Annotated in this window: 51 protein-coding genes, 1 tRNA gene, 1 pseudogene and 2 riboswitches; of the genes and pseudogenes, 7 read left to right on the forward strand and 46 right to left on the reverse strand. The window is 53.5% G+C overall.

Translation table 11 applies throughout. From position 1 onward, the window contains the following. From ACO5Z0_RS07045 to ACO5Z0_RS07055, 3 genes are all read right to left on the reverse strand, one after another. Positions 1–7,129: hypothetical protein (locus ACO5Z0_RS07045; protein WP_485649707.1), on the reverse strand; the 7,129-nt coding region annotated here is incomplete at its 3' end. A gap of 275 nt (positions 7,130–7,404) precedes the next feature. Beyond that, a riboswitch (cobalamin riboswitch) is annotated at positions 7,405–7,569 on the reverse strand. Positions 7,570–7,719: 150 nt separating this feature from the next. Continuing rightward, positions 7,720–9,654, reverse strand: a complete 1,935-nt coding sequence (locus tag ACO5Z0_RS07050; protein ID WP_485649708.1) for a TonB-dependent receptor plug domain-containing protein — start codon at positions 9,652–9,654, stop codon at positions 7,720–7,722. A gap of 228 nt (positions 9,655–9,882) precedes the next feature. Continuing rightward, positions 9,883–10,084, reverse strand: a riboswitch (cobalamin riboswitch). 119 nt (positions 10,085–10,203) lie between these two features. Continuing rightward, positions 10,204–11,178 carry a TIM barrel protein gene (locus tag ACO5Z0_RS07055; RefSeq protein WP_485649709.1) on the reverse strand — a complete coding sequence of 325 codons (975 nt, stop codon included), beginning with the start codon at positions 11,176–11,178 and terminating at the stop codon, positions 10,204–10,206. Between the two features lie 201 nt (positions 11,179–11,379). Here ACO5Z0_RS07055 and ACO5Z0_RS07060 point away from each other — a divergent pair, with 201 nt between their 5' ends. The 3 genes from ACO5Z0_RS07060 to ACO5Z0_RS07070 all read left to right on the forward strand — a co-directional run bounded on the left by ACO5Z0_RS07060 (position 11,380) and on the right by ACO5Z0_RS07070 (position 12,827). After that, entirely contained in the window at positions 11,380–11,652 is a 273-nt protein-coding gene (locus tag ACO5Z0_RS07060) for a hypothetical protein (protein WP_485649710.1), read from the forward strand. Positions 11,653–11,656: 4 nt separating this feature from the next. Then, positions 11,657–12,697, forward strand: a complete 1,041-nt coding sequence (locus ACO5Z0_RS07065) for an RpnC/YadD family protein (protein WP_485649711.1) — start codon at positions 11,657–11,659, stop codon at positions 12,695–12,697. A gap of 41 nt (positions 12,698–12,738) precedes the next feature. Then, a tRNA-Ser gene (locus ACO5Z0_RS07070) sits at positions 12,739–12,827 on the forward strand. Positions 12,828–12,905: 78 nt separating this feature from the next. Here ACO5Z0_RS07070 and ACO5Z0_RS07075 read toward each other — a convergent pair. From ACO5Z0_RS07075 to ACO5Z0_RS07135, 13 genes are all read right to left on the reverse strand, one after another. Continuing rightward, positions 12,906–13,340 (reverse strand): F0F1 ATP synthase subunit epsilon, encoded by a 435-nt coding sequence (locus tag ACO5Z0_RS07075; protein ID WP_485649712.1) that lies wholly within the window; start codon positions 13,338–13,340, stop codon positions 12,906–12,908. A gap of 3 nt (positions 13,341–13,343) precedes the next feature. After that, a complete protein-coding gene (atpD, locus tag ACO5Z0_RS07080) occupies positions 13,344–14,756 on the reverse strand; it encodes a F0F1 ATP synthase subunit beta (RefSeq protein WP_442672817.1) in 1,413 nt (470 codons plus the stop codon). Between the two features lie 12 nt (positions 14,757–14,768). Further along, a complete protein-coding gene (gene atpG, locus ACO5Z0_RS07085; RefSeq protein ID WP_485649713.1) occupies positions 14,769–15,620 on the reverse strand; it encodes an ATP synthase F1 subunit gamma in 852 nt (283 codons plus the stop codon). Positions 15,621–15,637: 17 nt separating this feature from the next. Continuing rightward, the gene (gene atpA, locus ACO5Z0_RS07090; protein WP_314762671.1) at positions 15,638–17,158 is read right to left on the reverse strand and encodes a F0F1 ATP synthase subunit alpha; all 1,521 of its coding nucleotides are present in this window, start codon (positions 17,156–17,158) and stop codon (positions 15,638–15,640) included. 22 nt (positions 17,159–17,180) lie between these two features. Continuing rightward, the gene (gene atpH, locus ACO5Z0_RS07095; protein WP_485649714.1) at positions 17,181–17,723 is read right to left on the reverse strand and encodes an ATP synthase F1 subunit delta; all 543 of its coding nucleotides are present in this window, start codon (positions 17,721–17,723) and stop codon (positions 17,181–17,183) included. Continuing rightward, complete coding sequence (gene atpF, locus ACO5Z0_RS07100) at positions 17,717–18,220, reverse strand: F0F1 ATP synthase subunit B (RefSeq protein WP_442672814.1); 504 nt, start codon at positions 18,218–18,220, stop codon at positions 17,717–17,719. Before atpF ends, atpH begins: the two co-directional genes overlap by 7 nt. Positions 18,221–18,265: 45 nt before the next feature. Further along, positions 18,266–18,520, reverse strand: a complete 255-nt coding sequence (gene atpE / locus ACO5Z0_RS07105) for a F0F1 ATP synthase subunit C (RefSeq protein ID WP_006191010.1) — start codon at positions 18,518–18,520, stop codon at positions 18,266–18,268. Positions 18,521–18,578: 58 nt separating this feature from the next. Then, entirely contained in the window at positions 18,579–19,337 is a 759-nt protein-coding gene (gene atpB / locus ACO5Z0_RS07110) for a F0F1 ATP synthase subunit A (RefSeq protein ID WP_485649715.1), read from the reverse strand. A gap of 69 nt (positions 19,338–19,406) precedes the next feature. Then, entirely contained in the window at positions 19,407–19,799 is a 393-nt protein-coding gene (locus tag ACO5Z0_RS07115) for an ATP synthase subunit I (protein ID WP_485649716.1), read from the reverse strand. Between the two features lie 319 nt (positions 19,800–20,118). Continuing rightward, positions 20,119–20,355, reverse strand: a complete 237-nt coding sequence (locus tag ACO5Z0_RS07120) for an AtpZ/AtpI family protein (protein WP_485649717.1) — start codon at positions 20,353–20,355, stop codon at positions 20,119–20,121. Next, positions 20,355–21,512 (reverse strand): non-hydrolyzing UDP-N-acetylglucosamine 2-epimerase, encoded by a 1,158-nt coding sequence (gene wecB / locus ACO5Z0_RS07125; RefSeq protein WP_485649718.1) that lies wholly within the window; start codon positions 21,510–21,512, stop codon positions 20,355–20,357. Before wecB ends, ACO5Z0_RS07120 begins: the two co-directional genes overlap by 1 nt. Positions 21,513–21,577: 65 nt before the next feature. After that, positions 21,578–22,627, reverse strand: coding sequence for an MraY family glycosyltransferase (locus tag ACO5Z0_RS07130; protein WP_442676687.1), 1,050 nt, complete (start codon positions 22,625–22,627; stop codon positions 21,578–21,580). Between the two features lie 186 nt (positions 22,628–22,813). Beyond that, complete coding sequence (locus ACO5Z0_RS07135) at positions 22,814–23,053, reverse strand: hypothetical protein (protein WP_442672808.1); 240 nt, start codon at positions 23,051–23,053, stop codon at positions 22,814–22,816. A gap of 237 nt (positions 23,054–23,290) precedes the next feature. Here ACO5Z0_RS07135 and ACO5Z0_RS07140 point away from each other — a divergent pair, with 237 nt between their 5' ends. Further along, positions 23,291–24,622 carry a diguanylate cyclase domain-containing protein gene (locus ACO5Z0_RS07140; protein WP_485649719.1) on the forward strand — a complete coding sequence of 444 codons (1,332 nt, stop codon included), beginning with the start codon at positions 23,291–23,293 and terminating at the stop codon, positions 24,620–24,622. Between the two features lie 38 nt (positions 24,623–24,660). On the opposite strand, the gene lysS is transcribed toward ACO5Z0_RS07140, so the two are convergent. The 25 genes and pseudogenes from lysS to ACO5Z0_RS07265 all read right to left on the reverse strand — a co-directional run bounded on the left by lysS (position 24,661) and on the right by ACO5Z0_RS07265 (position 47,274). After that, positions 24,661–26,142: a lysine--tRNA ligase gene (lysS, locus tag ACO5Z0_RS07145; RefSeq protein ID WP_485649763.1), complete on the reverse strand. Its 1,482-nt coding sequence runs from the start codon at positions 26,140–26,142 to the stop codon at positions 24,661–24,663. 73 nt (positions 26,143–26,215) lie between these two features. After that, complete coding sequence (gene greA, locus ACO5Z0_RS07150) at positions 26,216–26,686, reverse strand: transcription elongation factor GreA (protein ID WP_442672806.1); 471 nt, start codon at positions 26,684–26,686, stop codon at positions 26,216–26,218. 193 nt (positions 26,687–26,879) lie between these two features. Further along, on the reverse strand, positions 26,880–27,158 hold the full coding sequence (locus ACO5Z0_RS07155) for a GIY-YIG nuclease family protein (RefSeq protein ID WP_485649720.1): 279 nt from the start codon (positions 27,156–27,158) through the stop codon (positions 26,880–26,882). After that, positions 27,142–27,720 carry a peptidylprolyl isomerase gene (locus tag ACO5Z0_RS07160; protein WP_485649721.1) on the reverse strand — a complete coding sequence of 193 codons (579 nt, stop codon included), beginning with the start codon at positions 27,718–27,720 and terminating at the stop codon, positions 27,142–27,144. The genes ACO5Z0_RS07155 and ACO5Z0_RS07160 overlap by 17 nt, the downstream gene beginning before the upstream one ends. Then, entirely contained in the window at positions 27,717–28,439 is a 723-nt protein-coding gene (locus ACO5Z0_RS07165; RefSeq protein ID WP_485649722.1) for an MBL fold metallo-hydrolase, read from the reverse strand. The genes ACO5Z0_RS07160 and ACO5Z0_RS07165 overlap by 4 nt, the downstream gene beginning before the upstream one ends. 308 nt (positions 28,440–28,747) lie before the next feature. Then, positions 28,748–30,223 (reverse strand): DUF2828 family protein, encoded by a 1,476-nt coding sequence (locus tag ACO5Z0_RS07170; RefSeq protein ID WP_485649723.1) that lies wholly within the window; start codon positions 30,221–30,223, stop codon positions 28,748–28,750. Between the two features lie 515 nt (positions 30,224–30,738). Continuing rightward, complete coding sequence (locus ACO5Z0_RS07175) at positions 30,739–31,491, reverse strand: hypothetical protein (RefSeq protein WP_485649724.1); 753 nt, start codon at positions 31,489–31,491, stop codon at positions 30,739–30,741. Positions 31,492–31,534: 43 nt separating this feature from the next. Further along, positions 31,535–32,296: a hypothetical protein gene (locus ACO5Z0_RS07180; RefSeq protein WP_485649725.1), complete on the reverse strand. Its 762-nt coding sequence runs from the start codon at positions 32,294–32,296 to the stop codon at positions 31,535–31,537. 200 nt (positions 32,297–32,496) lie between these two features. Continuing rightward, the gene (locus tag ACO5Z0_RS07185) at positions 32,497–32,841 is read right to left on the reverse strand and encodes a hypothetical protein (protein WP_485649726.1); all 345 of its coding nucleotides are present in this window, start codon (positions 32,839–32,841) and stop codon (positions 32,497–32,499) included. A gap of 189 nt (positions 32,842–33,030) precedes the next feature. Then, positions 33,031–33,288, reverse strand: coding sequence for a GIY-YIG nuclease family protein (locus ACO5Z0_RS07190; protein WP_485649764.1), 258 nt, complete (start codon positions 33,286–33,288; stop codon positions 33,031–33,033). Between the two features lie 22 nt (positions 33,289–33,310). Then, a pseudogene (locus tag ACO5Z0_RS07195) lies at positions 33,311–33,376 on the reverse strand (peptidylprolyl isomerase); the annotation flags it as partial. A 114-nt stretch (positions 33,377–33,490) separates the two neighbouring features. After that, positions 33,491–33,970 carry a hypothetical protein gene (locus ACO5Z0_RS07200; protein ID WP_485649727.1) on the reverse strand — a complete coding sequence of 160 codons (480 nt, stop codon included), beginning with the start codon at positions 33,968–33,970 and terminating at the stop codon, positions 33,491–33,493. A gap of 7 nt (positions 33,971–33,977) precedes the next feature. Beyond that, positions 33,978–34,868 (reverse strand): hypothetical protein, encoded by an 891-nt coding sequence (locus ACO5Z0_RS07205; protein WP_485649728.1) that lies wholly within the window; start codon positions 34,866–34,868, stop codon positions 33,978–33,980. Positions 34,869–34,885: 17 nt separating this feature from the next. Continuing rightward, on the reverse strand, positions 34,886–35,230 hold the full coding sequence (locus tag ACO5Z0_RS07210; RefSeq protein ID WP_485649729.1) for a hypothetical protein: 345 nt from the start codon (positions 35,228–35,230) through the stop codon (positions 34,886–34,888). 11 nt (positions 35,231–35,241) lie between these two features. Continuing rightward, positions 35,242–36,018: a DNA methyltransferase gene (locus ACO5Z0_RS07215; RefSeq protein WP_485649730.1), complete on the reverse strand. Its 777-nt coding sequence runs from the start codon at positions 36,016–36,018 to the stop codon at positions 35,242–35,244. Beyond that, positions 36,008–37,399, reverse strand: coding sequence for an HsdM family class I SAM-dependent methyltransferase (locus tag ACO5Z0_RS07220; RefSeq protein WP_485649731.1), 1,392 nt, complete (start codon positions 37,397–37,399; stop codon positions 36,008–36,010). Before ACO5Z0_RS07220 ends, ACO5Z0_RS07215 begins: the two co-directional genes overlap by 11 nt. 277 nt (positions 37,400–37,676) lie before the next feature. Then, positions 37,677–39,230 (reverse strand): glutamine-hydrolyzing GMP synthase, encoded by a 1,554-nt coding sequence (gene guaA, locus ACO5Z0_RS07225; protein ID WP_485649732.1) that lies wholly within the window; start codon positions 39,228–39,230, stop codon positions 37,677–37,679. A 13-nt stretch (positions 39,231–39,243) separates the two neighbouring features. Beyond that, on the reverse strand, positions 39,244–39,747 hold the full coding sequence (locus ACO5Z0_RS07230) for a regulatory protein RecX (protein ID WP_442672391.1): 504 nt from the start codon (positions 39,745–39,747) through the stop codon (positions 39,244–39,246). Then, complete coding sequence (recA, locus tag ACO5Z0_RS07235; RefSeq protein WP_442672390.1) at positions 39,677–40,762, reverse strand: recombinase RecA; 1,086 nt, start codon at positions 40,760–40,762, stop codon at positions 39,677–39,679. The genes ACO5Z0_RS07230 and recA overlap by 71 nt, the downstream gene beginning before the upstream one ends. Before the next feature lie 187 nt (positions 40,763–40,949). Further along, the gene (locus ACO5Z0_RS07240) at positions 40,950–41,897 is read right to left on the reverse strand and encodes an ABC transporter ATP-binding protein (protein WP_485649733.1); all 948 of its coding nucleotides are present in this window, start codon (positions 41,895–41,897) and stop codon (positions 40,950–40,952) included. Next, a complete protein-coding gene (locus ACO5Z0_RS07245) occupies positions 41,884–42,858 on the reverse strand; it encodes an ABC transporter ATP-binding protein (RefSeq protein ID WP_485649734.1) in 975 nt (324 codons plus the stop codon). The genes ACO5Z0_RS07240 and ACO5Z0_RS07245 overlap by 14 nt, the downstream gene beginning before the upstream one ends. Before the next feature lie 26 nt (positions 42,859–42,884). Further along, entirely contained in the window at positions 42,885–43,736 is an 852-nt protein-coding gene (locus ACO5Z0_RS07250) for an ABC transporter permease (protein ID WP_315409690.1), read from the reverse strand. Between the two features lie 5 nt (positions 43,737–43,741). Continuing rightward, positions 43,742–44,674, reverse strand: coding sequence for a nickel ABC transporter permease (nikB, locus tag ACO5Z0_RS07255; RefSeq protein ID WP_485649735.1), 933 nt, complete (start codon positions 44,672–44,674; stop codon positions 43,742–43,744). A 105-nt stretch (positions 44,675–44,779) separates the two neighbouring features. Next, positions 44,780–46,357: an ABC transporter substrate-binding protein gene (locus tag ACO5Z0_RS07260; protein ID WP_485649736.1), complete on the reverse strand. Its 1,578-nt coding sequence runs from the start codon at positions 46,355–46,357 to the stop codon at positions 44,780–44,782. Positions 46,358–46,401: 44 nt separating this feature from the next. Continuing rightward, a complete protein-coding gene (locus ACO5Z0_RS07265; protein WP_485649737.1) occupies positions 46,402–47,274 on the reverse strand; it encodes a DMT family transporter in 873 nt (290 codons plus the stop codon). An 81-nt stretch (positions 47,275–47,355) separates the two neighbouring features. Between ACO5Z0_RS07265 and ACO5Z0_RS07270 the strand changes: the two genes are divergently transcribed. Beyond that, positions 47,356–48,024: a hypothetical protein gene (locus tag ACO5Z0_RS07270; protein ID WP_485649738.1), complete on the forward strand. Its 669-nt coding sequence runs from the start codon at positions 47,356–47,358 to the stop codon at positions 48,022–48,024. Between the two features lie 83 nt (positions 48,025–48,107). Continuing rightward, complete coding sequence (locus tag ACO5Z0_RS07275) at positions 48,108–48,986, forward strand: MerR family transcriptional regulator (protein ID WP_485649739.1); 879 nt, start codon at positions 48,108–48,110, stop codon at positions 48,984–48,986. A gap of 27 nt (positions 48,987–49,013) precedes the next feature. Here ACO5Z0_RS07275 and uvrC read toward each other — a convergent pair whose 3' ends face one another. Continuing rightward, positions 49,014–50,837, reverse strand: a complete 1,824-nt coding sequence (gene uvrC / locus ACO5Z0_RS07280) for an excinuclease ABC subunit UvrC (RefSeq protein WP_485649740.1) — start codon at positions 50,835–50,837, stop codon at positions 49,014–49,016. Between the two features lie 361 nt (positions 50,838–51,198). Here uvrC and ACO5Z0_RS07285 point away from each other — a divergent pair, with 361 nt between their 5' ends. After that, positions 51,199–52,605 (forward strand): acetyl-CoA carboxylase biotin carboxylase subunit, encoded by a 1,407-nt coding sequence (locus ACO5Z0_RS07285; protein ID WP_442676178.1) that lies wholly within the window; start codon positions 51,199–51,201, stop codon positions 52,603–52,605. 57 nt (positions 52,606–52,662) lie between these two features. On the opposite strand, the gene ACO5Z0_RS07290 is transcribed toward ACO5Z0_RS07285, so the two are convergent. The 4 genes from ACO5Z0_RS07290 to ACO5Z0_RS07305 form a co-directional block, all read right to left on the reverse strand. Continuing rightward, entirely contained in the window at positions 52,663–53,367 is a 705-nt protein-coding gene (locus tag ACO5Z0_RS07290; protein WP_485649741.1) for a M48 family metallopeptidase, read from the reverse strand. A 1-nt stretch (position 53,368) separates the two neighbouring features. After that, positions 53,369–55,798 carry a DNA gyrase subunit A gene (gene gyrA, locus ACO5Z0_RS07295; RefSeq protein WP_485649742.1) on the reverse strand — a complete coding sequence of 810 codons (2,430 nt, stop codon included), beginning with the start codon at positions 55,796–55,798 and terminating at the stop codon, positions 53,369–53,371. Between the two features lie 150 nt (positions 55,799–55,948). After that, entirely contained in the window at positions 55,949–56,719 is a 771-nt protein-coding gene (locus ACO5Z0_RS07300) for a hypothetical protein (protein WP_485649743.1), read from the reverse strand. A 102-nt stretch (positions 56,720–56,821) separates the two neighbouring features. Continuing rightward, positions 56,822–57,466 (reverse strand): flavodoxin, encoded by a 645-nt coding sequence (locus tag ACO5Z0_RS07305; protein WP_485649744.1) that lies wholly within the window; start codon positions 57,464–57,466, stop codon positions 56,822–56,824. Between the last annotated feature and the right edge of the window lie 205 nt (positions 57,467–57,671).

The following is a 57,671-nucleotide window of genomic DNA, read 5'->3' on the forward strand; positions in this document are numbered from 1 at the left end:
CCGGCTTCTGCGGGTCGGTTCCCGGCTTCTGCGGGTCGGTTCCCGGCTTCTGCGGATCGGTGCCCGGCTTCTGCGGATCGGTGCCCGGCTTCGGCTCAGGAGCCTTTACCGAACCTTGACCGCTTGCTTCCGACCAGTCCATATTTGCCTTTTTCAGCGTCTTGGATGAGGTGACCAGACCTTCAGAGATCATCGCCTCGCCTTTGAGATTCCTCTCCCCCGTCTTATATCCGTCGTAGTAGAGCTTTCCTGCAAGTGCATTGAGCGTCTTGTAGACTTGCGTCTCGTCCGTCAGCGTAAGACCGTTGCTGTCCGTCACCATCGTGACCGAAGAGTTCTCCGCCGCTTTCTTGATATGCACGTCGCCCGCCTTATAGTGCTCGGCTTTCGTGCCGTCGCCTTCATGCTGATAGACGAGCTGCATATTGCCGGAGTAGTTGTCGATCGTGATCTTATGCGGATCGTTCTGCTTCAAGATACCCTTGTCTGCCTGCAGTCGCGTGACGTGACTGTCCATAGCGATGCCTTTTCCTCTGGCGCCTGTCTCCTTCTTGTGATGATAGCCGGTGCCGACCTGCTTATGCTCCCATATCGCGCCGTTGGCGAGCAGCATGGAAACATTGCCTGGAATATAGCTATAAGGCTTCTGATTCGCTTTATCCACGCCCCAGATATCGGTTGATACAAGCCCCTTGAAGAAGGATTCCTTGTTGTTCAGTCCCAAGACGACGTGTCCGTTGCTCTCCGAGCTGATGTCGCCCGTGATCCGCACGGGGCGCGTCTTCGAGGTCGCGACCACATTGCCGTTCCCATCCAGCTTGGAATTGACGAACACCGTGCCGTTGTCATAGGCTGCGATGGATGCCACATCACTGCCCGTGATCGTACCGCCGCCGATGGAGATCTTCGCGCCATGCGACTCGACGGCACGCCACATCTTCGAGTCGATGTCTACAAGTCCCTTGATATCGACCTCCGCGCTGCCCATATTCTTGCGTGCCTCGATCGCGCCGAAGTCTTCACCGTTTTTATGATTCACGCGAATTCTGACGGCATGTGCCGGATCGTCGTCGTTTTCGATCACGAGCTTCGCATGTCCATGACCGCTATTGTGTCCCGGACCGCCCGGATAACCCATGACGAAGATGCCGCGTCCGTAGAGGCTGCCCTTCGGATCGGACTCGATATTCATGCCCTTGACATTCTTGATCGTGAGCGTGCCGCTGTAGACGGTGATGGCATTCGGCGTGCGCTCCCAACCGGACTGCGGACCTTGGTTCGGGAAAAGACCATGTCCACCGGGACCTGCCTTGATATCGAGACGATGTCCCGTCATATCGATCGAGCCTTTGACGTCGCCGTTCCAATAGATCGTACCGAACTTATTGTCCTTCACCGAGATGACAGGCTTGTCCGCCGCCTTTACTTCGAGCTTGATGTCATGATGGAACGTATAGTTGCCGTTGCCATCGTAGACGCCTTTTTTCTTCCAGAATTCCTGCACATCTTCCACATCGTCGTAGTTTCCTTCAGCGATTTGCTTCTTGATCGTGCCGGCAGCCGTGGAAGGTGTATCGTTCGATTTTACACGAGCGCGTCCGTCGGACTCTCGATAGTCGAGATCCAGCTGCTGCGAGGCAGCAGAGCCGGTCAGACCTTCGGCAATCATCGCTTTGCCCTTGAGGTTGCGCTCCCCCGTCTTATAGCCGTCGTAGTAGAGCTTTCCGGCAAGCGCATTGAGCGTCTTGCGCACGGCATTCTCATTGCCCAGGTCGACGCCGTTGCTGTCCGTCACCATCGTGACCGAGGAGTTCTCCGCCGCCTGCTTGATATGCGTATCGCCGTAGCGCTGGTTGGGATCTACATACGTCGGATCGCTGCCATAGTCCTCCGTCCGCGTGCCGTCATTGCCGTGCTTATAATGGAGAGTCAGGCTGCCGGAAAGGCGTTCGATCGTAAGCGGTTTCGTGTCATTTTGGAAGATCTTGCCGTTTTTCGCTTTCAGATGTGTGATATAGCTGCCTTCAAAGTCCGTAGGCGTGCTGCCTTTCGACACATTGTCCCAGTGTGCGCCATTGGCAAGATAAAGTTGCGTGCTGCCGCTCGCAATAGTCCTGCCGATGCGCCCCTTGATATACGAATCCTTCGTCATCAGCGCTGCGCCAAAGGTGCCGCCATAGAAGTCGTCAAGCATGACGTCGCCTTCCATCTTCACATCGCGGCTATCGGACACAGCATTTACACCGTCGCCATCTGCCTGCGCGTTGATGTAGACCTTACCCCCATTTTTGATTTTCACGGCACGGGCGTTATCACCTTTGGCGATGAATCTGCCGCCGCCAATGCTTATCTCGCCGCCGTCGGCATGGAGGAGTTCGGCGCCTTCCTGCTCGATGTCCGCAAGACCTTGGATTGTGACGCTTCCATGATTTGCGCCTGTTTTCTTCGCCGTGACAGCAGCCGCCTTGTCACCCTTCGCCGTATTACGGATCTTGACGGCATTTTCCTGCCCCTCGCCATTTTTGATATGGAGTTTCGCGGCTTTACTGCTGCTGCCTGCGGCATAAATGGCGCTCGCGCCCTTCTTGTCGCCGCTGATGCTGATGTCTACCGCACCGGCATTTTTGATCTCCAGGCTGCCACCCTCTAGGCGGATGCTTCCGGCACGCTTCGCGTCGCTGTCCGCCGTCGCCTCAAGCGTCAGCTTCTCGCCCCTCATATCAATGCTGCCGTCCTGATCCTGCATGAGGATATTGCTCACGGAATCGCCGATCTGCAGTTTACTGCCGTCCGATGCTTTAACGTGAAGTTTCGCTCCTTTCGCGAAGGTGTAGTTGCCGGCATCGTCCCTGAGATTCTTCTGCTTCCACTTCTCGACTTGCGCCGCGCTGCCTGCGCCAAGCTCCGCGATCTGCTCTTCCGTGTCCACGAGCTGCGGAGGCGTAGGCGGCTGCTGCGGCGTCATGTCGATGCCGCCCTGTCCGTCCTCTTTCTTGAATACAATGTCTGCATCACGCGCTGCAGAAGGTGTCGTCAGACCTTCGGCGATCATCGCCTTGCCTTTGAGATTTTTCAGATCGAATCTCGCACCATTGTAGTAGAGCTTTCCGGCAAGCGCATTCAGCGCTTTTCTTACCTGATTTTCATTGGACATCGTAATGCCGTTGTTCTCCGTCACCATCGTGATCCGAGAATTTGCCTCTGCAGCCGCGACGTTGACGTCTCCCGCTTCATAGTCCGCTGCCCGCGTTCCATCGTTCTTATGGTCGTAGTAGATTTTCGCATCGCCGCTGAATTTATCGATCAAAATCTTGCGCTTATCCTTCTGACGGATGATGCCGCCTGCAGATTTGAGGTGGCTGACATGACTGTCGCCCACTTCTGCCGTGCCGTTCTTATCCTGCTTGACATTGCCGACCTTGATATGTTCCCAAGTACCGCCGTTCTTAAGGACGAGAGTTCCCTTGCCGGACGCCAGTTCCCATTGATGGAGCGGCCAAGTATACATATCCGTGGTGAAAAGTCCCTTGAGGAAGGAGTCCTTCGTCGTAAGAGCGATATGAGCGGCGGCGGAGCTTCCCTTCACCTGTATATCGCCCTCGATCTGCACATCGTGATCCTCTTTTTCATTGATGTACGCCGTACCGGGTGAATTTACATAAAGTGCCGCCTGACCGCGCGAGACGATCTTGCCGCCGCCGATACGAAGCTCGCCCCCATCTACGACAATGCCGGTAGGCGCTTTGATGTCCACCATGCCGGCGATATGAAGACGTGCAGAGCCATCATGATTTTTCATGTAGATGCCCTTATCTTCCGACTCAATCTTGACGGCGTGCGCCGCATCGCCCGCGTTCTTGATGTAGAGATTGGAATGCTGTGTCAGATGAATCCCGTAATCTTTCGCCTTGATGGAAAAGGCTCCCAGTTCCTTCATCTCCAGCGTGCCGCCTCCGACGAAAAGTCCTACAGACTCTGCGCCTGTCCAGCTCTTGTCCGGGCGCTGATACTTCTTGCTCGCGCCAGCCGAGAGAGTAAGATCATGCCCTTTCATATTGATCTCGCCTTCGCTCCATTCGCACCACATCAAGGGGCTGTATGCCGAGAGAGCGTCCACCGAGGGGGCTTGGACAAGCTTTTGATCCCTCTCCGCATCAACAGACAGTGTGGTATTTTCATGGAATGTATACTTCGCTCTGTTTGCAGCGCTGCTTGTACGGACGCCTTTCTCTTTCCAATGATCCCGCTCATCGTCTGCGCCGTCCCAAGAACCTTCAACAATTTGGCGTCCACGGTAGTTCTTGATGCCGCCCTGTCCCGTCGCTTTATCGAAGAGAATATCTTCGATTTTCATCGCTTGTGAAGACAGTGTCAGCCCCTCGGCGATCATCGCCTTACCCTTGAGGTTCGTCTCGCCTCGTTTCGCCCCTTCGTAATAGAGCTTGCCCGCCAAGGCTTTCAAGACCTTGCGCGTCTGCAGGGCGCTGTTCATCTTGACGCCATTTTGTTCCGTCACCATCGTTACGGCAGAATCCGCGTCCGCCTTTTTGATGCGCAGGTCGCCGCCTTCATAGTGTTCGGGCTTCGTTCCGTCCTCTTTATGGTCATAGAAGACCTTCATATTCCCCTTGTAGCTGTCGATCGTGATCGGCCGGCTGTCTTTCTGATAAATCGCACCGCCGTCCGCCTGCAGACGCGTGAGATAGCTGCCGCTGAAGCCATCGACAATCCGCCCGGACTTCTTGTTCCTCCATTGCGCTCCATCGGAGAGAATCATGCGCGTCTTGCCGCCCTGCGTGTCCTCCATGCCGATCAGCCCCGTGAAGTAAGAGGATTTCGTGTTGAGCGCCATGCCAAAGTCGCCTTGACCGCCGCCGAGTACGACATTTCCCTCCATCTGCACATCGCGCGGATCCGTCGCATCGGAGGTCGCCTGCAGATCATCGCCTTTTGCTTTCGCGTTGATATAGACCTTCGACTCGCCCGTCATCCGCACGGCATTGCCTTCGCCTTTGGCGATCAATCTGCCGCCGCCGATGGAAGCCTCGCTGCCATGATTCTTTACCTGCAGAATATCGCCGTCTTGCTCGATGTCCACGAGTCCCTTGATATCAAGCTGCGCTTTCTCGTGTGCGCCATCGACCAAGATGGCGGCTTCCTTCTCGCCGGTCGCCTCGTTGCGAATCTTGACGGCATGACTCAGCCTATTGTCATTATGGATGGTCAGCTTCGCCCCGGCGCTTGTGCTGAACAGATAAATGCCGCTCTGAGATTTTTGATTTCCCTTGATCTCGATGTCCACCCCGCCGGAGTTTTTGATCTCCATGCTGTTGCCAGCGATGCTGATACCGGCGGCTTTATAGGCACTGCTGTTCGCTTTTGTACGAAGCTTAAGCTTATGGCCGTTCATATTGATCCAGCCATCCTTATTCATGCTCTCCGAGCCTGCCATCAAACTGCCTACGATATACTCGAAAGCGTTGCCCGTGGCAGCCTCCGTCTGCAGCTCAACATCCTGCTTGAACGTATAGTGGCTCTTGCCATCGCTGTATTCTGTTTTGCCCCACTCCTCAAGCAGATCCTCGGTTTGCCAATCATTATCGGCAATCTGCCGATTGAACTTGAGAGGTCCAGCCGACTTGATATTGCCCTGACCTCCATCCGCTGGATTGAAAACCATCTCTCCTGTTGCAGCCGAAGATCCTGTCAAGCCTTCTGCGATCATCGCCGTGCCTTTGAGATGCGTCGTTCCGTTCTTCACCTCGTCATAGTAGAGTTTACCCGCGAGTGCGCTCAGTACCTTTTGCACCTGCTCTTCATTCTGCGTATCAATGCCGCCGGTGTTTTCCGTCACCATCGTGACTGTAGATCCTGACTCTGCTTTTTTGATATGGGTGTCGCCGGCTGCATAATCTCTGGACGACGTACCGTCTCCCGTATGCGTATAGAAGAGCTTCTGCTTGCCTGCATAATTTTCAATGTGCAGCTCGCCCGTGTCGTTCTGACGGATATGCCCCTCTGTGCCGTTATGACTGGAGAGTTTCGTGATTCGGCTGCCGCGTCCGCCGTTCGACGTATCCCAAGTCGCGCCATTGAGCAGGAACAAGTTGACCGTTCCTTTCGCGTCCTTCTCGGTACCGCCTTTCCAACTGGAAGCTGCGCCTTTCAGCCCCAAGTGCAGTTTAGCATCCTTTTCAATATGCACCGCACCTTCAAGCTCTACCGTTCTGTCGCCGGGGACGATCGACGCATCCTCGTCCTCTTCATCACCGCCTGCATTGATATAAACTTTTGACGCTCCCATCAAATACATCAGCCAATGTCCATGCTCTGCGTTCTCTTTAATCTTGAGCTTGCCGCCGCCGATACGCACGACATTGCCGGAATACGGCAGGAAATCCCACCCCTCCTTTCCAACTTGAATGCCTCGTTGGATATTAGGATCGTCAATATCGATGGTATCAATATGAATCTTATTGTTATTCCCCTCTAAATGCATACCAAAGGTATGCGCTTCCTTCTTGTCTACCCATCCTTGTTCCAGACCACGGTGCGAAACCGCACCCTGTTCAATCTTAAACTTGCCTTTAATGTCAAGTATTGCATTCTTCGTCGCCCAAATGCCGCGCACAGGCTCCTTGCCGCCTTTCAGCCGCGTGATCGTGACATCGGCATTGATTTCTGCCTTGGGTTTCCGCCCCTCAGAGTTTATATGAATGCCGCTCACAGCCGCACCTTTTTTCCCTGCTTCATCAATCGCCCCAACGACACTGATATTGAGAAGCCCCCTATTGTTCGGCGCCGCTTGATTACCAAAAAGTGTCAATCCTCCTCGATCCCCAAGATAAATGCCGGCTGCTTTCGTGCCCACATTCGTCAGCCCGTCAACCCGCAAATCAAGGTTATATCCGGCAAGATCGATCTCTTTCTTTTGCTTTATCATAGCGATAGAAGCAGCGCCATCCCTTCTGTTGACGCCCGCCGTGACCGTCGTATTTTCCGTCAGCGTCTTATCCGCATCCTTGATCGGCCCCTCTTCTGCCGCCCATGCGGGCGCTTGCCATGAGCCTGCCAGCAAGGCTGCGGCGATGCCTAAAGTCAGCTGCTTCAGACGCGCTTTTTTCCTCATGTCTTTATCTCTCCTTTGTTCTGCGAAATCGCTTTCTTCAGCGATTCCTTTTCATCTGCCATGTTTCTCAGCGGCGCGATGTGCACCGTCTGCTATACAAATCGCCTAACCCCCTGCCAGTTTTTCCATCGTCACCGGCCTCGCCTCCTCTAATATTATTCAAACAAAAAACGCGACACAAAAAGAACACATAGCCTTCCATGAAAATGGGAACTGTTAAACGACAGCCCAAACTCCTTGGCCTGCTACGCGCCATCTTGTATCGCGCAAGTGACGTGATAAAAAGAAAACAGGCGGCACTCTGACTTAGCTCATCATCCTGCCATCTCTTTGTGAGAGACGTACGATGGCAGGACTCCCCATACAGTTGCGGAACAGCTCCGGATTCGCACCGGATTCCCCACACTCAGCCTTGCGGCTTCCATTTCCTGTGGTATGAAATTGTCTTGGCTCTTGGAAAGCTCCCAAGAGCCATGCCGTAACCGGCAGAAGCGCCTCCTCTTTTCTTTTATAACCTGCACGCATTTATCATATCATAAATCAAACAATATGAATAGCCGTAAGGTATATGTTTAATATTATTTTAACGATTAGAAGCTATGCTCCACACCGACGACAAAGCTGCGTCCCGGAGCTGTCCACCACTGACCGGCTCCCCCCCACTTCACATTGGAATGTTCGGCGTAGAACTTATCAAAGAGATTGTTGACCTTGAGATAGACCTTCGTCGTTTCCATAATCTTATAGTTCATGCCGAAATCACAGACCCAATACGACGTCTCCGGAAAAGCGTTGTTTACGGGACCCGGGCGGTCGATCATGGCGCGTGCCATTAAAGATGCGTCGAATCTCCGATTCTTGTAATCCACACCGATATTCCACTGATGCGTCGGCAAATAACCATCGACATTGACGCCGCGCTGTTCGTTTTTACCAACATGCGTGTTCGTATAGCCAAGGCGTGCACTCACATGTGAGTCAAAGCGCTTCGCAAGCTGCATATCCCAGCCATGTGCATCCTCATCGCCGACGTTGATATTTACATATGTCACGGGATGATAGCCGATGCGATCCTTGGAATGACGCCAATAGTAGTGCGCTGCAACATTCAGTCCTTTGCCAAAATCATGCGCAATACCGATCTCCCGCGTATCGCCGGACTCGGGCTTGAGGTTCGGATTGCCATATGTCGGTGCATAGAGTTGATTCGGTGTTGGGGTCAGGAAATACTCGGTATAGGCTACATAGGCATGAGTTCTAGGCGTAATATCATAGCCGAGGCTCACGCTCGGACTTGTATGGCTGCCGAAAGCCGAATTGCTGTCGTAGCGAATGCCGCCGATGAGCTTGAGTGCAGGCGTGATGTTCCACTGATCTTGCAGATAGACGGAACGATTCACGAGGGATCTCCCGTCAATGCTCACTCTTCCTCTGTTCCAAATCGACGTATCGTCATACGTGAAATCCACGCCGGTTGTCAGGAGATGATCGCCGAGACGCTTATCATACTGGTCACTGAACTTCCAGCTGTAGACGTCCATCTCGTAGCTTGCGCCTAACGGCGTCCATGTACCATAGGTGAAGATATTATAATTATAGCGGCTGCGGGAAAGGACCATCTGATTCTTCGAGGTATCGTCAATCTTCGCATTCCAGATCAAGTCTACATCAAAATGATCGTAGCGTCCTCGATTCTGTCTCAATCCCTGCTGCTTTTCATACAGCGCTTGATAGCGGTCTCCATCCTTGTAACTGCGCAGGTTGAGCACAAGGTATGAAGCCTTGCTGAGATCTTTGCCGAGGTGGATGTTGATGGAATCGGCGTCGAGTCCTGAAGGAACTTCATTGCCATGCCCGTCTTTGAAGTCGTTGCTCTTGTCCTTCTGATACTTGAGCCGCCAATCAAGACCGTTCTCGCTGCCCTCGTAAGCAACGCTATAGAGCTGCTTGCCGAAGCTGCCATAAGCCGCCTCAACCGTCGCTTTCGCATTCTTCGCCTTCTTCGTGATGATGTTGATGACGCCGCCCTTGGCATCCGAGCCGTAAAGCGTTGATGCCGAGCCACGCAGCACCTCGATGCGATCGATACCGCTGAGATCTTTCATCGCCGATGCCAGTGACGCCGCAAAGCCACCTGCATAATTCTGCTTCACACCATCAATGAGAACAACAACATCTTCCGAGCCATTGATATAGAACTTTGTGCTGTTATTATACCCTGCCGGCGCATACTGATTGACCGTAACGCCCGGGACATCGCGCAGAGCCTGCGTCAGATCCGTATAGTGGCGCTTTTCGATATCCTTTCCCGTGATGACCGTGATATTTGCATTCGCCTTGAGCTCCTGTACCGGCGTGCGCGTCGCCGTGACGACCGTCTCGTCGAGCGAATGCTCCGATACGGCATCCTGCGTCGACTCCGCTTCTGCGGCAAACACTTGCCCCCCCGCAGGATACAAAGCAGCGAACGTAAGCGCCGCCGCCACCGTCGCGCCGAGTTTCTTCCTCGACCCTGTTCTTCCCATTTCAATCTCCTCCTAAAATTCTGCCCGCAGACAAATTTATATTCAGCCGCCGCCCTTACTTCATCGACGGATAAATACCGAGAACGGCACCCATTCACATTTCCATACAAAAAAGCCCTCCCTGCATCGCAGAAAGGGCGTACTCTTATCACAAAGGCACCGCAAAAGCCACTTTACCCAAAGGCAAATGCGCTGCCGAAAATCCCCTTCCCATCACTCGCAGGTCAAATGGTGATTGTCGATCAGGCAGTTCTCCTGGCTCCAGTTCATCACCTGTCTGCGCCTTCCCAAGGATCGATTCCTCAGTGACATCTCAAGAAACACAAAGATTTTCTCGTGCAGACCGGCTCGCTGCTACAGTGGCGGGACCGCTCCGGCATATACCGTATTCCCTATTAAGTCTTGCGACACCTGATCCAAGCTGTATGAAATTTTGCTGGTTTCCGAAAGATAGCGTAGCATTGAACGATGCTCTTGTCAAGTAGGAATATCAGAATCTATGAATGTATGCACCTCTGATCTTTAAGGAACCACCGACACATTCAATCTCTATGAAATCGTACTCCGCAGAGCTTTTTGCTGTATCTGCAGCTTTTCTTCCCAATCGGTGCGCGAGCGCTGTATGAATTCGTGTACGAGGTAATCCGGTTTGATGAGGTCGATGATGCGCCGCGCCGCATTCGTCTGAAACGGCTGATGGCGATCGACTTGCAGGACGTATTCCATAGCTTCCTGCCAAGGCAGGCTGCGATGCTCTCCCGCATGTTCACGCATCATGCGCTTCGTATAGCTGCCCGAAAGCGATTGATGAAGATGCACGCCATAAACGCGCTTGCCCAGTTCGCCAAGATTTCGATATGTCTCCTTCACATAGCGCGCGCCGTCTTCTTCACTCGTAAGCGCCACATTCGTATTCATCAGATGCCCGACGTCGAGCATGAAGCCCGTATCCGCATAGGAAACGCGCTCCAAAAGGGCACTTGCGAGCTGCGGCTTTTGAAAGGTCAGCCCCGGCCACCAGAGATTTTCAAAGAGCAGACGCACGCCCTGCGGTATCTCAGCTGCGATCTCGTTGACCAGCTCGATCGTCCCTTCGACGACTTCCTCATCGGTATGAGAGAATTCGCGCGTATACATCTCCGATGTCACATTGTGCGCGACATGAAAGACGAGGTACTGCGGCCGACAAGTCGCCGCTTGGCGCAGATTCTTTTTCCAGCCTTCCACCCAGTCATCAACATCAAGAGAGCCGTAGTAGGCGCGGATATTTTCCTCCGTGCCGAACTCTGCAAGGAGCGCAGCTTTATCCCCACGCCAAAAATCCAGCCACGACGGCCAGAAAAGGAGATGTACGCCCTTGATATACGCAGGCGGATACATCGTCCGATCCCACGGCGCACAAAGCATGAACTCGATGCCGTCGAGTCTGTATCGCTCAATGAATTCATGGAGAGCTTCCGTTTTATTTTGCAGCAAGTTCTCTATATCGCACCCTGCATTCGATATATTCACCAGTTCCAGCATAAAATCCCCTAATCCATTATCGTCTAAAAAGTTTCTACATTTTGAAAAACATACTGTTTTAGTCTATCATAGCCGAATATCCACCGTCAAGCAAGCGGATGGAACGAAAAGGCTCCGAGAAGATTGCAAGTTCACTGTCGCATCGTTCTGCCAAACTTTGGTAGCTTATGCAGCCGCAGCATACATATCATTTACAGTTTTATGACCGAAGATTTTGCGCAGATAGTTGTTAACCCAATCTTCGATCCCTTTCAGATCTCTTGGTTTCAGCGCGCTGAAATCGGTTCCATTTTGGTTCCTTTCTTTCAGTTGCTTTTGGCTTTCAACTCAAGTTTTACTGAACGGATTCCCAAATGGAACTTTTTGCGTCCATTTATTTTACAACTTCCAGTTCAAACTTCCCTCTACCATGAAGAACGCAAGTATCACTGGCTAGAAGAGATGTTTCATGCTATAATGACAGAAAGAAGGTGAGTCCGTGCAGAAAGAAGAACAAATTTCAGGAAAAGATCCTACGCTTCCTTACCAAAATGCAACCTACGATCAACATGCTAAGCGTCTGCTTTCGCAAAGAGCCATCATGGCTCGCCTTCTCAAACGAACCGTACCGGAATTTGAAAAAGTCTCCATTTCCGACATCGCCGAAAAGTACATCGAAGGCATGCCGCAAATTAGTGAGATTCCTATTGACCGCGACAAGACGAACACGGTAAGAAACGCTCCTAAAGAAATCTTTGGCGATACCACGGAAAACGTCGCCATCACCGAAGGTTGGATTCGCTTCGATATTCTATTTCACGCACGCGCTCCAAAATCAGGAGAACTCATCACATTGATTGTCAACGTCGAAGCGCAGAGAACGCAGCGTAGGTCGAAACTTGGTTATGCGCTTTTGCGTCGTGCTGTTTACTATGCCAGTCGCTTGATTTCCTCACAAAAGGAAACCGAATTTACCGGGTCTTCCTACGATGATATCAAGAAAGTTTACAGCATCTGGCTCTGCATGGATTCCCCCAACGGCAAAAGCGCCATCAATCGCTACGAGCTGAATGAACATCACATTCTTCACTGCCACAAGGAAAATCGTGCCGACTATGACTTAATAAGCATCATCACAGTCCATCTTGGAGATGAGCAGCAGCTGAATGAGGACTGGCTCATCCGTTTCCTGCAAATTCTATTCAAGGATACAAAGACGTCTCCATCAGAAAAGAAAAACCTACTAAAGAATGAATTCGATCTTGATACGACTACAGATATAGAAGAGGAGGTGAATACGATGTGCAACCTAAGTACAGGCATCTATGAGCGCGGTATGGAACGCGGCATGGAACGCGGCATGGAGCGCGGCATGGAACGCGGCATGGAGCGCGGCATGGAGCGCGGCATAGAAAAGAATCGCTTGGATACAGCACTTTCTATGCTCAAGGAAAATCTCCCCCTTGATATGATTGCCCGAATCACAAATTTATCACCGGACAAGATCAAATCCTTGCAAAAAGAACATTCGATACATTGACAGCCTACGGCCCCTTTTGCTAAAATAATACAGCAAGTCATGGAGAGGTGTCCGAGCGGTTTATGGAGCCGGTCTTGAAAACCGGTGATGCAGCGATGCACCGTGGGTTCGAATCCCACCCTCTCCGCCATGATGAAACAAAAGATGTATAGATAAAAAGACGGTGCATGAATCTTCAGATTCATGCACCGTCTTTTTTGCGGTTAGCTTACTTGTCGTAGGCCGTCTTCGTCGCATCGAGGCGAGCGATGGCGCGGCGCAGGGCCGCTTCGGCACGCTCCAAGTCGATTGCCTTCTGCTCCGCCGTCGCCATGCCTTTGTGGAACGCGTCGATGCGCTCCTTGGCACGTTGATAGGCGCGCTGGGCGCGGTTGACGTCGATGTCAATCGGCTCTTCGGCGGCGGAAGCGAGCACCGTGATCTTTTCGGGCTGCACTTCCATGAAGCCGCCAGAGACGGCAATCAGCTCTTCACGGTCGGGGAACTTCACATGCATGGCATGGGGCAGCAGCCCCGTGACAAGCGGCGCATGATGCGGCAGGATGCCTAGCTCGCCGCCCGTCGAACGCACGATGAGCATGGCGATGTCGTCGCTGTAGACAACCCGGTCGGGAGAGACAATTTCGAGCTTGATAGAAGCCACGAATCATCCCTCCTTTTTGATCTTGTCCGCTTTTTCGATGACCTCGTCGATGTTGCCGACCATGTAAAACGCGTTCTCGGGCAGATCGTCGTACTTGCCTTCGAGAATTTCTTTGAAGCCGCGGATCGTTTCCTTCAGCGGCACATACTTGCCGGGCGAGCCGGTGAAGACTTCGGCGACGGCAAACGGCTGCGACAGGAAGCGCTGGATCTTACGCGCACGCGCAACGGTAAGCTTGTCCTCGTCGGAAAGCTCTTCCATGCCGAGGATCGCGATGATGTCCTGCAGTTCCTTGTACTTCTGAAGCACCGCCTGTACGCCGCGCGCGACTTCGTAGTGATCCTCGCCGATGACGTTCGGGTCGAGGATGCGCGATGTGGAATCCAAAGGATCGACGGCGGGATAGATGCCGAGCTCGGCGATCTGGCGCGAGAGAACGGTCGTCGCATCGAGATGCGTGAACGTCGCCGCAGGCGCCGGGTCCGTCAAGTCGTCGGCAGGCACATAGACCGCCTGCACGGACGTGATCGAGCCTTTCTTCGTCGAGGTGATGCGCTCCTGCAGAGCGCCGACGTCCGTCGTCAATGTCGGCTGGTAGCCGACGGCGGAAGGCATGCGGCCGAGAAGAGCCGAAACCTCGGAACCCGCCTGAATGAAACGGAAGATGTTGTCGATGAAGAGCAGAACGTCCTGCCCCTGCACGTCGCGGAAGTACTCCGCCATCGTCAGCCCCGTCAGGGCGACGCGCATACGCGCTCCCGGCGGCTCGTTCATCTGACCGTAGACGAGCGCCGTCTTGTCGATGACGCCCGACTCCGTCATTTCCGACCAGAGGTCGTTGCCTTCACGCGTACGCTCGCCGACGCCGGCGAATACGGAGTAGCCGCCGTGCTCGGTCGCGATGTTGTGAATCAGCTCCATGATGAGAACCGTCTTGCCGACGCCCGCGCCGCCGAAGAGGCCGATCTTGCCGCCGCGCGAGTACGGGGCGATGAGGTCGACGACTTTGATGCCCGTCTCAAGGATCTGCGTCGACGTCTCCTGCTCATCGAACTTCGGAGCCGGACGATGGATCGGCCACGACTCCTTATTGCCAACGGGAGCGGGATTGTGATCGACCGTCTTGCCGAGCACGTTAAAGACGCGCCCAAGGCACGCATCGCCGACGGGCACCTTGATCGGCGCGCCCGTGTCTTCGGCTTCCATGCCGCGCATGAGACCGTCCGTCGAGCTCATGGCGATGCAGCGCGTGACGCTGTCGCCGAGATGCTGCATGACTTCGACGACGAGGTCGATGTCGAGGTCTTCCACCTTGCCCTGGATCGTGATGGCATTGAGGATCGCCGGCAGCTCTCCCGCCGAAAATTCGATATCTACGACAGGTCCGATGACCTGTACGACTTTACCTTTAGCCAATGCTAAACCTCCTTACTTCAAGGCTTCCGCACCGCCCACGATCTCGGTGATCTCGCGGGTTATGCCAGCCTGACGCACTTTGTTGTAGTGCAGGTCGAGCTTACGGATGAGTTCCTCGGCGTTGTCCGTCGCGTTGCTCATCGCGTTCATGCGGGAGCTGAGTTCGCTCGCGGCGGACTGCAAGAGCGCCGCGTACACCGTCGTCACGAGGTACTGCGGCAGCAGGAAGCCTAAGACTTCCTCCGCCGACGGCTCGTAGATGTACTGGGCATGAGGGCCTTCCTTCGCCTCGCCAAGCCCTGCAAAGGGCAGGAGCTGCATCGTTTCCGGCACGCAGCTGATCGACGAGATGAAGCGCGTGTAGACCATGTGGATCTCCTTGATGCCGCCTTCGGTGAAGCGATTCGTAAGATCTTGGGCGATCGTGCGCGCTTCTTCGTAAGTCGGACGCTCGCTGATGCCGATGTAGGATTCCGCGACGTCGAAGCCTCTGTGCTTGAAATGATCGCGCGCCTTGCGGCCCACGGTCACAAGCGTCGTCTTCGACTTGTCTTCTATGAGACTGAGGGCGAGCTTGAATACGTTGCTCGAATAAGCGCCCGCAAGCCCTTTGTCAGCGGCGCAGACGAGATAGAGCGTCTTGCCGTCCGGATGCGTCTCCAACAGCGGATGGCTGAAATCGCCGGCATTCGCCGCGATGTCCTTGACCACCTGAGCCATCTTTTCCGCGTAGGGGCGGTTGTTCGTCGCCGCATCCTTGGCACGGCGCAGCCTTGAGGTCGCGATCATATTCATAGCGTTCGTGATCTGCTGGATGCTTTTTACGCTCTTGATCCTTCGGCGTATATCCTGCAAGCTAGCCAAAATGAATCACCTCGCTATTATTCTTTGACCCTGTAAGAAATCGTCTCCTTGAACCCCTCGATGCACTTCTTGATCTCGGCTTCCAAAGCATCGTCGAGCTTCTTCTGCTCAGCGATTTTCTTGCCGATATCGGCATGGCTTGCGTGCATGAACTTGATGAAGTCCTCTTGGAACTTGACGACTTTCTCGACGGGGATGTCCGCGAGGAAGCCGCGCACGGCGGTGAAGAGCACGAGCACCTGATCCTCGACGGCGAGCGGCGTGTACTGCGGCTGCTTCAAGGTCTCGACCATGCGTGCGCCGCGGTCGAGCTGCTCCTTCGTCGCCTTGTCGAGGTCGGAGCCAAACTGCGCGAAGGCAGCAAGCTCACGATACTGCGCGAGGTCGAGACGCAGCGTGCCCGCGACCTGCTTCATCGCCTTGATCTGCGCCGAGCCGCCGACGCGCGAGACGGAAAGACCGACGTTGATCGCCGGACGAATGCCCGAGTAGAATGCGTCGGTTTCGAGCATGATCTGACCGTCGGTAATGGAAATGACGTTTGTCGGAATGTACGCCGAGAGGTCGCCCGCCAGCGTCTCGATGACAGGCAGAGCCGTGATGGAGCCTGCGCCAAGCTCATCGGAGAGCTTCGCCGCACGCTCCAAGAGGCGCGAGTGCAGGTAGAAGACGTCGCCCGGATAGGCTTCACGCCCCGGCGGACGGCGCAGGAGAAGCGACATCGCGCGGTAAGCGGCGGCGTGCTTCGTCAGATCGTCGTAAACGCAGAGCGCATGACCGCCCTTGTACATGAAGTATTCCGCCATAGCGACGCCCGCATACGGCGCAAGGTACTGCAAGGGAGCGCTGTCCGCCGCCGTCGCAGCGACGACGATGGAATATTCCATCGCGCCGGCGTCTTCGAGCGTCTTGACGACGCGTGCGACCGTCGATGCCTTCTGACCGATCGCAACGTAGACGCAGATGCAGTTCTGCCCCTTCTGGTTCAAAATCGTATCGACGGCGATCGCCGTCTTGCCCGTGCCGCGGTCGCCGATGATGAGCTCGCGCTGGCCGCGGCCGATCGGCACGAGGCCGTCGATCGCCTTGAGCCCCGTCTGCAGCGGCTCGTGAACCGACTTTCTGTCCGCGATGCCCGGCGCAGGGAACTCGACGGCACGATGCTCCGCCGCCTGAATGGGACCCTTGCCGTCGATCGGGCGCCCGAGAGCGTCGACGACGCGGCCGACCATGTTCTCGCCGACCGGCACCTGCATGATCTTCTTCGTGCGCTTGACCGTCGCACCTTCCTTGATTTCCGTATCGCCGCCCAAGATAACGGCGCCGACGTCGTCCTGATCGAGGTTCAGGGCAAGACCGTATACATCGTTGCCGAAATCGAGCAGCTCGCCTGCCATGGCTTTCGTGAGGCCGTGGATATGGGCGATGCCGTCACCGATCTCGATAACCGTGCCGACATCATCGACATTCAGATCGACGTTGTAGTTCTTGATCTGGTCTTTGATGATGGCTGTTATTTCTTCCGGATTCATTTTCATCTTATACTGTCACCCCAATTTCTCACTTGTTCGCCAGTATCTGAGTGCGCAGCGCCGCAAGGCGTCCCTGCACGCTGCCGTCGATGCGCTTGTCGCCGATCTGGGCGATCGCGCCGCCGATGATGGCGGCATCGATGTGCTTCCTGAGCTTCACGCTGCGCCCCGTCGCCTTTTCGAGCTTTTCGGCAAGAAGCTTTTCCAGCTCTCCCGTCAACGGATGCGCCGTCGTGATGTCCGCGACAACGATGCCCTGCGCCTCGTTGGAAAAATCCTGATACTGGGCATCTATGACCTCCAGAAGGTCCATGCGATGCTTGTCGATCAAGAGCATGATGAAGTTCTCAATATCCGAGGAGAGTTCGCCCGAGAAAATCTTCTTGAACAGCGATTTCTTCGCTTCGGGCGGCACCTGCGGATTCGTCGCGAAGCCTCGGAGCATCGGCTCATCGAATACGGCGCGTGTCACACCCGTAAGTTCTTCGCCGTACTCCTTGAGTTTCTTCTCATCCGCGGCAATCTCGAAGATGGCGCGCGAATACTTTTTCGCCAGTTGCAGATTCAGCATGAGAGATCACCAAGCTTTTCATTGCCGAGTCGATCGGCAAACTCGGCGATGAGGCTCTCGTTTGCCTTCTCGTCGAGATTCTTCGCGATGACCTTGCTCGCCGCCGCCATCGAAAGGGCAACGACCTCGGCGCGAAGCGTCTCCGCTGCCGCGCGGCGCTCACGCTCGACCTCTTCGGCAGCTGATTTCTTCATCTGCTCGATCTCGCGCTTCGTCTTCTCAACGCTCTCATCGCGCTCCTCCGCCGCTTGCCGCGTGGCAGAATCGATGATGCCTTGCGCCTTGACGCGGGCGCTCGCGAGCTGATCCTCGTATTCCTTCTTGAGCGCCGCTGCCTTTTCCACGTCCTCGTCCGCTTTGGCAAGGCTCATCTCAATCTTCGTCTGACGCTCTTTGAGCATGTTGACGATCGGTTTATAGGCAAAGGCGCGAAGCAGCACGACAAGAATCAGGAAGTTCAGGATCTGAGCCGCAAGGGTCCAATTTATATCGATCAATTTGCTGTACCCCCTTTTCTGTGATAGAGAGAATTTACGCTCTCCTTATTTCGTCAGAAGCGGGTTCGCATAGAGCATGATCAGGGCGACAACCGTCGCGATGATCGCCATAGCCTCGATCAGACCGACGGAAATCAGCGTATTCGTGAAGAGAGCGTTCTTCGCCTCCGGCTGACGCGTGATGCCTTCGATGAAACGAGCCGTGACAAGACCGTCGCCGATGCCGGCGCCGATCGCGGCAAGACCCATCGTAATACCTGCGCCAATCAAAGCGGCTGCTACCATAATCGCGTTTTCCATGAAAAATTTCCTCCTTAAAGTACAATACAAAAACAAAAAGGAACCATCCCTGTCACTTTCAATTCTCCCCGCCTGCGCGGAGAACCTCCGCCGCATTGAGCAGGGAACTGCCCTCGCTCATAGCGTTGACACCGTGTCCATGATCTTCTCCCTCACTTGCATGGAAAGAATTTGACAGGTACGCTATCGAAAGCATTGTAAAAATGACGGCCTGCACCATACCGATGAAGATACTGAAAGCAAGCCAAAGGACGGACGGCACAGGCATCCAGATCGGCACGAGCTTCAGCAGGATGATGATGAGTATCTCACCTGCAAGAATGTTGCCGAACAGACGAAAGGCCAGAGTGATGGGCTTCGCCACTTCCTCGATGATATTGAGGATGACGAATACAGGCGTCGGCTGGAAGAAGTGCTTGATGTACTTCGTACCTCCGATGTAGAGCCCCAGTCCATGCACCAAGGCGACGACAAAGAGCGCAAGCCCCAGTGTGGTGTTCAAGTCATTCGTCGGCGACGCCATCTTCGGCACGAGGCCGATCCAGTTGGAAACCAAGAGAAACAGGAACAAAGTGATGATCATCGGCGCGAGCCAGCGGCCTTTCGGTCCAAGCGTCGCATCCATCTGCTCATGCAGCCACACGACGACCATCTCCAGCACGTTCTGCCAGCCCGAGGGAATGAGCTGCAAATTGCGCGTCGCAAGAATCGCGATGAGAAGGATGACCGCCATGGTGATCCATGTCATGATCAAGGTTTCCTCATTGAAGGTCATGCCGGCGAACTGAATAACTTCGCGAACACCGATTTCATGCATGTTTAACTACCTCCCTTTCGGATAAATCTCGGAGAGCGCCAACTAGCAGCCTCCCCGGAAAGCGCGGATTCAGTCCGCCTTTCCCTTATCGGTCTTGCCGAGCGCGAGCAGCATGATGTGGAGCATCGTCACGACGTAGCATAGAGCAAAGCCCGAAACCACCGTGAAGAACACCTCGACCGAAATCTGCACGGCAGCCCAGAACACGACGAAGATCGTGACGAGCCGCAGAAAGAATCCCTGCCGCATCTCGCGCTTGGCGCGTTCGACGGTCAGCGTCGTGCTTCGCCAGGTGCGCCATACGAGATTCCACAGACAGACTGCCGCCGCCAGATAGCCGATGAGCCATGCGCCAATGAGACCCGCGCGTCCGCCGGCAGCGAACGAAACGAGCGCCATGAACGCAAAGCCAAGAAGCCATGCGGCGAGCCGCCTCGCATATACCGATAAAACTTCCCTCACATATTCCTCCTTCGGCGGCAAAAGCGCCGGGTGCGAATATCTTTTCTACATGCCATGAAAAATTTCAAAGAAAACTTCCACGGCTATTTCATTGTTTCGACAAAAGAAGCCGTTCCCCTGCCAAAAACAAGCGGGAATCCTCATAAAATTAAAGAATGATAAAATAACCAAGAATAGACAGCAATTATATAAATTATATTTATGATTTATAAATATACAATCAATATAGTTTATAACAAATCCCACAAATCTGCTGTAAAAACCATCCCGCGACACTATGCCTATGTATCGCAAAAAAGAAATGCAGACTTAAATATTTTCAGCGCATTCGGCGCATACGCCGATAGACAAAGAAGAGTGCGAGCGGGAATCCCACGAGGATTCCCGCAAAGATCCCCTTGTGTCCCAAGGCGAAAGCCTCATCAGCAAGACTTCCCACATACATCGAGATGCCGAGAACGACGCAGAAAAAGATGCCGATGCCGCTCAAAAAAATGTAGGCGTCGAGCGCTTGACGAAGCGCCCCCTTCTCCTTCGGCGGCGTTTCCCGCTCCATCAGCAGCCAGCGAAGACATCCGGCTTCTCGTGTAAGAAGCCGGCGTGATAGAGAATCGCTTCCATGATGCGGCGAGAAGCCTCGCCGTCGCCATAGGGATTGCAGGCGCCGCTCATACGGCGATAAGCAGCCGCATCCGTCAAAAGCTCCTTCGCTTCCCTGTAGACGCGCTCCTTATCTGTACCGACAAGACGTACTGTCCCCGCATCCAAGGCTTCAGGACGCTCCGTCGTATCGCGCAGCACAAGCACAGGCTTGCCGAGCGCCGGCGCTTCCTCCTGCACGCCGCCGGAATCCGTAAGGATCAAATAAGAGCGTGCCATAAGATTCGCAAACGGCTCATAATCCAAGGGGTCAATCAAGTGCACACGAGAAATACCGCCGAGCTCTTCACGGGCGACCTCGCGCACCTTGGGATTCTTGTGCATGGGGAACACCGCTTCAACATCGGAAAACTCTTCTACAAGCTCTTTGAGCGCCTTATAAACGTGGCGCATCGGTTCGCCAAGATTTTCACGCCGATGCGTCGTCACGAGAACAATGCGGCTCCTTTTGTAATCAAGGCCGTCAAGCAGCGCATTCTCGAAGCAAAAATCCTGCCGCACCGTCTGCTGCAAAGCATCGATGACCGTATTTCCCGTGACGAAGATACGGCTTTCGCCCACACCTTCCCGAAGAAGATTCGCCTTCGCCGTCATCGTCGGCGCAAAGTGGAGATCGGCAAGCGCGCCCGTGAGCTTCCGATTCATCTCCTCGGGAAACGGTGAATACTTATCCTGCGTACGAAGCCCCGCTTCCACATGACCGACCGCCGTCTGATGATAGTAGGAAGCAAGCGCACCGGCAAACGTCGTCGTCGTATCGCCGTGCACGAGCACGATGTCGGGCTTCTCCTTCGTCAGCACACCGTCAAGCCCCAAGAGCGCCTTTGTCGTAATATCAAAGAGCGTCTGCCCCTGCGCCATGATGTCGAGATCATAGTCGGGTGTGATGGAAAAGAGAGAAAGCACTTGGTCAAGCATCTCGCGGTGCTGCGCCGTCACGGCGACGATCGGCGTGATCTTTGCTTCGTGCTTCTTAAGTTCGAGCACGATCGGCGCCATCTTAATCGCCTCGGGACGCGTGCCGAAAACCGTCATAACCTTGATCTTCTTCATAGGTTTGTTCTCCTTTTCCCTCAAATGACGAGCGATGGAAACTACTGCAGAAACTCTGCCCCGCATCAATGCGTCTGTGCGGAATCATTCATGCGAAAAATACCGAGCTTCTTCGCGCCAAAGAGTACGGATATGACGACACCGAAGAAAATCACGAGCGCGATGCCGCCCGAAACTTCCGTCAGTGCGACGGCGCTGAGACCCAAGAGCGCGCTGATGATGTACATCAAAAGCACCGCCTGACGCTGCGTAAAGCCGAGGTCGAGCAGACGATGATGCAGATGCCCCTTGTCCGGCTTGAAGATCGGCACACCGCCTCGATAGCGGCGCACGATGGCAAACGCCGTATCCATGATCGGAAGCCCAAGCGCGAGGATCGGCACGATGAGAGCGATCGTCGCCGCGCTCTTGACGGCGCCAATGACGGAGATGCCCGCGAGCATGAAGCCGAGGAACATGCTGCCCGTGTCGCCCATGAAGATCTTCGCCGGATTGAAGTTGTAGAAAAGGAAGCCGATGGCAGCTCCCGCAAGCGCCGCCGTCAGTACAGCAACGAGCGCATACCCCTGCTGCAGGGCGACGAGACAGATGGTAATGGATGCGATGGTGGCGACACCCGCCGCCAGACCGTCGAGTCCGTCGATGAGATTCACCGTATTCGTCAGCCCCACGATCCAGAAAATCGTCGCGGGTATGGCAAGATACTCAAGGTAAAGATAATCGCCAAACGGATCCGTGATGAAATCGATGCGCACATCGAAAGCGACGAGCACACAGGCGCAGACAATCTGCCCCAAGAGCTTGACCTTCGCCGGTAAATTCTTATAATCATCGATAAGCCCTAAGAGCACGATGAGTGAACCGCCCGCCATAAGCCCCGCAAGCTCTGTTATGACCTCGTCAGAAAGCTCGCCGTAGATCATAAATACGAGCATCGCTGCCATAAAGGCGACATAGATGCCCACACCCCCGATGCGCGGCACCGGTTTCTTATGCACCTTGCGCGCGTCCGGCGCATCGAGCGCTCCTGTCCTTTCCGCAAAAAAAATGACCGCCGGCGTCACGGCAACCGCAACAACCATAGCGACAAGGAACGCCAGAACATGATTCGGCATGAAAAGCAGCACCCTTTCTACCCATTGTATTATCATGAACCATTCTATCATGAAACACAAAGAAGTCAAGACGGAAGAGCACACCGTTTTCGGGTAACCATAAAGAACTGCCGCACGACTTGTATACAGCAGTTCTTTCACACAAAGCAGTTGGACGCGCGTCCGATATTTTCTTTCAATGTCCGCTTACCGATTGATATGGTGCGATCCAAGATCGTCAATGACCGCTTTCTCCTTCTTGCCCAGCACCCAGCCAAGCAGTTTGATCTCTGCGTAGAGCTCCATGCGCTGTTCACGATGATCGCCCTGCGCCTGCATCAGCTCGTTGTACTTCTTGATCTTCACCTCGTACTGCGCCTTGACCTCCGCCTGCGAGCGCATCTTCAGAGGACGCGAAGAAGTTTCCGGCGCCCCATGTAAACTCATACAATCAGCCCTCTTTCTGCAATGCAACACGACACCTTCTGCCGCATTTCTCTATACATAATATCATGTATTTCATTCGACAAAGATTGAAAAAATCCTTCCCTAGGTCTTTTCTATTATTTATATTAAAAACAAGGATGTTTCGACTATACCCTTTATACTTTTTTCACTTTTTCCGATAAGCATAATGGAACCATTCCCATAAATATTTATAAAAATATAGAAGGAGGAAATGTCTTGGATCTCGAGCTTAAAGACTTGAAAGACGCAGAAGTATTCAATCTCATGAACGACATGGTCTACATCACAGACCTCGAATCCCATGAAATCCTGTTTGCGAACGATGCGGTTCACCGCTTCCTCGGCTCACCGAAAAATCTTCTGGGCATGACCTGCTCCGTTCTGACGCTTGGCGAAGAACGGCATTGCGGCAGATGCCCTGCCGAAACACTCGGCGCCATGCGCGAAACACGATGCTACAATCCTTTGCTCAAGCGCTTCATCTATGCCAAGACGCGCATCATATCCCTCGGCGGCAAACCCGTCCAACTCGTCGTATCCTTCGACGTCAGTAATATCGAGCACGAAAAACAAGAACTTGCCACCGCTTTGCAGGCGCAGGAAGTCCTCGTCTCCTCGATTCGCCTGCTGCATGAAACGGCAGATATCAATCACGCCTACGATCGCATCCTGAAAAACATCGGCGAAGATCTCAGCGCCGACCGCACCTATACTTTCATCCTCAAAAAAGGCCTTTTCTACAATACGCACGAATGGTGCGCCCAAGGCATCGAATCCCGCAAAGAAGCCCGCTGCGTCGTAGCGCCGCAGCTCATTAAGCGCTGGCTCCCAATCTTCAAAGAAAATAAATGCGTAGTCCTTGAAGACATATCGGCTCTGCGCAGCACACATCCCGAAGAATACGACCTTCTTCATGCACAAAACATCCGCACCTACATCGCCGCGCCCATTCATCATCACGACAAGGTCGCAGGATTCATCGGCGTAGACAATCCGCCGCTCGAAAAAATGAAAAACATCGCTCCCCTTCTCCTTTCGCTCGCCTATTACATCTCGGCGCGGCGCGTCATGCTCGAACACACCGCCATGCTTGAATCCATGAGCTACCAAGATCGAATGACCGGCGCCGGCAACCGCAACGCTTTCATCCGCACCACGGAACAGCTTGAACGCAGCTTTTCCGGTCATTCCATCGGCATCGCCTACTTTGATCTCAACGGCCTAAAGGAAATCAACGACACACACGGTCACAAGTACGGCGACAAAGCCATCATCGCATTCGCCCGCCTGCTGCACGACACATTTCCGCCCGAAGCCATCTTCCGCATCGGCGGCGATGAATTTGTCGTACTTTGCATCGACGAGAGCGAAGCGCACCTCAAAGAAAAGATCTCCCATATCAAGGAAAATCTGCGAAAGCACTCCCCCTTCTCCGTCTCCATCGGCATCGCATGGGAGAACAAACCCAAAAGCATACGAGCCTTGATCGAACAGGCAGATCAACGCATGTATACGGAAAAGGAAAGCTTCCACAAGTTCGGCAAATAAAAAAGCGCCCCGCATGGGGCGTTTTTTATTTGCTGCTGTCACTCGTCCGCACTTTCCTGTACGCGCACCGCTACATCGGGCCGCATGTGCGGGAAAAAGAGCACGTCGCGGATCGACGAGCTGTCCGTCAAGAGCATCACGAGGCGATCGACGCCGATGCCAAGACCGCCCGTCGGCGGCAGACCGTACTCCATCGCCGTGATGTAGTCGCTGTCCATCGGATGCGCCTCATCGTCGCCGGCTTCGCGCTGCTTCACCTGATCCAGGAAACGCTGCTCCTGGTCAATCGGATCGTTCAGCTCCGTGAAGCCGTTCGCAAGCTCCCGCCCGTAGACATAGAACTCGAAGCGGTCAGTGATGCGCGGATCTGCGGGATTCCGCTTCGCCAAAGGCGATATCTCCGTCGGATGCCCCGTGATAAAGGTCGGCTGAATCAAGCTCTCTTCGACCTTCGCTTCGAAAGCCTCGTTCAAGATGCCGCCGATACCGTGCTTCTCCTCGTAGGCGACGCCGATCGCGTCCGCCATCGCACGCGCCTCTTCGACCGTCTCTGCGCTCAAGAAGTCTTTGCCCGTCGCTTCCTTCACCGCATCGTTCATGCTGACGCGGCGGATCTTCGATAGATCGATCTCCGTACCCTCGTAAGTCAGCACAGTCGTTCCCAGCACGTCCTTCGCCGCCTGGCAGCAGATTCCCTCCGTCACATCCATGAGGTCGTTGTAATCGGCATACGCCTGATAAATCTCGATGGAAGTGAACTCCGGATTGTGGCGCACATCAATGCCCTCGTTGCGGAAGATCCGCCCGATCTCATAGACGCGCTCCAAACCGCCGACGATGAGCCGCTTGAGATTCAGCTCCGTCGCGATGCGAAGATAGAGCTTCATATCGAGCGCGTTGTGGTACGTCACGAAAGGACGCGCCGCCGCGCCGCCCGCAATCGTAGACATCACAGGCGTTTCCACTTCAAGAAAATCGCGCGCATCAAGATAGCGGCGAATCGACTGGATGATCTTCGTGCGTGCGATAAACGTATCCTTGACCTCGGGATTCATGATGAGGTCAACATAGCGCTGACGATAGCGCATCTCCACATCCTTCAAGCCATGAAACTTCTCAGGCAGCGGGCGCAGCGACTTTGAAAGAAGCGTGAAATCATCGACACGCACCGTAAGCTCGCCGCGGCGCGTGCGGAACACGATTCCCTTGACGCCGATGATATCGCCGATGTCCAAAAGTTTGAATTCCTTGTACTTCTCCTCGCCTAAGACATCCAGCTTGAAATAAATCTGAATCTTACCCGAAAGATCCATGAGCACGGCAAAACTTGCCTTGCCATGACCGCGAATCGCCATCAAGCGTCCGGCGATGCTGACCTCCGTAGCGCCCTCCGCCTCCTCGCCGAGCGAGGCAAAGTCAGCGAGCACCCGATCCGCATGATACGTGACCTCATAGCGCTGCCCGAAAGGCGCAACGCCCATCTCGCGGAACTTCTCCATCTTCTCGCGGCGCACGCGCATGAGGTCATTCAACTCTTCCTTCTGCCCTGCATCCTGCTTCTTCTCTGCCAATGTTTCCTCTCCTAACTCTATATCACTTGATCTCTACAACCTCATACTGAATAACGCCGACAGGCGCATGGACGTCGACGCGATCGCCGACCCTCTTACCGATGATCGCCGCACCGACGGGCGACTCGTTTGAAATCTTGAATTCCGTCGGATCCGCCTCCGCCGAGCCGACAATCGTATACGTCTCCTGCTCATCGAACTCAACATCCTTAATCACGACAGTGCTGCCCATCTGCACGATGTCGGAAGAAGCGCCGCCCTTGATGATGTCGCTGTTTCTTATCTTCGCCTCAAGATCAAGGATCTCACCTTCGAGGAACGCCTGCTCATTTTTCGCATCGTCGTACTCCGAATTTTCCGAGAGGTCGCCGAGCGCAATCGCCGCCTTGAGACGCTCCGACACCTCAATGCGGCGCACACTTTTCAAATAATCGAGCTTCTCCTGCAGCTTCCTATAGCCCTCTTCCGTCAGCATTACACGCTTTTCTGCCATCAATGATTCCCCTTTTCCCGGCGCCTCTTTTCAACCATGAACCTCATGCTCACGGGCAAGAACGCACCGATACATTCAGCACCGTCATTATCCTATCATTATAGGTAGCAAAACGCACCTTGTCAATGAACCGCGTCCACCTGCGGCGCAAAATTTCCAGCGGTAAATTTCCAGATGCATCCCTTGCAGCGTTTCACTCCGGCGCTTGCGGCAGACACGCCGCAAGCGCCAGCTTCTTTTCGCGCGGCAGGCGCTTGATCTCACACTCGCGGCGCTGCGCCTCCCCCTTCTCTTCAAACTCCTCATAATAAAAGAGCCGCACAGGACGGCGGCTCCTCGTATACTTCGCCCCCTTGCCCGCATTGTGCGCGGCAAGGCGCTTTTCCAGATCGTTCGTCCAGCCCGTGTAGAGCGTGCCGTCTGCACAGACGAGAATATAAGTGAACGCCCTCACCTCACTCTTTTTCCTCACGACGAATCGTGACCCTCTCCATGACGACTTTAGAAAGCGGCTTATCCTGAAAATCCGTATCGACCTTGCCGATCTCACGCACGACATCCATGCCTTCGACGACCTTGCCAAACACCGAATGATGACCGTCGAGCCACGGCGTAGCTGCAAGCGTGATGAAGAACTGCGAACCGCCCGTATTCGGCCCTGCATTCGCCATCGACAGAACACCCTCGCTGTCATGCTTCAAATCCTTATGAAATTCATCGGGAATCGTATACCCAGGACCACCTGTCCCCATGCCGTTCGGATCGCCGCCCTGAATCATGAAACCGTCGATCACACGGTGAAAAATCAGCCCGTCATAAAAGCCCTTCTCCGCAAGATCCGTGAAATTCTTCACCGTGATCGGCGCCTTATCCTCGAAAAGCTCCACCTCGAACGTCCCATGATTCGTCTCAAAAACTGCAATCGGATTTGCCATCTTTCTCGCTCCTTTATTCTTGTCATTCGTACCCGCCGCCGAGCATCCTGTCGTAAAAAGGACGAATGCCGCCAGTAAAAAAACAAGAGCCTTCTTCATCGTGTGAATCCCCCTTCCACCGTCCAGCAGCGCATCTCCCCCGGCCCCGTCGGCGTCCAATGCGGCACAGCGCACCCTTCTTCGAAGAAATCCGCCGCCGGCTGCCATGCCGGATAGCCAACGCTGTGCATCGTCACGAGCGCCTTGATCTCCGTGCGCGCACAAAACTCCTTCGCACCGATATCGGCGAACTCCTCCAAACGTCCATCCACAGGAAAAAATGCCACATCGGCGCACAGACCATCGAGCTTCTTCATCTGCTTCATAAAACCGTTTCGTGCGAGCTTATTATTCTCTTCCGTATCGCCTTTCCAATGCCACCAGTTGAAATCTCCGGCATGGAAAATCCGCCGTCCTGCGACCTCCACCAAAAACGACGTGCCCGTATCCGTCGAAGAAAACGTATCCACGCGAACGCCATCCTCCTCATGGCTGCTGTAATTCGCAAGATACACCGTCTTCTCCGCCGGAAACCGCTTGCCGCGCTTCGTTCGCCGAATCTCCTCCGCCATAAAATATCGCGTGACCGAAGGCGCATACTCCAAGATATGCGCATCAAAATGATCGAAATGCGCATGAGAAACAAAAAAATACGCCCGATCCACCTCACCCAAAAGCCGCTCCACCGCCCGCGCAGGATCGAGGTAATCGTCAAAAACAAGCAATGTGCGCGAAAGCCGCACAGCAAAACCGCTGTTCAACAAATATACAATCTCCAAGAGCTACCTCCTTCCAAAAGAATCTCCATTATTATAGCAGAAGAATGCAGGAAAAGACAAAGGTTATTGTCAAAATATCTTCTGCTATATTTATTGGTTAATTGTAAAATGCAATCGGACACTTTAAAAGGACAGGCAGGAGTACCACAACTACGCGAAACTTCAAGCATCTAACCGCTTATCAAAGAGGTGCATGTCCACGAAGTGGGCGTTTGTACGTGTAGTTTTCTATGATTCTCATATTTTCCTAGACAAAGAAAAAGCATGACGCGCACCGCCATGCTTTTTCTTTTCCCGCTCCTCTGCCCTTACGCCTGAATCGCCGCATATCGCTCGCTTGCCAGCACCTTTTCCATATATTCATACGGCGTGATGCGATCCTCCACCACCAAGGAGAATACACTGGGACTGCAGCCGGAAACGAGCATGACGCCTTGCTCGTTCATCTTGACGGGCTGCTGCTGACGGCGGCTCTGCACGTTCCAGAACACGATGCGCGGCAAGCGATAGCCCGCCTCGGCAAACATCTGCTTCGCCCGCTCGAAATTCGTCACGTCGGCATTTTCCGTGCAGACGTCAAACTCCATGTCCGTGATGATGTAAAGCACCTCGGGCATCTCCTGCTGCAGCACGCCGCCCGAAACCGCCGCACGCAGCAGGAGGCGGAAGACGCCTTCGAGATTCGTATTTGCCATCTCGTTAAACGTCCTGCAATAGCTGACCTTGTCCGCAATCGTCGTGCCCTTGATCTGAAGGATGCGCGGTTTATGAGAAAACGTGATGAAATGATCGCGGAACGCGCCCTCATTACGCTCTGCAAAATAGATGGCAAGCGAGAGCGCGACGCAGGCCGGCCAAGGCTCTCCGCCCCCATACATGGAAGCGGAACCGTCGAGCACGACGAGCGCGTTCTCCCCATGCGTATAGTCGGGAAGCGCCTTCCATGTGATGTCGAGGGTACGCGACGCCTCCGCCGAAAGACCTCTTTCACTCTCCCATTCGCAAAGCGGGCGAATGACTTCGTAGGGATAGAGCGTCCCCGTATGAAGAGTCTCCTTCCCGCGCGCCACGCGCTCCAAGAAAGCCTCGTAGCGCTTCGCATCGTTGCGTCGAAAAGCCTCGCGGTACTTGAACATCGCCTTGGACGGCTGCTTCGCATAATCAAAGCTGTAGTCCTTCGTACGCAAATGGTCTTCGAGGATCCGGATGCAGCGGCGCAGACGGACGAGCATCTTTCGATATTCCGCCTCCTGCATCCCGAACGACGCCGCCAGATGACGCGCCTTAGCACGCGCCTCACGCGACGAAGTATTGACGGACGGCAACCACTTCGCTAGAAGAGAGACTTCCTCCCCCTTTTGCGACGCGCCGAGGTCGCTTTCCAGCTGCTTGCGAATCAAGCGAACGGCGGCAGACTCCAACGGTGTGCCGAGAAGTGCGAGCACATCGTCCCAGCGCCCGTACTCGGGGACGAGCGGCAGATTCTTCTCCACGCACGCAGGCGCATACGCGGCAAGATGGCGCAGAAGCACGCGAAAGACGCGGCGCTCGCCCAGTCCGCCGCGAACATCACGCGCATAGAAGAGCGTGCGCAGCGCACGCACAGGGTCCTCGACAAAAGCGCGCGTGAAGCGCACGACGATCTCCGCCTCCTTCAAAGAGCGCAAGGCGCCGACCGCCGCAAAGAAGTCGAGCACGTCCGAGCCTGAACTGGCGTAAGTCGCGGCATCGTTCTCCGTCCGCGTGTACGTCCTATTGCTTTCCTCTTTGAGCAAGTCGAGCATCGTGCTTCCTCCTTCGCGCAAAAAGCCCGGCGCAAAGTGCAGATGCAAATGTGCCGGACCGATTCATTCTCCCCAGCATACGCCGGGAACATATACAAAAACAAGATGCCGCGGACGGAAACGGCAAGCCGCCCCGTCCTGTGAGGTCGTGCCTCACTATTGTGACTATACGGAGCAAAATTGCTGTTGGCATCTTATGCGAGACGCCTTTCCGGGGGTGCCCGCAACGGGGTACCCACGGCCTCCAAGAATAGCTGTACGCGTCTCCTGTATATGATACCATGATATGCAGGTTCACGCAACAGCTTTGCTAATATTCAGACGATAGTTTTATCGAACTGCAGCTGGGATTCTTCCTTTCTTTGCTCCATAACGGCGGAAAGGTACTACGAAACAGTCAATACCTGAAAATTCACCATGCAAAAGGAAGCATCCCCATGCAGCACACAGCTCTATCCCATTACAATCGCCGGCTTGACGCTCGAAGGCCTAAATATGGCGCGGTTCTTTGTACCTTAATTCTCGTAAATACTGAGCATGACATAGCTTCCATCCATTCCGAAAGAAAGATTCTCGCCGGGAATGATGCGATAAACTGCAATGCTGCTTCTCGACGACTCCTCAGGAATCTGCGGCAGACGGTAGGCGCTGGCGTACGCATCCCGCGAATCGTTTACCCCGAGGCCGGAGCGGTCAAAATGCAGCTTGCTCCCCCGGAGAAGCACGAGCCCCGTCACGATTCCGTTTTCGCGGAAAATGATGAGCCTCTGATCCGGATAATACAAGCCCTGGGAAAAGCTCATGTCGCCTGCATGACAGGGCTCCTCCCGACGCAATTCCTTCCCCGCTCCGAGAATCTCCTGCACGACGCTCATGCGCATACCGAAATGAATGCCGCCGACAGACTCAAAGTAGTCCGGAGTCAGCGTGCGCTGCAATGCATCGCCGCCCTCCAGCGTGATATAGTCCCCCGCACCGCCGAAAAGCTTCCAGCCGATATGAAGCGTGCGCTCTCCGCCCGCTTCTTTGACGCGAAACTCCGCGCCGCCGGATTCAACACCGCCTACCCATTGTCCCCAGCCGACGACTTCGCAGCCGTTGATCGTGCGCTCCCCGATCGTGAGCGCCGCGCCTCCGTCTTCATCGTACCAAGTGCCCGCCATGCGCTCCAAAATCACATCGAGATCGTCGCGCGGCTCCGCCGCCACACTCTGTCCTAAAGCGAGCAGCGCGAACGCACATAAAGCGAGCATCGCCAAACCTTTCATCTCGCACCTCTCGATCCTGCAAAGATTCCACTATCACCAAAAATCAATACGCTACAGCGCTGAACCTGACATAGCTCCCATTCTTTCCGAACGAGAAGAACTCCCCGGGAGCGATCTCATAGAACGCCAGCGGATTGTTGTACGTCCTTTCCTCGGGGATCTCAGACATCTTATAGGCGCGCGCGTATGCCGCCCGCCCGTCGTTTACCCCGAGGCCGGAGCGGTCAAAATACAGTTTGCTCTCCGGCAGCAGAACAAGGCCTGTCACGATACCGTCTTTATGGAGAACGATAAGCCCCTTGCCCGGATAATGCCAGCCGTAAGCAAAAGTATCATCGCCTGCACGGCAAGCATTTTCCCTGCTCAATTCCTGCCCCGCACCGAGCTTTTCCCGCACGGCGCGAGTGCGCATACCGAGACGAACGCCCTCAACGGATTCGGAGCAAGCAGGATTCAGCGTGCGCTGCAGCGCTTCCCCATCGTTCAGTAGGATGTAGTCCCCCGGCCCGCCGAAAAGCAGCCAACCAATGCGCAGCGTGCGCGTGCCGGCCGCCTCTCGAATGATGAAGTCCAGAGAGCCGCTGCCGGGTCCGTTTGCCAGTCGATCGCCGCCGACAACCTCGCAGCCGTTGATCGTGTGTCCCTCAATCGTCAGCACTGCATTCCCATCTTCATCGTACCATGTGCCTGCCAGACGCCCCAAGATTCGATGGACTGAATCCGTCGAAATTCCCATCGCTGCCTCGCTCTGCCCCGAAACGAGCAGTACGAATGCGCATAAGATAAACAAAGCAAATCGTTTCATCTCGCACCTCCATAAAAACAAAAATGCATCCATTCAGAAGCTTCGCTTCATGAATGGATGCATTTTTTCGAACATTCACTTGCGATGCAAAGGATGTCCCCAAAGTTCTCCGTAAATCCTCATATCAACCAAATGCACCGCAGTCCGCTCCATATCTTCCTTACATTGAAAAAAGCAAATCGAGTGCATCCTGCACGATGTTACATCTTTTCCCATGCAGTAAAATGGTAGGCACGAACACCTCCGCCGATATCCTCACCGTCGCGCCGCACATCGTAGTAGCCATGCTCCTCAAGATAGTCGCGCACAGCGATATTGCCCGTGTAAACATCGAGCCTGCCGCTCGGCAGTGCGCTCCGGAACTCATTTGCTGCAGAAGATGGCGAGCTGGCCTCGTACATCGTGATCGTACTGCCTCTCTTGACAAAGATCGCAAACTTTGCAGATTTCACATAGTTCTGGAAATCACTCTGGCTGACAGTACCTGTCCACATGGCGAAACTCATGCTCGACATCGCCAGCATCAACGTAAGGACCAACACCATTACCTTTACTGCTCGTTTCGTAACCTTTCATCTCCTTTTCTCTTAACACTCATGGAACCTCGAAAATAACCCTGCACAGTCTATTTCTTCTATTATAACAGAAACTCTCCAACAACCATACGGTAGTAAATGACAGGCAGATAAAAATTTTTCTCTGGGTAAATTTCCAGATGCCTCCCTTGCAGCGTTTCACTCCGGCGCTTGCGGCAGACGCGCCGCAAGCGCCAGTTTCTTTTCGCGCGGCAGGCACTTGATCTCACACTCGTAGCGCTGCGCCTCCCCCTTCTCTTCAAACTTCTCATAATAAAAGAGCCGCACAGGACGGCGGCTCCTCGTATACTTCGCCCCCTTGCCCGCATTGTGCGCGGCAAGGCGCTTTTCCAGATCGTTCGTCCAGCCCGTGTAGAGCGTGCCGTCTGCACAGACGAGAATATAAGTCCGTGAAATTCTTCACCGTGATCGGCGCCCTATCCTCGAAAAGCTCCACCTCGAACGTCCCATGATTCGTCTCAAAAACTGCAATCGGATTTGCCATCTTTTTCGCTCCTTTATTTTTGTCATTCGTACCCGCCGCCGAGCATCCCGTCGTAAAAAAGACGAATGCTGCCAATTTCTCCCATTTCTATGTATCTGTTTTTGTAAGTACAAATTAAATTTTAGGAATCATCGTCGATAAGTCTGGAGTTCCGGAAGTTAAATTCCACGTAGATATCTTCATCTTTTTTATAAATTTCCCAGATCCATAATCCAGTAAATCTTCCCTCTTAAAACTGTTGAGTAATTTATTTAATGTCCCTAATCCCGCCGAAGTCATTAAAAATGCTTCTTCAGGATCGATTAACTTGCAATATGCCCATAATTGCCCTAAATCTCTTAAGGTCAAATTCGTCTTTTTTGCTTCAATAAAAAACAATTTTATCGTACTTTCTCTTTTAGCTATCCCTAAAATATCTATTTGGATATCCACACCAACAGCAAGGTCATTCACTATATCATACTTAGCTAAAACTCTATCTAATCTTTCTGCATGAGCATCTACAGTGATAATTTTATCCCCCTTGTACTTGTCTTCCAAATACCCTTGCAACCAAGTTTTCATCGGTAAATATAACTCAAATTCATTTTTCACATTCCTCTTATTCATGATACCCCAGTTCTCTCGCTATTTCCGTCCATGAATCGAAATGCTTCCCCCTAATTATTCTTGGAATAAAATCATCGTCTTCTCTTGGATGAACCGGTTTAGTTTTATTCAATTTTCTTTTTGATTCCCAAAAATATTTATGCGTTTTCTTTTTTAAATCTTTACCAATCTTTCTATATGCAGCCATCAATTCATCAGAAAACATATCTAGCGCTTGTTGTTTGTGTATAATCCCAAAACCGATTAGACTAAACTCATTGGCCCAAATTTTTACTTGATGTTCTTTTTTCCAAAAATTAACTTGCCCTGCATTATACTTTTTCAGTTCCCCATCTCGCATGTTAGGATGTGCCCAATCAATCGTCTGTACTGGAACATCTATCGATTTTAATAGATTACATAGATCGATGACCAATTGCCAGTTATGTGGTATCTCTAAATAGACTCTGTGCTCATATTTATTAAAATATGCGTTACTTCTCCTAATATACCCTGTAACATCCGCAAATCCTTTTAAAAATTGTCTACGTTCATCCACACTACACTCAAAAATATCCTCATGCAAAGATATATCATTATGCGATACAGCATTACCGATAAATCTATTTATTTCACGTATTAAATAGTCTGTATTTGGCTTAGTAAAAGACAATATCGTTGAGGAAGCGTCTTGAATAAACTCCATACTTGCACCTATTAAGGGTTCAAGAATGTTTCTAATATCTGCTACACTTGCCTTTACATAAAGTTTCACGTCATGAAATTCTTCTGTTTCTAATTTCTTATGTGGTATTTCAATAGCTATTGCTGTATTCACTGACCCCCTTTGAATTTCACCATTTCCACATATCATCCCTAAGAGATATGACATTTCTGTATTCATATTTTCACATCCCTATCTTAGTTATATCCAAGCTGGTATCCATTATCAAACAAAAACCGTATTAAATCATTATCGTCTATTCTGTAAGAAAACTCATTGGAACGATATTTCCTATTCGTATATTTCCTTTCATCCCAATAATCAGGGAGATTCGATGCATCATTAAAATAAAGTCTAAGTTCTACACCCCATTTATCAACATCCCCCAATAAACATATTCCTTCAGAATTTAATCCTATTTGTTTTCCGTAACTATTATTATATTTTTCAATGAATTTATCCATCTTATCCTTTCTTGCCTCAGCTTCAATAAATATTACCTGTCCACTATTCGATAGATACTTCAAAAAATCTTTATACATTTTTCATCCTCCTATTTCTTAATAAAAATTAATATATATTCATGAACTTTGTTTATACGATATTTATATGGATATCCTAAGGGTCTCATATTATTATAATCCTGCTGCCTATCCCAAATTATAATATCATCAAATATATATCCTTGTTTTTGTAATTCTATTGCCAAATCACTATGAAGCGGGTAAAATTCACTTTTTTTTCGAATGTCCATAACATTTACTAAACAATACGCACCAGGTCTCATAACTCTGTTTACCTTAAAAAACAATTTACCCAACTCACTGATAAAAGTATGATATTTAGATATATTCCCTATATCATCGGCTTTTTCTGAATAGTTTATACTCTGCTTACCATCAGCACTGCGTTTCATGTTTAATATATCCCAATAAGGCGGAGAAGTTATACACAAATCGAACATATTTTCTTCCAATTTATCTAATTCAAAAAAGCTGTCTCCATGAATAATTTTTATATTTTCATCAGCTCCAATCCTTTGCCTTGCTATTGTACAAAATTCCTCTGACAAATCTATTCCTACAGCCTTACGTTCAAGATTATGCGCTGCGACAAGACTTGAACCTACCCCATTAAAAGGATCTATTATAGAAGCATCATTTTTCGAAAACGTCTTTATCAATTTTTCGCACAAAGAAACAGGATATGAAGCCGGATGCCCTATCCCCTTCTCTTCTTTTGTCTTAGTTAAATTCCGCCATATACTAAAAGAATTTTGAAGCCACTCTTTCCCAGTTAAATTATTGCATCTTTTTTCTTCATTTATCATTATGCCACCTCTTCGATTGTATACTTTTCATTTGAAAATCTATATACAATCTTTCACTGTCAGATATATCATAAGTTTTATAGATCAAATCATTTAACGAATCCATCATATCAAACCAACTTTCACTCATATATTCAATTTCCTCTAATGTTTTAACAATATTTATTGCTTTAAGAAATGTGCTATCTTTTATTATCAAAGGTAATTTTTTCAAATACCGTGCATCCGTGTGCATCGTGAGCTTTGAATTATTATAACAAAACTTCAGCAAGTAATAATTGCATAAATTAGAATGTAAAAAACCTAATATATATCGGCACATTTTTTCATCACCATCAGTAAAAACTGTCACAGTCTCTGCAGCTTCAAGGTTTCCTGCAAAACTTGCAATTATACCGGCTTCGGCGCTATATATATTCTGTATAAACACCCTATTCCCATTCTTAGGAACTTCAATATTTTTGAATGAAAATTTACGTATATCCTTCCCAACTATTGCGTTATCAGATTTTGACTTACCTCTGCCCACATATCCTGTACACACATCACCAAGTTTCTGATATGCGTCCTTGATCTTTTTATAGATAAAAAAATCTTCTTCATCACCAAATAATAAAATTTCATCTTTATAAAAACTTTGAGGAACTTCTAATTTCTTAGAAATCTCATGATTTTCATACTTGTATATAGAAATATTATTATCGTTCATGAATCTATTTTCTAAAGTTAATACAATCTGTTCTCCCCTAACATTTTTGAAATACCTTCCTATATCGATAATCGAAACTATTTTTTTCTCATTTAAGATAATTTTCCTTAACATCGAATATGAAGTGACATGAAGAAAATTTTTTGGAATAATATAGGATATTATTCCATTTGATCGAACCATGTCAAATGCTCTATATATTGCAGCAATAAATAGATTACTGCCTGAATCCTTGACTTTTCTCAAAAATAAATAATCCGATGTATCGACCATAATATCTTTTGCAATAGGTGCATAAGGCGGATTTCCAATGATTGCATCAATAGGTTCTGATAAATTCAATTTATCCAATACATATTTAGCACCATTTCCAAGTGTATCCAAAGCTCCAAGATTATCTAGTCCCATACTCTTTTTTGCTAATAAAATTGCATCTTTATCAATATCTGCTCCGTATATTTTTTTATATCCTAACTCTTTTGCCACAACAAGAAAATTTCCCGTTCCACAACACGGATCTAAAATCACAGAATCTTTCGATATATCTAGAAGGTTAACGATATTTTTTATCAATTCTGTATCTGTATAAAAAACACCTTTTCCTTTTTTAAACTCTAATTCAAGGGATTTTTCATAACGCCTCGATTCTATAGCACATCTGCTTAATTTCATTATTTTCCTCCTTTCTCCAGAAATTAGTCTCACGAAATCCCTTCTAGGATTATCTACCGAATTGATAACTCAACCTGAAGCATCTGAATCAAATTCCATTGACAAGCATCACTTACATACTGCCCATGCCTAGCGGATGCCCTCTATCCACTACGGACAATCCATGCGGCAAAAATAATAGTGCTGAGATGCCGCATGGATACAAATAAGACATCTTCATGCATGACGGAAACAGAACGTGATGTCTTACAAAAGGGGCGCGCCTCGTCGTTCACCGTCACTCAAACTCAATCGTCCCCGGCGGCTTGCCGGTGCAGTCGTAGAGCACGCGGTTGACGCCTTTGACTTCGTTGACGATGCGGGTCGTGACCTTTTGCAGGACTTCCCACGGCAGAGGGGCGCTCTCTGCCGTCATGAAGTCGCTTGTGAGGACGGCTCTGAGCGCTATGGCATGGTCGTATGTCCTGCCGTCGCCCATGACGCCGACGCTTCGCATGTTTGTGAGCGCGGCGAAATATTGACCGAGCGTCTTGTCCGCCCCGGCTTTGGCGATCTCTTCGCGATAGATGGCGTCGGCTTCTTGGACGATCTTGACCTTTTCCGCCGTGACCTCGCCGATGATGCGGATGCCGAGACCGGGTCCCGGGAACGGCTGGCGATTGACGAGATGTTCGGGAATGCCAAGCTCTCTGCCCGCTTTTCGCACTTCATCCTTGAACAAGAGGCGCAGAGGCTCGACGATCTCCTTGAAGTCGACGCAGTCGGGCAGACCGCCGACGTTATGGTGGCTCTTGATGACGGCGGATTTTCCGAGACCGCTCTCTATGACATCGGGATAGATCGTCCCCTGCACGAGGAAATCGACCTTGCCGATCTTCTTCGCTTCGGCTTCAAAGACACGGATGAATTCTTCGCCGATGATCTTGCGCTTCTTCTCCGGCTCGGTCACGCCCTTGAGTTTTTCGTAGAAGCGCTCCCTGGCATCGACGCGAATGAAGTTCAAGTCATACGGACCATCGGCGCCAAACACAGCCTCGACTTCATTCCCTTCGTCCTTTCGCAAAAGACCGTGATCGACAAATACACAGGTGAGCTGCCTGCCGATCGCCTTGGAGAGCAGCACCGCCGCCACGGATGAATCGACGCCGCCCGAAAGCGCGCAGAGCGCCTTGCCCGTGCCGATCTTTTCGCGCAGGGCTTCGACCGTCCTCTTGACAAAGGAGGACATCTGCCAATCCCCCTTACAGAGCGCGACGCGGCGCACGAAGTTTTCGAGGATCTTCGCGCCGTATTCCGTGTGCATGACTTCGGGGTGAAACTGCACGGCATAGAGCTTCTGCTCTGCATCTTCCATCGCCGCTACGGGGCAGTCTGCCGTCTTTGCCGTCACACGAAAGCCCTTCGGTGCTTCGGCGATATAGTCGGTATGGCTCATCCAGCAGATGCTCTTTTGCGGCACATCGGCAAAGAGCAGGGACGCCTCGTCCATGACCGCAAGCTCCGTCCTGCCGTACTCGCTGACGGGCGCCGTCTTGACCTTGCCGCCGAGCTTGTGCGCCATGAGCTGCGAGCCGTAGCAAATTCCGAGGATGGGAATGCCGAGCGAGAAAATTTCTTCGCTGTACGTCGCAGAATCCTCCTTGTAGACGCTCTCGGGACCGCCTGTGAAGATGATCGCCTTGGGCGCGAGCGCACGAATCTCTCCCAAAGGAAGCGTATGCGGATGCACCTCGCAATAGACACTGCACTCGCGCACGCGACGTGCGATCAGTTGGTTGTACTGACCGCCAAAGTCCAGTACGAGTATCAATTCATGGCTATCCTTCTGCAAGGCAAGTCCTCCTTCAATCTTCTCCAAAAGCAGCAACGGCGGCGCGGCAGACGGTGGTCGAGAAGCCGCGCCGATAGAGATGCTGCAGCATCTTCTGCGGCTCTGCGCTCTTCTTGAAATGCACGGCAAGGCATCGCCCCGCCGCATCCCTCTCGCGCTCAAATGTATCATCCGGCACACAATCAGCGATGAGTGACGAAGGAAATCCCTTCTGCATGAGTTTCGCTGTGATCTGGCGCACGCTTTGCCGGCTTTCCTCGTAAAGAAACGTAAACTGATGACGGCAGGCTTCTTCGTCGTCGAGGTAGCCGCGTTCTGTCAGCGTAGACAGAGCCGCCTGAATTTCCTCTTCCTCGTAGCCGCGCTGTGCGAGCTTTCGCGCAAGGTGCGCCGTGCTGTGCTCGGCGCGTGCGAGGAGATCGACCGCCTTCATCAGAGCCGTTTTCTCAATCTTCGTCCGCTGCCGCTTCCCGCTGCTTTCCTGCGGCTCCGCGCTCGTTCTCCTCGTCGGGGACACGCTCTACCTCCCCCTCTTTCGCTGCCGTCGCCTGCTCCATGAGCTTGACGCGCACCTTTTCTTCGATTTCAGCGGCAAGCTCGGGCTTTTCCCGCAGCGCTTTTTTCACATTCTCCTTACCTTGCCCGAGACGCGAACCGTCGTAGGAATACCACGAGCCGCTCTTTACAATGATGTCGAAATCCGTCGCGATGTCGAGTACCGTACCGACACGCGAAACGCCCTCGCCGTACATGATGTCGAACTCCGCGATCTTGAACGGCGGCGCGACCTTGTTCTTGACGACCTTGATCCTCGTGCGGTTGCCGATCATCTCCTGTCCCTGCATGATCTTGTCCGTCTTGCGCACATCAAGACGCACCGTCGAGTAGAATTTCAAAGCGCGGCCGCCCGTCGTCGTCTCGGGACTGCCGAACATGACGCCGACCTTCTCACGAATCTGGTTGATGAATACAACGACCGTGCGCGATTTGCTGATGAAACCCGTGAGCTTCCGCATGGCACGGCTCATGAGACGCGCGTGCATACCGACCGCCTGATCGCCCATGTCGCCGTCGATCTCTGCTTTCGGCACGAGCGCTGCCACGGAGTCGACGACGATGAGATCAAGTGCGCCGCTGCGCACGAGGGCGTCGACGATGTCGAGCGCCTGTTCGCCCGTATCGGGCTGCGATATCAGAAGCTCGTCGATGTTGACGCCGAGCTTCTTCGCATAGACGGGATCGAGCGCGTGCTCTGCGTCGATGAACGCCGCGACGCCTTTTCCCTTCTGTGCTTCAGCGATCATGTGCAGCGTGACCGTCGTTTTACCGGAGCTTTCAGGACCGTAAACTTCAACGATGCGTCCGCGCGGCACACCGCCGACGCCAAGCGCGACATCCAAAGGCAGAATGCCCGTTGGAATCGTCTCCACATTCATGTTTGCCGAGGCTTCGCCCAGGCGCATGATCGAACCTTTGCCGAATTCTTTCTCTATATGCTTCAAGGCATTTGCCAAGGCTTCTTCTCTATCCATAAAAGTATGATCTCCTCCTTCGGTTGACTGTCGTCTATTTGTATATTATATAAAATGACGATTCTTTCTGCAAGTTTGACAAGAAGAATCCGCGCACTTGTCTCCAAAGCAGAACTGCAAGAAAAAGAGACAGCCGCAAGAACTGTCCCTGAAATGGATCGTCTGAATTTACTGCTTCTTCCTGCTTTCATTTCTCAGCCAAAAAACAAGCCAGTTGATGCTCGGGGGCGATACAGGCAAGTTCGGGGCGCTCTTGAAGGCAGCGTTCCTTGCGGTATGGGCATTCGCTCTTAAAGGCGCAGCCACCGGGCGTGCGATTGCAGTCAGGCAAAGACGCCATCGCAGGAGCTTTTTCCATCGCACTGCCAAATGCTGCCGACAGCAGCTTTTTCGTATAAGGGTGGCGCGCTTCTTGTGCAAGATGCGTGCTGGGCAAAATCTCCACGATTTCACCTTGATAAAGGATGACTACGCGCTGGCAGAGATGACGCACAAGCGGCAGATCATGGGAAATGAAGAGATACGTCATGCCGTGCTCGCGCTGCAGACGACGCAAAAGCTCTACAATGAGCGCCTGCACCGATACATCGAGCGCGGAAGTCGGCTCGTCGCAGATAAGAAGCGACGGCAAGACGGAAACAGCGCGGGCAATAGCAACGCGCTGACGCTCGCCGCCGCTCAGAAATGCCGGATAACGGTCGGCATACGCTTCATCAAGCCCCATCGTGCGCAGAAGTTCCCGTGCCTTAACCGCACGGTCAGCGCTCCGCGTGAGCGAGAAGTTCTCACAAACCTCAGTGATGTAACGCCCGATCTTCATGTGAGGACTGATAGATTCGTCCGGACTTTGAAACACCATCTGAATATCGCGGTACATCTGCCGCAGTTTTTTGCCATGAAGCGCGGTGATATCCTGCCCGCGAAAGAGGATTCTTCCCGCCTCCACAGGGATGAAGTGCATGACGGCGTTCGATACCGTGCTCTTACCGCTGCCGCTCTCGCCGACGAGGCCCAAGCACTCTCCTTCCTTTATATCGAAGGAAATGCGGTGCAGAACCTCCTTTTTCCGCCTTCCCGCGCCAAAGGATACGACGAGATCTTTGATTTCCAGAAGCGGCGCATTATTGTCTGACATCCCGCACATCCTCCTTCCCGCACAAATGGCACGCAACATGATGATCCGCGCCGACGGTCTGCAGACGAGGCGAGCGCATGGAGCAAATCTCGACGGCGCGATCACAGCGATTGGCAAAGATGCAGCCCGGCGGCAAAACCGCCAAGTCGATGCGCCGCCCGTCGATGCCCTTGAGCTCCTTCTCTTCATCAAGGCGCGGAATCGAGGCAATCAATGCCTGCGTATACGGATGCTGCGGCGCCTCCATCACTTCAGCCTTCGCGCCGATCTCCACGATCTCGCCCGCGTACATGACAGCGATGCGATCAGCCATATACGCCGAGAGCATCATGTTGTGCGTGACGATGACGATGGCCGTCCCCATCTCCCGATGAAGCGCCAAAAGCTCCTCCACCACCGCTTTCTGCACCGTCGCATCCAGTGCGCTCGTCGGCTCGTCCGCCAAGAGCAGCTTCGGCTCTAAGGCCAACGCCATAGCGATGGACACGCGCTGCTTCATCCCGCCGCTGAGTTCGAAGGCGTAGCCGTCCAGCACGCGCTCCGTCTCGCGCATATTGAGCTTCTGCAGGATTGCCGCTGCCTTCTCACGCGCCTCGCGCCGCGTGAGATTCGTATGGTAGCAGATCGTTTCTGCGAACTGTGCGCCGATCTTTCGCACAGGATTGAGCGTTGCGCCGGGGGACTGGAATACCAGCGAGATTTCACGTCCTCGAATGGCGGAAAGTGCGGCGCGGCGCATGGTCACGAGATCTTCTCCCCGATAGAGAATCTTCCCGCGCCGCACGCTTCCGGCGCCCGGATACGGCCCGATCAGGGATTTTAGCAGCGTGCTCTTGCCGCTGCCGCTCTCGCCGACGATGGCAAGAACGCTCTTTTCTGCCACCTCAAAACTAACCTGACGCACAATATCATGCGTATAGCCAATAGATACATTTTCCACACGCAAAAGCGCTTCTTTCACGGCTCTCCCCCTTTCTCCTCCATGCCTCATCGCCCGCCCTCGCTGCGCGACGGATCCAAAACATCCCGCAGAGAATCACTCAACAGTTGGAACAAGATGACGATCACAAACACGGTCATGCAGGGAAAAACCATCATCCACGGCGCAATCTGCATCTTCGACTTCGCCTCGCTGAGCATGAGGCCAAGCTCCGGTTCCGGCGGCTGCGCACCCATGCCCAAGTATGTCAAGGCGCAGAAACTGATCAGCGTGCTGCCAATCTCGATGGCCGCTACGATGACGAGCTGCTGGGCGATATTGGGCGCGATGTACCGCCGCATGATCTGCAGCGTCGTCAAGCCCGCCCCCTTTGCCGAGCGCAGATACTCCTTCTCCTTGATCGCAAGGACAAGCCCTCGGGAGAGACGTGCAAAAATCAGCCAGCCCGGCAGAATCAATGCGATTGCCGTGTTCTCCCAGCCCACGCCGAGAACGCCGACGACCGCGATGCTGAACACCATGCCGGGAAACGCCAAAAACATGTCGGTGACGCGCATGATGCAGTCATCGATCCAGCCGCCGAAATAGCCGGATACGATGCCGGCCGCCGTCCCGACCGCCAAACTGACGCCGACGATGAAGAGTGACATGAAGAGCGACGAACGCATACCATAAAGAACGCGCGAGAACACGCAGCGGCCGAAGTCGTCCGTACCAAAGGGAAATGCCGCACTGGGCGCCTGCAGAGCCAAATCATGCTCAATCTTCAACGGATCGTGCGGCGCGATGTCAGCGGCAAACAAAGAGAGCAGAACCAATACCGTGAGAAGGAATAAAAAAATGCCGCACAGCGCCTTGGGCAGATCGAATTTTTCTTTTAAAATCTTTCGTTTCAGCATTCGCCTCAGCTCCTGTTTCGTATCCTCGGATCAAGAATCCCATAAGACATATCCACGAGGAAATTGATGCCGCAGTAAATGACTGCCATCAAAAGAGTGAATCCCTGCACCACGGGAAAATCACGATGACGCACAGCCTCGACGATGAGCTTTCCCACGCCGGGCCATACGAACATGATCTCGATGACTGCCGTGCCGCCCAAAAGCGCGCCGAAAGAAAGCCCCAGCAACGTAACCACGGAGATAAGCGAGCCGCGCAGGACGTGCCGGACGAGGACGATGCGCTCGGGCAAACCGCGCGTCCGAGCCGCCGCCACATAATCCTGCCCGATCTCGTCCAAGACCGAAGCCCGTATCTGCTTCGTATAGCGCCCCACAAGCCCCAAGGAAAGCGACAGAGCAGGAAGCACCAGCCCTGCAGGATTCTCACTGCCCGATACCGGAAGCCATTGAAGTTCCAAGGAAAAAATATAGATCAAGAGCAATCCCAAGGCGAAGAGCGGCATCGCTGTCGCCAAAAAGGACGTGATGCGGATAACGTAGTCGATGGCTCGATTGGCATAAAGCGCCGTCACAATTCCGAGCGGCACCGAAAGCGCCACCGTCAGCAAGAAGGAAGCTCCCGCCAGTTTCAGCGTAGGTCCCAAGCCTTTGAGCAATTCTTCCAATACCGGACGCCCGGTACGGTACGACACGCCTAGATCTCCTGTCAACATGCCCGTAAAACTGTTCCAAAATTGCTCATACATCGGCAGATTCAACCCCATCGCCTCGCGCGTTTCCCAAAGCAGCTCATCGGTGACCGGAATGCCCACGCCTGAGAGCTTGATATACGCCGGATCGCCGTTCGAAAGGCGCAGCAGCAAGAACACGATGACACTGACCCCCAGCATGACGAGGATCATATTGAAAAACCTCTTCAGAACAAATTTCCCCATATTCCCTCCTGTTCACCTTTATTGCCGAATTTCATGCGTTTTCAGCGCACAAGTACATCGCCGGACGCTGCCCTGCGGCATGTCCGGCGATCCTTGGCACTCTGGTTACTTGCTTTCAATATCCACCTGATTGTCCATCACATAGTAATCAAACGCATGCGCGTTGAAATTCTTGACGCGATGATTGGAAACGTAAAGATTCTCCGTATATGCCAGGAAAATATTGGTGCGTGCATCCAAGATCCGCTGCTGGGCTTCAAAAGCCAGCTGATCCTGCTTCTCGTAGTCCGCTTCCGTCGGCAAAATGCTGGCGATTTCATCCACTCGCTCATCGTAGAAGTAGTTATAGTAATTCTCGATGGCATCCTTGACGAACGCCGTGCGAAGTCCTGCCAGCGGTCGTGTATTCGTCGACGGCGTGAAACTCGTGAAGCCGATGTCGTAGTCGCCCGCTGTGAACTTTTCTCGTGGCAGCGTATCATAGGTGACGATCTTCGTCTGAATGCCGAGCTTTTCGAAGTCCGCCTGCATAGCCGTAGCGAAGCCCGGAATTTCCGCGCGAGATGTATAGCAGGAAATCGTGAGCGTCACAGGCTCGCCATCCTTTTCCAAGTACCCATCACCGTTTTGATCCACATAACCGTTATCCGTCAAAAGCTTTTTCGCCCCCGCCGGATCAAAAGCCGGATATTTAAGCTCTGCCGAGCGGTATGGCAGCGAAGTCGGATAAAGGCACACGCCCTCGACGCCGACGCCGCCCAACACCGACTTCAGATAGCTTTTCTTATCCGCTGCCATGATGAGCGCCGTGCGCAGATTCTTGTCCTGCAGGAAACGGTTCTTCGTATTGAAGAACACATACGTCGCACGCATACTCGGGCAACGGCTGACGGTATACTTTCCTGCATCTTCGAAAAGCTGAAGATTCTTGCTGTCGATATTGATCGAAGCGTCAATATCGCCTGACTGCAGCGACATCATGCGGGTATCGGGGTCGTTCAGATAGCGGAACTCGACCTCGTCCAGCTTCGCCTTGCCGCCCCAGTAGTCGTCAAAAGCCGTGACCACGACAGAAATATTCTCCGTAAAAGACTTGACCTTGAAAGGTCCCGTGCCTGCCACAGTATTACGGAAGCCATCGGCTCCCTGCGCCGCCTGCACATCCACAATGGCGCAGTAGGGATCGCAAAGTTCGTAGATGAGATCGGGACGCGGCTCCTTCGTGCGTATCGTAAGCTCCTGCCCCGCCGCCTCCATCGTGTCGATGGCAAGATTCGCAGGCCCGCGCTTGTTAGAAGCGATGGAGCGTTCCAAGGACGCCTTGACCGCTTCTGCCGTCATGGGCGCTCCTGTATGAAACTTCACGCCGTCACGCAGCGTGATCTTCCATGTCGTTGCGTCAAGCATCTCCCACTTCGTCGCCAGCCACGGCTCCAACGTCATCTTGTCGCTCACGCGCGCGAGCGTTTCACCCAAGCCGTAGCGCACCACGAACCAACCGTCATAATCCTTGTGCGGATCGAGCGTCGTGCTGAAAAGATTCACGCCCACCACCATAGACTTTCCCTTCGCGCCGGAAGAATCGGATGTCGTAGAGCCGCAGCCGCCCAACGTCAAAAGCGCCGCCGCTAATACAACCATGACGCCGAATACAAAGAATTTTCCCTTCCACATAAACCTCATGCTTTGACCTCCCTAAAATAACCTTCCCAAAATCACCTTTCACCTCATGCCGCACGATTCTTTGCCGCTGCCCGCGACAAGAGAATGCAGCCCGAAACGATGAGCGCACCTCCGGCGACGACGTTCCACGTCGGAATCTCCGCCCAAATGGCGAATCCCCAGAATGCGTTGAAGAGGATGCCGATATAGCGGACAATCTCTACGATCACGGCATTTTCATGCGTGAACGCCTTCGTCAAAAACACCTGCGCCAAGAGAGAAACGACGCCCATCGTCACAAGCAGGAACAAATCCCACGAATCCGGCACGACGAAATCGCGCCACATCAAGGGAATCGAGATCAACGTCGCTGCAGCCATGAAATACAAAATGATCTCGTACGCATGAAAAGACCGGCTCAGATAGCGAATACAGACGCCCGCCGCTCCCGAAAGCACCGCCGCCCCGATGCCGAAGAGCGCGACTGCCGAATACGTCGAATACCCCAGCGGATTGATCGTCAGCATAGCCCCGGCAAAGATCAGCGGCAAAATAAATCCCATGCGCCCCGGCAGCTTTTCCCGCAAAAAAATCGCCGCGAAAATGAAGGAAAACACCGGCGACAAATTGACGAGAATGATCGCGTCCACCAGCGGCATATAGGCGATGGTGTAGAAATACGCCAGCATATAGAGCGCCCCCAAACTGCCGCGCAGCACCAGAAGCGGGACGCCGATCTTCGACGCACGCACTCCCTGCACGCGCATCAAAAGGAGGATCAGCACCGTTCCGACGACGCTGCGAAAAAAAACGATCTCATTCGAAGGAACATGGATGCTGACCGCCTTCACCAGCGCATTCATGACGCTGAACACCAAGGACGACATCACCGCGCAAAAAAGCCCGCTCATCATCCAGCGCTTCCATCGCTCGCCCATGCTGCCGCCTCCTCGCGTCTTGTCATGCTTCACCCTGTATGCTATTATAAAGTCGTGAGTAACTCACATGTCAATAGCTGTATGAAAGGATTTCTCATGTCATCTTCCCAAAAACCGTTATCCGATCTGCCCATCCTCAAAACGGTCGAAGCCGCCATCTTGTGCGCCCGCATTTTTTCACCGCAAAGCAGCACAAATTTCACACGCAACCCGCTCTTTGCCACGCTCTTTTTCCTCGTCCTCGCCGCTGTCATCGACTATGGCGAGACCTTGGCAACATGCCGCAAAATCGACCAGCACGCCAATCATATCCTCCTCACCTTTTCCGCCGACAAGAACGGGATCCGCGACGTATATACCGCTGCCCGAAGCATCAAGAAGATCTGCCGCGACAAGACGCGACGCTTCCAAGAAGCAGCCGCTCTTCCCGTGCAGGCGGCTGCGGCTGCCGACTGCGGCACGCTGCAATACAGCGCCGCTTACGCGAAACATCGCCTCTTTGGCGACGATATCCGCCTCGGCGAAGTGCAGGAACGCGCCCTGCTCCTCGCCAAAGTCGCAGGCACACAGCATTTCCCCGACAGCCTCTTCACCCATGCAATGTATCAAAAACTCCCGAAGAATCTGCGAAGCAAATTCCCGCAGAAATACTATCACGACCACATCTGCTGCTACGGCGAACCGATACCCTCATGCACGGCGCAGCATGGCACCTACTCGGAAAGCTGCGGCATCGCCCGCTTCGTATAACCGTTCAGGACATCTTCAGCCGTCATGCGAAACGGCATGATTCCTTTTCCAAGCAGCCCGCATTCTAACGGAGGGATTCATCCATGGCAGAAAAAGATACATCGCTCATGACAATCAAGGAATTCAGCGCCCTGACGCACACCCCCATCGACACGCTCAAACATTACGACCGCATTGATATATTGAAGCCCGCTTACGTCGGCGAAAATCGCTACCGCTACTATCGTCCGGAGCAAGCGCTGCAGCTCACGCGCATCCTCTTCGGCGTGCGCTCCCATACGTATCTTGCCGACATCAAAAAACTTTTGTCTGAAAACGATCTCGACGTCACCCTAGAAACGTATCGCCAAATCTACGGCAACTTGGAAGAACGCATCCGCGAGCTGCAGGCGCTGCAGGCAACCATTGCCAATTTATCCTATTACTTTGATTTCTATAAACGGCACGCCCCGGAAACCTTGTTCACAGCCTATTTTCCTGAACATTTCATCCTGCGCTCACCGAAGCTGAAAATCACATCCATGATGGGAAACGAAACGAATATCGCCAACAAATTTTTCCTCAAGGGCTTTCATCAAAATCATTGGCCTCACTTCTTTCTAGGCGCACTGTATGACGAAAACGATATCCGAAATCAAGATTTTTCAGCTCCGTCCTACTTTCTCAAGATTGACCATCCCGAGCATCACCTGCCGGAGGAAACAAGCTACATCGCGGGCGGACACTATCTATGCTATATCTATCGAACGCATACGCTCGCTCTTCCCAAAGCCGTTCCACTCTACCTCAATCGCCTAAAGGACGCGAAAAAGAACATCTCAGGCGCAATTTTAGCCATAGACATCGTCAACGGGCTTCTCACCTCACGCACTTCCGATTATCACACGATGCTCTTCGCACGCTGCGCGGAAAAAGCATCGTGTTTCACGCACAAAAAAAGACAGCCCGTAAAGACTGTCTAAATCATGCCTTTTCCGCATGGAAACTTGCTATTCCTCCCCCGCAAGCATCTTCTCCTGCGCTAAGAAAAAGTTCTTCACGGCTTCGGCTGCGGGAAGCGTCATACCGTCGACGGCAGCAAGCTCCTCGACGCTCGCCGCCTTGATCTTCGCGATCGTGCCGAAGTGATTCCAGAGCGCCTTGCGCCGCTTGGGGCCGATGCCCGCGATATGGTCGAGCACGGAGACGAGGTTGCGCTTACCGCGCAGTTTGCGGTGGTAGGTGATGGCGAAGCGGTGCGCCTCATCGCGGATGCGCTCGATGAGGTAGAGCGCCTGGCTGCGGCGCGGCAGTATGACGGGATCGGAGCTGCCCTCGGTGAAGATGTACTCGAACTGCTTGGCAAGGCCGACGACGGGTACATCGAGATGCCCCGCGCCGCGAATGATCTCCAGTGCGGACGAAAGCTGTCCCTTGCCGCCGTCGATGATGATGAGGTCGGGCAGCTCGTCTTCGCTGAGCTTGCCATAGCGCCTTTGCGTCACCTCGCGCATCGAGAGGAAATCGTCGGGCTTTCCCTCGGCGCTTCGGATCTTGAAGCGCCGATAGTCGGACTTCTTCGGCAGGCCGCCCTCAAAGACGACCATCGAGGCGACCGTCTCCGAGCCTTGATTGTGCGAGATGTCGAAGCACTCCATACGCATCGGCTCTTCCTTGAGCCCGAGGTAGCGTCCAAGCTCTCGAACCGCGCCAAGCGTCTGATCGTTCGCCTGCTCGATGCGCGCCGCCTCGTCCGCGAGAAACTTTTCGGCATTGGAGCGTACCATCTCGACGACGTCGTGCTTCGTGCCGCGCTGCGGCACGGCGAGCGCCACCTTTGCGCCCTTACGCTCGGCGAGCCAACTCTCCAACAGTTCCGTCTCCTCAATGGGAAACGGCAGCAAAATCTCACGCGGTACGAACGCCGCGCGGTGATAGTACTGCTTCAAAAATGCCGAAAGCAGCGCCTCGTCCGTTTCCTCCTCGCTGCCCGAAAGCAGGAAATGCTCGCGCCCGACCATCTTGCCCGCGCGAATGAGGAATACCATGACGACGGCGCCCAGCCCGGATCGCGCCATGCCGACGGCATCCTGATCGCCCGACCCCGTCACGATATTCTGCTTCTCCGCTACCTTGCGCACGGCGGCGAGCTGATCGCGCAGACGCGCCGCACGCTCGAAGTCGTAATCGTCCGCCGCATCCGTCATGCGGCGCGACAGCTCTTTTTCCACCTGCTCTGTCCGCCCTTCGAGGAAAAGGCAAACCTCACGAATCATCGCACCGTACTCATCTTTGTCCACCGGCTCACAGCACGGCGCAAGGCAGCGCTTGATATGGTACTCCAAGCACGGACGCTCGACCTTCATATTCTTGCAGGTGCGCAGCGGGAAGAGCCGCCGCAGAAGCTTGACGCTCTCGTGCATCGCGCCCGCCGAGGTATAGGGGCCGAAGTAGCGCGAGCCATCCTTTGTGACGCGCCGTGTGACCACGACGCGCGGATACTCATCGGCAAACGTGACCTTGAGATAGGGGTAGCTCTTGTCGTCCTTGAGACTGACATTATAGCGCGGGCGATGCTTCTTGATGAGATTGCATTCCAAAATCAGCGCTTCGACCTCCGAATGTGTGAGAATCGTTTCAAAATCGGCGATTTTCGCCACCATAGCACGCACCTTCGGCGCTTGATGCTTGCCGCTCTGGAAGTACTGCCGCACACGATTCTTCAAGACGACCGCCTTGCCGACATAGATGATGCGCCCCTTCGCGTCCTTCATGATGTAAACGCCCGGCGAATCCGGCAGCAGCTTGAGCTTCTCCGCCACAATGTCCGTCATTTGCTCCTCCTCGCTTTCCTTGAACATATTGTAGCAGAAAGGTATGCTCCGTCTCAATCCCCTAAAGCCGAGAATTTACGAACGCGCGGCTAAGGAGCGCTCTGACAGATTCGATCCCTCATCTTCACACATCCGGACGACTTCGTTTTAGCAGCGCTTCTTAAAACTTCAAAATATTCTTCAATAATATACAATATGAAAAATACACAGGAAAATCCATAAGAACCACGCTTCTTTTCATTGAAAAACCTTGTCCCCCGTGCTAGAATATGTCTGTCACGATAGATATAAGCTATCGTCGATAAGTAAAAGTTATCGTTTGGAATATACGCATCCAAGCACTGAACAGGAGGCTGCACTTATGTTCAAAAGGATCCTCATCGCCAACCGCGGCGAAATCGCTGTCCGTGTCATTCGCGCCTGTCAAGAACTCGGCATCGAGGCGGTCGCCATCTACTCTGACGCCGATAAGAACGCCCTGCATGTCCAGCTCGCCGACCTTACCTACCGCGTCGGTCCCGCCGATGCGACAGAAAGCTATCTGAATAAAGAAGCCGTGCTTGAAGCAGCGATCAAGACGAAGTCCGAAGCCATCCATCCGGGCTACGGCTTCCTCTCCGAAGACGCCGACTTCGCCGATATGGTCACAAAGGCAGGCATCGTCTGGATCGGCCCCCTGGCTGAAACCCTGCGTCTCGTCGGCGACAAGGATGCAGCGCGTGCCGCCATAGCGCCGTCGGGCATCCCGATGTCAAAAGGCAGCGCCCCGCTCGAAAACAACGAGATGGCCTTGAAGGCAGCGGCGGAAGTCGGCTACCCCGTTATCTTGAAGCCCGTATCCGGCGGCGGCGGCAAAGGCATGTTCGTCGCCTATACGGAAGAAGATCTCAAAAACATCTTGCAGCTCGTCGATCTCAAGAAAGTCGTCCATTACTTCGAGCACTATATCGAGCACTCGCGTCACATCGAAGCGCAGATCCTCGCCGACAACTACGGCACAGTGCTCTTCCTCGGCGAGCGCGAATGCTCGCTGCAGCGCCGCAATCAAAAGCTCCTCGAAGAGTCGCCGTCCATCGCGCTCACAGAGGAAATGCGCCTTGAGATCGGCCGCCTCGCCATCAAGGCGGCGAAGAGCGTCCACTACTCGAACGCCGGTACGGTCGAATTTCTCTTGGATCTCGCTAACAACGAATTCTACTTCATGGAAATCAACCCGCGCATCCAAGTCGAGCACGCCATCACAGAAGCCGTCACGGGCGTTGACATCGTGCGCCGCCAGATCCAAATCGCCGACGGCGAGCCTCTAGGACTCATGCAGAAAAACATCAAGATCCGCGGTCATGCCATCGAGTGCCGCATCAATGCGGAAGATCCCGACAACAACTTCCTGCCGTCTCCGGGGCTCATCACTTTCATGCACGAGCCGAGCGGTCCGCGCGTGCGCTTCGACAGCGGCGTGACGACGGGACTGACGATTGAGCCGTGGTACGACTCGCTCATCGCCAAGGTCATCGTCCACGGCAGAACGCGCGGCGACGCTATCAAAATCATGGAACGCGCCCTAAGTGAGTTCCGCATCGAAGGCGTCAAGACGACGATCGCTCTGCACCAGAAGATCCTTGAGGACAGCTACTTCCGCACAGGCAACATCGACACGCAGTTCATCAAACGCCGCATCACCTACTATGAGAACGAGCCGAAGAAGCTCAAGCTCAAGGACAAACTCGACCTCGCCGCTTCCATCAACGCAAGCATGTATTACGCCTAAGAAATGCTGCAAAGAGCCGCCTCACCGTACAAACGGCAGGCGGCTCTTCCTCATTTTTCATACAAGCGGCGTATTGACGAGTTTTTTTCGCTCGCGCCAATCGGGACAAAACTCGTCCATGAGGCTCTTGAAGTGTGCATTGTGATATCGTTCCCAAAGGTGCGTAAGCTCATGGATGATGATATATTCCAGACAGATGATCGGATACTTGGCAAGCTGAAGATTCAGCCATATACGACGCGCATGGATGCTGCATGTTCCCCACTTCGTTTTCATGTTCTTGATGCGCCATTCGGCAGCGCTCTTGCCGACGACCGTCTCGGCACGCGCCAAAAGGGGCGGCACGGCGCGTGCGAGCTCGCGGCGATACCATTCGTTGAGAATCGCTTCGCGCTCGGCGGGTCTGCTCTCGGCTTCCCGCGCTTTGACGCTCAAGATGAGCCGGCTGCCGTCGCGCAGGACGAAGTTCGACGCGCGTCCGAATTTCACCGCGAGCCGCAGCGGCTCTCCCCAGACGTAGAAACGCTCGCCGCTCAAAAAGCGGCGAGCAGCAGTCTCCGAATGTACAGCGATCTTCGCCCGCTTTTCCTCGATCCATGCCGTATGCTTGGCGACAAAGCGCACGAGTTCAGCGAGCGTCGCACGCTTTGGCGCGCTCAAGTGTATTCTGCCATCGGGGGACAGAACACGCAGGTACATATTCTTGATGGGCTTTCGTTCAAGCTCGACAGAAACTCCGGCAAGCGTAATCGACTTTCCCATCTCAGTTGTTCTTCTGCTCCATCGCAGCGAACGACGCCACCTTGTCGCCTTCGCCGAGGCGTATGATCTTGACGCCCTGCGTATTGCGGCTGATGACAGAGATCTCATCCACTTTCGTGCGAATGACGATGCCATCCGTCGTGATGAGGATCAGTTCCTGCCCCGGACGCACGACCTTGAGTCCAACGACGGAGCCGGTCTTTTCCGTGACCTTCATGTTGATGAGACCCTTGCCGCCGCGCGTCTGCAGGCGATATTCGCTCGTCTCCGTGCGCTTGCCATAGCCGTCCGCCGTGATGGTCAAGACCTCCGCGTTTCGCGCGAGGTTGTCCATGCCGACGACCACATCGCCCGCCTTCAGGTTGATGCCCTTGACGCCGCGCGCCATGCGTCCCATCGAGCGCACATCGTCTTCGGTGAAAGCGACCGCCATGCCGCTCGCCGTGCCGAGAATGACCTGCTTCGTGCCGTCCGTAAACTTTACGCCGATGAGGTCGTCGTCCTCGTCGAGGTTGATCGCATTGAGACCGCCCCTGCGGATCGCTTGGAATTCGGAAAGGCTCGTCTTTTTCACAATGCCCTTCTTCGTCGCCATAAAGAGGTAGCGTTCAGGCAGGAACTCCTTGACCTGAATGACCGCCGTGATCTTCTCCTCACTCTCCAGCTGCAGCAGGTTGATGATCGCCGTGCCCTTCGCCTGTCGGCTCGCTTCGTTGATCTCGTACGCCTTGAGACAATGGACGCGCCCACGGTTCGTGAAGAAGAGGATCGTGTGATGCGTCGTCGTCACGAGGATATTCTCGACGAAGTCGGCTTCCTTCGTGCCCATGCCTGTCACACCCACGCCGCCGCGCTTCTGGCGGCGATAGGTATCGAGCGGCATACGCTTGATGTAGTTGTTGTGCGTGAGCGTGATGACGACGTCTTCCTGCGCGATGAGATCCTCGACGTTGATCGCGGATGTGTCGATCGTGATCTCCGTGCGGCGGTCGTCGCCGTACTTCTCGCGCACGGCAAGAAGTTCGTCCTTGATGATCTTGTCGATCTTGCCCTCATCGGCGAGGACGGATTTGAGCCAGTCGATCATCTTCAAGACCTCCCGGTACTCTTCTTCGATCTTCTCGCGCTCCAGTCCCGTCAGACGCTGCAGGCGCAAATCGAGGATCGCCTGCGCCTGCTTCTCGCTGAGCTTGAAACCTTCCATGAGGCGCTCGCGTGCGATGTCTGCCGTACGGCTCTCGCGAATCGTCGTGATGACGGCGTCGAGATGGTCGAGCGCGATGGTCAGACCTTCGAGGATATGGGCGCGGGCTTCGGCTTTCGCCAGTTCGTACTTCGTGCGCCGCGTGATGACGTCCTGCTGGTGCTTGATGTAGTAATGCAGCACCTCTTTCAAGGTGAGTACGCGCGGGCTGCCGTCGACGAGCGCGAGCATGATGACGCCGAAGCTGTCCTGCAGCTGCGTGTGCTTGTAGAGCTGATTCAAGATGACATTGGCGTTCGCGTCACGGCGCACGTCGATGACGATGCGCATGCCGCTGCGGTCGGACTCGTCGTTCAAAGCCGTGACGCCCTCGATCGCCTTGTCGCGCACAAGCTCGGCGATCTTCTCGACGAGACGCGCCTTGTTCACCTGATAGGGCAGCTCCGTCACGATGATGCGTGAGCGGCCGCTCGACGTCGTCTCGATGTGTACGCGCGCGCGAAGCTTGATGACGCCGCGCCCTGTCGTATACGCCTGACGGATGCCCTCCGTGCCGAGAATCAGTCCCGCCGTCGGGAAGTCCGGTCCCTTGATGACCGTCATGAGTTCCTCGACCGTGGTATCGGGACGATCAATGAGCATCAAAGTGCCGTCGATGACCTCGCGCATATTGTGCGGCGGGATGTTCGTCGCCATGCCGACGGCAATGCCCGAAGTGCCGTTCGCGAGAAGCTGCGGAAACTTCGCCGGCAGCACGGTCGGCTCCTTCAAGGACTCGTCGTAGTTCGGCGCAAAATCCACCGTCTCCTTGTCGATGTCCTGCAGCATAAGCTCCGCGACCTTCGACATGCGCACCTCGGTATAGCGCATGGCAGCCGCCGGATCACCGTCGACCGAGCCGAAGTTACCATGCCCGTCGGCGAGCATGTAGCGCATGGAAAAGTCCTGCGCCATGCGCACGATAGCGTCGTAGACAGAGCTGTCGCCATGCGGGTGGTACTTACCGAGGACTTCACCGACGATACGCGCCGACTTCTTGTACGGCTTGCCCGACCCCATGCCCGCTTCCTGCATCGCGTAAAGGATGCGGCGATGCACAGGTTTCAGACCGTCGCGCACATCCGGCAGGGCGCGGGCGACGATGACGCTCATAGCGTAGTCGATATAGGAATTCTTCATCTCACTTGCGAGATTTACAGGAACGATCTTCCCCTCGCCAAAATCCACACTCTCACCCCAAAAATATAGTCGAAATAATATCTAGCTAAAGTAGTATAGCATTTTTTATGGAAAAAGTCCATGAAGAGACCGACGTATGCGCACACCAAAAAGCCGATATGCGTGTCCATCCCGCATATCGGCTTGATCTTCTACAATTTAGAGCTGTGCGCCCGCCGCTTTCTTCTGTTGTGCGTCCTGCGGCTGCTGTACCTTGTCCGCGCCTTTTGCTGCGTCGTCCTTCTTCACAAGCTTGTCGAAGCGTCCCATGATCTCGTCGTAGGTCTTGCCCGTGATCTCAGGCATATCCTTCTTGCCCGTCATCTTCGTGAAGTCTATACCCGCCTGCTTGAAGCCCTGCTGCACGGCAGTGCGCATGGCTTCGAGCTTCTTCGGATCGTCGCCTGCAATCGAGGTCGCCATGCTCATGATGCGGTCGGCGACAGCGCCCACGGACCAGTCACCGCCGTCAGCGACGGCTTTCGCGGCTTCTTCCGGCGTCGTCGCAACATTGGGCAGCGCAAACTGCGCTGTCGAAACCTTCCTGCCGTCAAAATTCAAGAAACCTACGCCATCCTTCTGCCATGCCTGAAGCTTCGCATTCTGCTCCGTCATCGTCTTAATAAGGATATTGTAGCTGTTGTCGATATCAGCCTGCAGCGCCTTGACCTCATCGGCGGTCAAGCCTTTCGCCTTGCCGTTCTTCGGCTCCTGCTCTTCAGCGGCTTTCGCATCGGCAGCTTTCTGCTTCGCTCTGTCGGAAATCTTCACATCATAGGCGGCGCCTGCATCCTTTGCCGCGGGCGCCGCTGCGCCTGCACCCGCAGGCTTCACCCCCGGCGCCGTCTGCACACGCTCCGCTCCATTCGGCGCCTTCGCTGCATTTTGGCTCATGGCATACGCCATCTTGCTCATCGCTGTTACATCCATGTTCATTCCTCCCAGCTTTCTCTTCAAAATGCCCCATCCGTGACGAGCATATACATATATATCGTAGTTTAAGAGGAAAAAATAACCCTTCCTTCGAGACTTCTAATCGACCGTCTTGCCAACATTCTTCCAACCGACATTTTCCAGCCATTCACTGACCATCGGCGCGGCAAGTCTGGGCGTATCATGGACAAACTTTCCTTCCAGACCGATGCCGTTCAAAACCTTCGCCCCTTTGGCATGATCCGGAATGTTATTCTCATTGCCCGTCAAGCTGTCGGACAAGGCCGTTGCAAACGGTATAATCGTCTTGCCGCTAAAATCGTTGGTTTCCAAAAATGTATAAACCGGCATCGGCATATCGCTGCACCAAACCGGATAGCCGAGAAAAATCACATCGTAGTCCGCGAGATTCCTCACATTTTCCGCAAGCTCCGGACGCGCGTTTTCCTTCTGTTCCCGCCGTGCGGTCTCAAGAACATCTTTGAGCCGTTCGGGATAATCATTCTTCGGCTTAATTTCAAAAAGATCGCCGCCCGTTTCTTCGGCGATCATCTCAGCCATCGCTGCTGTACTGCCCTTCTCGACACGACCAACGGCGTAATTTTCACCAGCATGTGAAAAATACGCCACAAGTACACGCGGACCGCCCGTATGCCTGGCAAACGTCCCCTGCAGGCTGTACGCCGCAGCAGCGAGAACCGTCAGCAAAACGGCGCCGATAAGCATCGTCTTTCTCAGATTCATGATGCTCTCCTCCTCTCTTTCCTTCTTCATTATAAACCATCTACAAAGACAAAGAAAGAGGCAGGAGGAAGCTTCATGAAAAAGGTCCAAAAAGGACGCCGAGTGCAGCTAACCGGGACAGAGCGCCCCGCCCCGATCGAAAAAGGTCACCGCCTTTTCAGCTGCATCCTGTTCACTTCTCTCCGACGGGAGCTGCAGCAGTCCA

The organism is Selenomonas sp., assembly GCF_057272215.1.

What these genes read in the sequence shown, in the direction of transcription:
- nikB (WP_485649735.1), bottom strand. Translation starts at nt 44,674, where the DNA reads ATGGGGAAATTTGTTCTGAAGAGGTTTTTCAATATGATCCTCGTCATG.
- atpE (WP_006191010.1), bottom strand. Translation starts at nt 18,520, where the DNA reads ATGGAAAACGCGATTATGGTAGCAGCCGCTTTGATTGGCGCAGGTATT.
- ACO5Z0_RS07260 (WP_485649736.1), bottom strand. Translation starts at nt 46,357, where the DNA reads ATGAGGTTTATGTGGAAGGGAAAATTCTTTGTATTCGGCGTCATGGTT.
- ACO5Z0_RS07130 (WP_442676687.1), bottom strand. Translation starts at nt 22,627, where the DNA reads ATGCCGAATCATGTTCTGGCGTTCCTTGTCGCTATGGTTGTTGCGGTT.
- ACO5Z0_RS07285 (WP_442676178.1), top strand. Translation starts at nt 51,199, where the DNA reads ATGTTCAAAAGGATCCTCATCGCCAACCGCGGCGAAATCGCTGTCCGT.
- wecB (WP_485649718.1), bottom strand. Translation starts at nt 21,512, where the DNA reads ATGAAGAAGATCAAGGTTATGACGGTTTTCGGCACGCGTCCCGAGGCG.
- atpB (WP_485649715.1), bottom strand. Translation starts at nt 19,337, where the DNA reads ATGCATGAAATCGGTGTTCGCGAAGTTATTCAGTTCGCCGGCATGACC.
- atpA (WP_314762671.1), bottom strand. Translation starts at nt 17,158, where the DNA reads ATGAAAATGAATCCGGAAGAAATAACAGCCATCATCAAAGACCAGATC.
- ACO5Z0_RS07060 (WP_485649710.1), top strand. Translation starts at nt 11,380, where the DNA reads ATGACCGAAGATTTTGCGCAGATAGTTGTTAACCCAATCTTCGATCCC.
- uvrC (WP_485649740.1), bottom strand. Translation starts at nt 50,837, where the DNA reads ATGACGGACATTGTGGCGGAGAAGCTCAAGCTGCTGCCGGATTCGCCG.
- recA (WP_442672390.1), bottom strand. Translation starts at nt 40,762, where the DNA reads ATGGATAGAGAAGAAGCCTTGGCAAATGCCTTGAAGCATATAGAGAAA.
- ACO5Z0_RS07210 (WP_485649729.1), bottom strand. Translation starts at nt 35,230, where the DNA reads ATGTATAAAGATTTTTTGAAGTATCTATCGAATAGTGGACAGGTAATA.
- ACO5Z0_RS07205 (WP_485649728.1), bottom strand. Translation starts at nt 34,868, where the DNA reads ATGAATACAGAAATGTCATATCTCTTAGGGATGATATGTGGAAATGGT.
- lysS (WP_485649763.1), bottom strand. Translation starts at nt 26,142, where the DNA reads ATGCGCGTGCGCCGCGAGAAGATGGAGAAGTTCCGCGAGATGGGCGTT.
- ACO5Z0_RS07240 (WP_485649733.1), bottom strand. Translation starts at nt 41,897, where the DNA reads ATGTCAGACAATAATGCGCCGCTTCTGGAAATCAAAGATCTCGTCGTA.
- ACO5Z0_RS07250 (WP_315409690.1), bottom strand. Translation starts at nt 43,736, where the DNA reads ATGCTGAAACGAAAGATTTTAAAAGAAAAATTCGATCTGCCCAAGGCG.
- ACO5Z0_RS07050 (WP_485649708.1), bottom strand. Translation starts at nt 9,654, where the DNA reads ATGGGAAGAACAGGGTCGAGGAAGAAACTCGGCGCGACGGTGGCGGCG.
- ACO5Z0_RS07160 (WP_485649721.1), bottom strand. Translation starts at nt 27,720, where the DNA reads ATGAAGAAGGCTCTTGTTTTTTTACTGGCGGCATTCGTCCTTTTTACG.
- ACO5Z0_RS07215 (WP_485649730.1), bottom strand. Translation starts at nt 36,018, where the DNA reads ATGATAAATGAAGAAAAAAGATGCAATAATTTAACTGGGAAAGAGTGG.
- ACO5Z0_RS07270 (WP_485649738.1), top strand. Translation starts at nt 47,356, where the DNA reads ATGAAAGGATTTCTCATGTCATCTTCCCAAAAACCGTTATCCGATCTG.
- ACO5Z0_RS07220 (WP_485649731.1), bottom strand. Translation starts at nt 37,399, where the DNA reads ATGAAATTAAGCAGATGTGCTATAGAATCGAGGCGTTATGAAAAATCC.
- ACO5Z0_RS07265 (WP_485649737.1), bottom strand. Translation starts at nt 47,274, where the DNA reads ATGGGCGAGCGATGGAAGCGCTGGATGATGAGCGGGCTTTTTTGCGCG.
- ACO5Z0_RS07185 (WP_485649726.1), bottom strand. Translation starts at nt 32,841, where the DNA reads ATGGTGTTGGTCCTTACGTTGATGCTGGCGATGTCGAGCATGAGTTTC.
- ACO5Z0_RS07180 (WP_485649725.1), bottom strand. Translation starts at nt 32,296, where the DNA reads ATGAAACGATTTGCTTTGTTTATCTTATGCGCATTCGTACTGCTCGTT.
- ACO5Z0_RS07055 (WP_485649709.1), bottom strand. Translation starts at nt 11,178, where the DNA reads ATGCTGGAACTGGTGAATATATCGAATGCAGGGTGCGATATAGAGAAC.
- atpH (WP_485649714.1), bottom strand. Translation starts at nt 17,723, where the DNA reads ATGCTGAATCTGCAACTGGCGAAAAAGTATTCGCGCGCCATCTTCGAG.
- ACO5Z0_RS07135 (WP_442672808.1), bottom strand. Translation starts at nt 23,053, where the DNA reads ATGAGTTTACATGGGGCGCCGGAAACTTCTTCGCGTCCTCTGAAGATG.
- ACO5Z0_RS07120 (WP_485649717.1), bottom strand. Translation starts at nt 20,355, where the DNA reads ATGGAGCGGGAAACGCCGCCGAAGGAGAAGGGGGCGCTTCGTCAAGCG.
- greA (WP_442672806.1), bottom strand. Translation starts at nt 26,686, where the DNA reads ATGGCAGAAAAGCGTGTAATGCTGACGGAAGAGGGCTATAGGAAGCTG.
- ACO5Z0_RS07290 (WP_485649741.1), bottom strand. Translation starts at nt 53,367, where the DNA reads ATGGGAAAGTCGATTACGCTTGCCGGAGTTTCTGTCGAGCTTGAACGA.
- ACO5Z0_RS07170 (WP_485649723.1), bottom strand. Translation starts at nt 30,223, where the DNA reads ATGCTCGACTTGCTCAAAGAGGAAAGCAATAGGACGTACACGCGGACG.
- ACO5Z0_RS07175 (WP_485649724.1), bottom strand. Translation starts at nt 31,491, where the DNA reads ATGAAAGGTTTGGCGATGCTCGCTTTATGTGCGTTCGCGCTGCTCGCT.
- ACO5Z0_RS07305 (WP_485649744.1), bottom strand. Translation starts at nt 57,466, where the DNA reads ATGAATCTGAGAAAGACGATGCTTATCGGCGCCGTTTTGCTGACGGTT.
- ACO5Z0_RS07300 (WP_485649743.1), bottom strand. Translation starts at nt 56,719, where the DNA reads ATGGATGTAACAGCGATGAGCAAGATGGCGTATGCCATGAGCCAAAAT.
- ACO5Z0_RS07275 (WP_485649739.1), top strand. Translation starts at nt 48,108, where the DNA reads ATGGCAGAAAAAGATACATCGCTCATGACAATCAAGGAATTCAGCGCC.